We start from the raw sequence: 53,104 nt of genomic DNA, 5'->3' as shown, positions 1-53,104 counted from the left end.
CGGGCTTGCTCGCGAAGGCGGAGTGTCAGGCAGCCTATTAGCCAACTGATCCACCGCCTTCGCGAGCAAGCCCGCTCCCACATTGGATTTGTGGTGTTCATGAACCATGTGCCCTACACCCAACCCCTGTTGGGGGTGAGATATCAGGCAGAGGTTGCGCCAACCCCCACCGTCGTGCGCAACCGCCCTTCCAACCGACGCTTGAGCCCGCGGGATTCAATCAGCAGCTTCGAACCTTTGCTGGCATTCGCCCGGCCCCATTCTTCGAGCAATTCCAGGCACGAGTGATCGATGTAGCTCAGGTTATTGAGCGGCACATGCACCGTCGCGCCTTCCGGGATGGAGCCCAGCACCTGGGTCAACGCCGGCACCTTGAGGAACGTGGCCGCACCTACCAGCCGCAGTTCCATCTCGCCTTCCTGCGGCAAGTCGATCAGGCTGATCTTCAGGCGCGAGGCTTTCCAGGCCAGTTTCACCAAGGTCAGGCCGAAGCCGATCAGCACGCCGGTCAACAGGTCGGTGAAGATGATCGCCAATGCCGTCGCTGCGTACGTAAACATCGGCATCCGCCCATAACGGCCCAGGCTGCGGAATGCCTTGAGGTCCACCAGTTTGAAACCGGTATAGACCAGCACACCGGCCAGGCTCGCCACCGGAATGCTTTGCAGCACGCTGGACAGCAACAGCACGAACAGCAACAACCACAGGCCATGGAAAATCGTCGACATCCGTGTGGTCGCACCGGCCTGGACGTTGGCCGAACTGCGCACGATCACCCCGGTCATCGGCAGCGCGCCGAGCAAGCCGCAGAGCATGTTGCCGATGCCTTGGGCCGACAATTCCCGGTCGAAGTCCGCCCGTTCACCGCTGTGCATGCGATCCACGGCGGCCGCCGACAGCAGGGTCTCGGCGCTGGCGATGAAGGCCACCGCGAACGCAGCGATGAGCAACGTCGGATCGGCCAGGTTCAGCAAATCCGCCGGGCGCAGCCAGTCGATGGCTTCGGCCATGTTTTCCGGAACATCCACGCGCTTGACCTGCAAGGCCAGCAACAGGCTGACAAGCGTTGCCAGGCCAACGCCGAGCAGCGCGCCGGGGATGAAGCGCAGCGTATGAGGGCGAAATTTTTCCCACAACCACATCACCGCGATCGTCGACAAACCGAGCAAGCCGGCCTGCCAGCCAAAGGACGGCAAAGCCTGGGCGACTGCCGCAGGGAACGCCGCCAGGTTATCCAGGCCCGAAGGCTTGGGTGCCGCATCGAGCATCACATGGACCTGGGACAAGATGATCAGCACACCGATACCGGCCAGCATCCCGTACACCACGGCGGGCGCGGTGACCCGGAACCAGCAACCGAGGCGAAAGCGCCCCGCCAGCAATTGCAACAGGCCGGCCAGCAACAGGATCGGCCCGAGCATTGCCACGCCGTGCTGGCGCACGAGTTCGAAAACCAACACCGCCAACCCGGCGGCCGGACCGCTGACCTGCAGCTTGGAGCCGGCCAGGAAACCCACCACCAGGCCGCCGATGATCCCGGTGATCAGGCCTTTGGCCGGTGGCAGGCCCGACGCAATGGCAATGCCCATGCACAAGGGCAGCGCCACGAGGAACACCACCACCGAAGCCAGGAGCTCCCGTGGCAGAACAGCTTTTAATTGAGCAGCACGCATGGCGACTCTCCCGAAGTTTCTTCAGGCATGGCGAGGCCCTACCGCTCAAATGGCGGCAAGGCTTGAACCATACAAGGATGATTAGGAGTGGTTAGAAGCGCGCTTTGGGCGTCGCCACCGGTATCGGATGGCTGCCATCGAGCGGCAGGAAACAGCCCTGGTCCGCGTCAAAGGCTTTGATCTCGCTGGTCTCGATGTTGTACACCCAGCCATGGATGAACAACTGGCCGCTGGCCATGCGCGAAGCCACCGACGGGTGCGTTCGCAGGTGATGTAACTGCGCGATCACGTTTTCTTCGGTGAGGATGGGCATGGTCTGCTTTTCATCACCGCACGGGCAGTTGTCATGGACCATGGTCTTGGCGACTTCGGCGTGGCGCAGCCAGGCCTTGACCGTCGGCATTTTTTCCAGGGTATCGGGGTTGAGCACGGCACGCATGGCGCCGCAATCGGAATGGCCGCAGACGATGATGTGCTGCACGCCGAGGGCCAGCACGGCGTATTCGATGGCGGTGGAAACGCCGCCATTCATCTGGCCGTAAGGCGGAACGACGTTGCCGACGTTACGGGTCACGAACAGGTCGCCAGGGGAGCTATGGGTGATCAACTCGGGCACGATGCGCGAATCGGCGCAGGTGATGAACATCGCCCGGGGTTTCTGGGCGGTGGCGAGTTTCTTGAAGAGTTCTTCCTGCTGGGGAAAGATCTCGTGATGGAAATGCAAAAAGCCGTCAACAATGTGCTGCAGCGCTGCATCGGCGGTTTCCGCCTCGGGTTGGGCTGAAGCCGACGCAGCCAACGGCTGTTTATCCTTGTCACTCATGATTCATCCTCTTTGAGACGCCAGTGGCTGGTTAAAAAACATCCAGGCCGAAGTGCTCGACCCGTCAGTCACTCGATGAACAAGGTAGCGGCCGAAACTTAACTCAAACTGAAATCGAAGGCTCTAGGACGCGTCCTACGAGGCGTAAACAAAGCGCCATGGACGTTTGCGCCTCGCAATGTTCAAGCTCCAATTTAAAGCGAACTGTATTTAAATCAACGACATCTGCCGCCCCGGCGGACAGAAGGCTTCGCAATCGAGATCGTAACCGTCGCGTCGTTCCATCCCCAGACGTTTAATCGCCTTGGCGAAGCGCTGGGCCAGCAAGTCCGCAAAAGGGCCTTCGCCGCGCATTCGCACGCCAAACCGGCTGTCATAAAGTTCGCCGCCGCGGCTCTGGCGCACCAGGCTCAACACATGGGCGGCGCGCTGCGGGTAGTGCGCCTGCAACCATTCTTCGAACAGCGGCGCCACTTCCAGGGGCAGGCGCAGCATGACATAGGCGGCATTCTGCGCCCCGGCGGCATGGGCTTCGGCCAGCAGGCTTTCGATTTCGCTGTCGTTGATCATCGGGATCATCGGCGCGCACAGCACGCCCACCTTGATGCCTGCCTCGCGCATCACTTTTATGGCCCGCAACCGCGCCTTGGGCGCCGCCGCGCGGGGTTCGAGAATGCGCTTGAGCTCATCGTCCAGCGTGGTCAGGCTGATCATCACGTGCACCAGGCGTTGTTGCGCCAATTCGGCCAGCAGGTCCAGGTCGCGCAGGATCAGCGAGCCCTTGGTAACGATCGTGACGGGGTGTCGATAGCGCAGCAGCACCTCCAGGATCCGGCGGGTGATGCGCTGCTCGCGCTCGATAGGTTGATAAGGATCGGTGTTGGAACCCAGCGCGATCGGCGCGCATTGATAGCCGCGCCGGGACAACTGTTCTTCCAGCACATCGGCGGCATTGGTCTTGGCGATCAACTTGGTTTCGAAATCCAGCCCCGGCGACATGTCCCAATAGGCATGGCTGGGCCGCGCATAACAATAGATGCAACCGTGTTCGCAGCCTCGGTAGGGGTTGATCGAGCGGTCGAACGGAATGTCTGTGGAGGTGTTGCGGGTGATGATGGTCTTGGCCGTTTCGATGCGCACTTCGGTGCCCTGGGTCGGCGGGACTTCCTGGTACCAGCCGTCGTCCTCGGCCACCGAGCGGCTCGGGGCGAAGCGGTTGTGCGGGTTGGTCGCGGTGCCGCGCCCGCGCGGTGGAAGGGTGGCGGACATGGGGATACTCCGATAGCTGTATGTGCATACAGTATTCGCTGGTTGCGGTTCAGGCCAGTGCCATTGGGCGGGTCACGGAACAAAGCCGACATTCACGCAATGCTGTTCACTTAAGGCAATCGACAAACCCGTGGCGAGGGAGCTTGCTCCCGCTGGGCCGCGAAGCGGCCCCAAAACCTGCCAGTTGCGGCGTATCAGACACACCGCCCCCGCCGGTTTACGACTGCTTCGCAGCCGAGCGGGAGCAAGCTCCCTCGCCACAGGGTCATCATTTTTCTTAAGTGAACGGCATTACGACATTCACGACGCTTTGACGTCCTGCTCACGGAGTTTTAACCGGGGCGAACCGAAACTGATCGTCACCACATTCCCTGGTTATCGGTCGCCTCCTGATGCTCAAGCTCTGTTTTCATTCGCTGTTCAGCCTGGCCTTGCTCGTGATACTTGCCGACTCGGCGGCCCAGGCGGGCGAGGTTGCCGAGACAAGGCCCGCCGAATGGGCCCAGCCGGTGGAAAAGCACTACAACCTTTATCGGATGTCGCCCACGCTATACCGCAGTTCGCTGCCGGATGGCGGCGTCTTGCCGTTGTTGACGAAACTCGATATCGGCACGGTCATCACCTTCCTGCCGGAGTCGGATAAGCGCTGGCTGTCCACGCCCGCCATCCAGCAAGTGAAGTTGCCCTACCGCACCAATCACGTCGATGACAGCGATATTCTCAGGGCCTTGCGTGCCATCCAGGCGGCCGAGGCCACGGGCCCGGTGCTGATGCACTGCAAGCACGGCTCGGACCGCACCGGCCTGGTGGCCGCCATGTACCGGGTGGTGGTGCAAGGCTGGAGCAAAGAAGACGCCCTGGACGAAATGACCGAAGGTGGCTTCGGCGACAGCCATCACTTCAAGGACGGCGTGCGCTACATGATGCAGGCCGATGTCGACAAACTCCGCGTGGCGTTGGCGAACGGCGATTGCAGCACCAGCGTCTTTGCGTTGTGCTCGTTGAAAAGCTGGGTCAACTCAACGACCACCGCGCATCACCTCGACCCTCAAGTGCTGGCGCCCGCTCGGTAGTCGGTCGCCTGCATGAACGCGGCGATGGATTCGGACAACGGCCGTGAGTCCCCCGCCGCGTATATGGCTTCGCGCAGCGCCCGGCCTGTATGCCTGTCGAACAACCCATTGCGCTCGAATCGCTCGAATACACGCCCGGCCAGGGTTTGCGACCAGAGGTAAGTATAGAGACCGGCGCCATAACCTGTGACGAGGTAATCCAGCCCGTTGGGCCAACGTTCCTCGGGGGAAACGGGCAGATGCCCGACTTGCGCATTGACCTCATCGAATACTTGCTGGGCTGTGCGCCCGTCGCCATGGCTGCGGTGCAGCTCCATGTCGAATAACGCGTCGCGCAGCAACCGGGCAGCTTCCCAACTGGTTTGTCTGTTGAGATAGACCAACAACTGATCGGCGACGTCTTCCGGCAGGGGAGCGCCGGTCTCGTGATGCCTGGCTATACGGAGCAGGCATTGTCTGGAGAAGCACCAGCGCTCCAGCAGTTCGCCGGCAAACTCGGCAGCGTCCCGGGAAAGCTCGGAGATACCCGAGATGTCGCGATAGTCCGCCCGACTCAACACATGCTGCAAGCAATGGCCGAACTCATGGAACAGGGTCCGCAGGTGCTGATGATCCAGTAACGTCGGCCTCGAACCGGAACCGCGTGGCAACCAGGCATGCAACGCCGCGACGGGGTAGCGCGGCCTGCCCTCTGCGGTGATGCGCCGGTTCCGCAGAGTGGAGGTATGGGGGTAACCGTTGAGCCTGCCGCCTTCAAACGGATCGAAATAAATATAACCAAGGGTTTCGTCCCGCTCGCGAACTTCGAATAGACGCACCTGTGCGTGCCAGGCAGGTAGGTCCTGGCGCTCGATGAAGTCAATGCCGAATAGGTCGCGCGCGATCAGCAACATACGCGAAAAGGTGGATTCGAGTTCAAACCAGGCGCTAGCCGTTTGTTCTGAGACGCCGGTCGTTTGGCGGCGAAGTTTTTCCGCCAGGTACTGATAATCCCAGGGCCGGAGTTCGCCGAAGCCTTCCTGCGCCGCGAAGGCCTTCAGTTGCTCAGCGTCCTGCTTGAAGACGCTTTGTTGTTGCCCCAGCTTCTCCATCAGGAACGCGGTGACCTGCTCTGGCGACTGCGCTTGCTCCGGCTCGATGGCCAGTTCGGCGTAATTCGAATAACCCAGCAGGATGGCGAGTTGATGACGGTCACTGAGCAACTGCCGCAGCACCTCGTCATTGTCGAATATGCCTGCATTGGGCCCTCGATCCGACGCCCGAGCGCTATAGGCGACATAGACCTGTTCGCGCAGGAGCCGGTTGTCGGCATAGCGAGTCACAATGCGAAACGATTCGTCTGTAAGCTTCAACAACCACCCCGCACGGCCTGCCTCACGTGCCTGGTCGGCCGTTTGCTGTATGAAGTACGCCGGCAAGCCCGACAAGCGGGCCTCATCGTCGAACGTTTGGCTCCAGGCTTTGTTGGCTTCTTCCAAGTGCTCCAAAAACAGCATTTCGGCGCCACGGATACGCAGCTTCAGGTCCCTCAACGCTTCTTGGGAGGCGGATGCCGTTGAGTTCTGGCGAAACCGGCGGAGGATCTTGCCCAGCGTCCTTTTTCTCGCCGGTGAGAAATGCGCGGCAATCTGGCTATCAGCCAAGCGTTGATAAAGCTGGAACAGCTCGGGGTCCTGCCTCAGCGAGCGGCGATAGTCATTCAGTCGCTCACGGCAATCGACTGAGACCTGCTTCCAAGCGTTTCCAGCCCTGGCGCAAACCAAGCGCTCCAACACGTAGCCGAAACCCTTCAGCCGCGCATGGATTTCATCCATGGCCAGCACCAGGTCGTCCCAGGTAGGAAAGGGCGTCTGAGTCTTGATGGTTTCGGCGACTTTGGCGCGGCTTTCGACAAGGATCTGGTCGAGGGCCGGGGCGAAGTGTTCGGCTTGAATGTCTGAAAATGGCGGCAGGTCGTAGGCCTGCAGCAGTGGGTTATCAGGGTGGCGCATAGATGGAGACTTCCTGTCAGTGGACGTGTCACGACAGTCTGGGCAGGAAGGCGAATGGCGCTGCGGTACATATTTATCGCTTCCGGGCCGGGCGGCCCGGAAGGTGATGCCGAAGATGTCAGTCGGTTTTTTTCTTCAACTTGGGGTTAGGGAAAAATTGCACCGCCTGGACTTTCGCGTCCGGCGCCTTGAGCGCCGAGGTGTTGACCCGGGTGCCCAACTCCTTGGGCACCGACAGGCCTTGCTCGTTGAGCGTGTCGGAATAACCGCAGGCCACGCATTCGCGGTGCGGCACGCCGTCTTCGTTCCACATCATCAACTTGTCCGGCTCACTGCACGCCGGGCAGACCGCCCCGGCGATGAAGCGTCGTTTGGTAATCACAGGCCCCTCGCTCATGCTGCCGCGTCCTCGCTCAGGCCGCTATGGCGCAAGAGTGCGTCAATCGACGGCTCGCGGCCACGGAAGTCGACGAACAGCACCATCGGTTCCTGGGAACCTCCGCGAGCCAGGATCGCCTCACGGAAGGCGCGACCGGTGTCGGCGTTGAGCACACCGTCCTCTTCGAACTTGGAGAATGCATCGGCGGAGAGCACTTCCGCCCACTTATAGCTGTAGTAACCCGCTGCGTAGCCGCCTGCAAAGATGTGCGCAAAGCTGTTGGGGAAGCGGTTGTAGGCCGGCGGACGCATCACCGACACCTCGTCGCGCACGCCTTCGAGCACTTCCAATACGCTGCGGCCGTCGCCGTGGGTGGCGTGCAGCTCGAAGTCGAACAGCGAGAACTCCAGCTGGCGAACCATCATCAGGCCGGACTGGAAATTCTTCGCCGCGAGCATTTTTTCCAGCAGGTCCTGGGGCAGCGGCTCGCCGGTTTCGTAGTGACCGGAAATCAGCGCCAGGCCTTCAGGCTCCCAGCACCAGTTCTCCATGAACTGGCTCGGCAGCTCCACGGCATCCCAAGCCACGCCGTTGATGCCGGATACGCCGGCATGCTCGACGCGGGTCAGCAGGTGATGCAGGCCATGGCCGAATTCGTGGAACAGCGTGGTGACTTCGTCATGGGTCAGCAGCGCTGGCTTGCCGCTGTCGGCTGGAGTGAAGTTGCACACCAGGTTGGCAACCGGGCTTTGCAGTTCGCCGTCGAAGGTGCGACGACGATCACGGGCGCCGTCCATCCAGGCGCCGCCACGCTTGTTGGCGCGGGCATAGAGGTCGAAGAAGAAGCGGCCGACGTGCTGGCCGTTTTCCTTGATCTCGAACAGGCGCACGTCCGGGTGCCAGCTGTCGAAACCTTTCAGTTCAGCGATCTCGATGCCGTACAGACGTTGCACGATGGTGAACAGGCCGCCCAGCACCTTATCGATCGGGAAGTACGCGCGCAGGGCTTCCTGGGCGACGCTGTAACGTTGCTGGCGGAGTTTTTCGCCATAGAAACCGCTGTCCCAGCTTTGCAGGTCGGGGCAGCCTTGTTCGGCGGCGAACGCCTTAAGCTGTTCCAGGTCCTGGGCGGCAAACGGTTTGCTGCGCTTGGCCAGGTCACGCAGGAAACTGAGCACTTGGTCGCTGGATTCGGCCATCTTGGTCGCCAGGCTCAACTCGGCGAAATTGGCGAAGCCCAGCAGGTGAGCCAGCTCCTGGCGCAGGTCGAGGATCTGCTCCATCACCGGGCCGTTGTCGTTCTGGCCAGCGTTCGGGCCCTGGTCCGAGGCGCGGGTGCAGTAGGCCGCGTAGACTTCTTCGCGCAGGGCGCGGTCTTCGGCGTAGGTCATCACCGCGTAGTAGCTCGGGAATTCCAGGTTGATCAGCCAGCCATCCAGCCCTTTGGCCTGGGCGGCGGCAGCCATTTGCGCCTTGGCCGAGTCGGTCAGGCCGGCGAGGGCGGCCTCGTCGGTGACGTGCTTGGTCCAGGCCTGGGTCGCATCGAGCAATTGGTTGGAAAAGCGGCTGCCCAGCTCGGACAACTTGCTTTGCACCTCGGCGTAGCGCTTCTGCTGCTCGGGCGGCAGGTCGATGCCCGACAGGCGGAAATCGCGCAGGGAGTGTTCGAGAATGGTTTTCTGCGCCACATCGAAACCGGCCGCCTCGGGGCTGTTCGCCAGGGCTTCGAAGGCCTGGAACAGCTCGCGGTTCTGGCCCAGTTCGGTGGAATAGGCACTCAGCGCCGGCAGGCACGCCTCATAGGCTTCGCGCAGTTCCGGGCTGTTGCGCACGGCGTTCAAGTGACTGACCGGGCTCCAGGCCGCACCGAGGCGATCGTTGAGCTCGTCCATCGCCAGCACCAGGCCGGCCCAGGTAGGCTGCTTGACTTGAGTCTTGAGGATTTCGGCGATGGCGGCACGGTTGTCAGCCAGGATCTGCTCGATGGCCGGTTGCACGTGCTCGGCACGGATCGCCGAGAATGGCGGCAGGTCGTAGGGCTGCAAAAGAGGGTTGTTCACGCTCACGGTTGACACCTTCGCTGGAAGAAACATGGGCTCATCTTAATTACAATCGACCTTCACCGCAGCTAGCAGCGCCTATCACCCGATAAGAGAGAGCCTATCGTGACCCTTCGCACGTACCAGAACCACAGCCCGCAGCTTGCCCGTGGGGCTTTTGTCGACAGCACCGCGGTGGTGATCGGCGACGTCGAAATCGGCGAAGACAGCTCCGTCTGGCCGCTGACGGTCATTCGTGGCGACATGCACCGCATCCGCATCGGCGCGCGCACCAGCATCCAGGACGGCTGCGTGCTGCACATCACCCACGCCGGCCCGTTCAACCCCGACGGCTTCCCGCTTTTGATTGGCGATGACGTGACCGTCGCCCACAAAGTCATGCTCCACGGTTGCGCCGTCGGCAGCCGGATCCTGATCGGCATGGGCAGCGTCGTCATGGACGGCGCGGTGGTCGAAGACGACGTCATCATCGGCGCCGGCAGCCTCGTGCCGCCGGGCAAGCGCCTGGAGAGCGGCTTTCTCTACGTCGGCAGCCCGGTGAAACAGGTCCGCCCGCTGACCGACAAGGAACGCGCGTTCTTCACCTACAGCGCGGCGAACTACGTGAAGCTCAAGGATTTGCACTTGGCCGAAGGCTACGATCAACCTTGATGGGTTCGTCACTGTTCTGACTTGTTTGATTCATCGTGGCGAGGGAGCAAGCTCCCTCGCCACGTGATGCCACTGCCAGGAACTGCAATGCACTACCAAACCGTACTCTTCGACCTCGACGGCACCCTCACCGACCCACGGGAAGGCATCACCCGTTCGATCCAGTTCGCCCTCAGCAAACTGGGCATCGACGAACCCGACCTCACCCGCCTAGAACACTTCATCGGCCCGCCGCTGTTGCAAGCCTTCATGCAGTTCTATGACTTCGACGAAGCGAAAGCCTGGGAAGCGGTGAACTTCTATCGCGAACGCTTCAAAGTCACCGGCCTCTACGAAAACCGCGTATTCGACGGCGTCATGCCCCTGCTGGAAACCCTCGGCGGCCAAGGCCGGCAGCTCTACATCGCCACCTCCAAACCGTGGGTCTTCGCCCGGGAAATCGCCCGCCACTTCGACTTCGCCCGGCACTTCAAAGTGATCTACGGCAGCGAACTGGACGGCACCCGCACCAACAAAGTCGAGCTCATCGCCCACCTCCTGGCCGAAGAAAGCCTCGACCCGGCCAACACCCTGATGATCGGCGACCGCAAGCACGACCTGATCGGCGCCCGCGAAAACGGCCTCGACGCGGCGGCGGTGGGGTATGGGTTCGGCAGTTTCGAAGAACTGAACGCAGAAAACCCGGCGCACCACTTCCAGACACTGGAAGAGCTGCACCGGGCATTCCTGCGAAGCTAAAAAACTAAAGCCAAGCGAAAAGTGGCGAGGGGATTTAGCGAAACGTCGCACCGCCCCGCTGGGCTGCGCAGCAGCCCTAAAACAGTGGACTCAATTTTGCTGGTACACCGAGTTGCCTGGTTTGGGGCCGCTTCGCAGCCCAGCGGGGATAAATCCCCTCGCCACAGTGGCTTGCGGTGTAGCGGCTATCGGGGGTCGACGTTATCCAACGCTCGGTTAGCCAACAGCGATCCCAGCTCGATCAACTGCTGGATCCCAAGCAGCACGTGGCGGTTGGAGCCTTCCATATCGAAAGCCAGTTCACTGACCATCGCATCGGCTGACGCCAGGGTCTCGCTGAGGTTGGCCAGTAGGCATTCGTTGTCGAGGTCTTTTACAACGGTGAATAACTGGCCGGGCTTGATGGTTTCTTTTGGTTTTGCTGGTTTGGGCTTTAGATAAAAGTCCAATGCACGGGTAGCGGCTTCTTCGAGTTTTTTGGCGTTGAGGCCGTCCAGGTAAGGAGAGTTGGGATCTGCTTCTGGAGGGTTTGGCGTTATTTTGAACATAGCTGGAATCCTTGAGTTAGGCCGCGACCCAGTCCCTACTAAAAGAAGGGTGGCGGCTGTGCGCAGGTTAGTAGACCGGGGATTCCAGCATTGCCGGCGCGCCGAAGCGCCCTGCGCACAGTCACCATCAAGGACAGGAATTGATATACCTGCCTGAGTTGAGGACTCGTGCATCTTGCCGGAAAACCTCGGGCTACTAAACCCGACCACTGATGGGCAGTGGCAGGCAAACGATAGAGCCCGGGGGCAAGGCGCACAAGCCGGCGGATTCTGGCGTAGTTGTAGGTAACGGCGCAAGGATACGTAGCCCGACGGAGTCATAGCGCTCAGCAATTAAACAGTGTCGAAAAACGCTTAAATAATTTTACCCATAACGTGGCTTGCCTTTGTTTTTAAACAATAGTAGCGGGCCGCTTCTTGGGAGAACTTAATAGCCCTCGTTGTTAATGGCATCCGTATTTACGGAAAAATCCTACATTTTTATCGTTCAAAACTGGGCATTCTTCGCGCCGATCAAAAGGCCGTCAGCGGCGAATACATCTCGCCCCTATGCTGCCATTTAATGTGCTGAAACTTCCTACAGGTTGCGCTGAAATTCATATCGCTGCCTGTCCATAAACTCTTCAAGCCGTCGCGCCTGAATAGTTATTAAAGGCTGTAAATGTCTTATCCCGAAAAACTGTCCGCGCATTACCTGGCACTTGCCAGCGCCCCCATTCCCAACGGGAATTTTTCGGGTGTGGACGTCCGTTTTTCGGATGAGTTCGAAGCCTTGGAGCGTGAGCTCGGCAAGGCCCAGTCGATGCATGGCAGCGGTCAAGTCGACTGGCTGAAGATCCAGGAACACAGTGAAGCCCTGCTGCGCACCCAGTCGAAAGATTTGCGTGTGGCGATCTGGCTTACATGGGCGCTGTATCAGCGAGAATCTTTCCAGGGACTGCTCGCCGGCCTCGGTCTCCTGCGTTACCTCTGTGACAACCATTGGCTGGTGCTTCACCCGGCCAAGGTCAAAACCCGCGCCGCCAGCTTCCATTGGCTGGTGACCCGCCTGGAAGGGGCGTTGAGCGATGACGTTGCGATAAAGAACCAGCTGGCCCTGTTCGAACGTTTGGCGGAGCAGCTCGAAGCCCTCGATGCCACCTGCGTCGCTCACTTCGGCGATGACGCGCCTCTATTGCTGCCGCTGTGCCGGCGTCTCAAAAACCTGATTATGCGTGCCACCGACGTCCCGCCGCCCGGCGCTGTCGGGGCCATGGTCGCCCACGTCAAGCAAGCCGCCACCCAGTTGCTGGCCTCTGGCGCCCCGATTGAACATGAAAAGGACGCCCAGAAGGCGCTGCGGACCCTTCAGGAAAGTGCGCGTCCATTGTGCGCCTGGTGGCTCAGGCAAAAGGCGACCGACGCTCGCGCGCTGCGCCTCAACCGTACGCTGCTCTGGCTGGGCATCGACGCCGTGCCCGAGCATGACGCCGAGCAGATCACTCCATTGCGCAGGCTGCCTGCGGACAAGCTCAAGGCGTATCAGGAAAGTCTCCAGCGGGGCCATTACGCCGATCTGCTGGTGGACATCGAGGCCAGCCTGGCGAAGGCGCCTTTCTGGTTCGACGGTCAAAGGCTCGCATGGGAATGCCTCCAAGGGCTGGGGGCCGACTCGGCCATGCGTGAGGTGGAGATTCATTTCGCCTTGTTCATCCAGCGTCTGCCGAGCGTCCTCGAGCTGCGCTGGCATGACGGCGAGCCGTTCGCGGATGCATCTACCCGGGCGTGGATCGCCGCCCAAGTCTTGCCTCGCCTGGACACATCGAGCGTTGCGCCCCGCGCGGAGGCCATCGACTCCTCGGCGCCTTGGGAGCGAGCTCTGGAAGAAGCCCAGCTCATCGTGGGCTCGGACGGCCTCAAGGCTGCCGTCCAGTTTTTCAAGCAGGAAATGCACACCATCGACGGCGAGCGCGCGCGTTTCCTTTGGCGGTTCGCGATGGCTCGCTTGTGCTTTTCGGCCAAGAAATACGAGCTCGCCAAAGTCCAGCTCGAGGCGCTTGACCAGACGCTGCAAGACACGACTTTGCATGCGTGGGAGCCCGATCTCGCATTGCAGGTATTGCACCTGTTGCATCGCTGCTGCGAGTTGTTGCCCCAGAACCACCTCGTGCGCGAGCGCAAGGATGAAACCTACCGCAGGTTGTGTCACCTCGACCTGGAGCGGGTCATTGAACAGGCCTGCGGGTCCCCATTGTAAGGAAGGAAAATCATGGCCAAAGAAGGCTCTGTCGCGCCAAAGGAACGTATCAATGTCACCTTCAAGCCCGCTACAGGCGGTGCTCAGGAAGAGATTGAGCTGCCGCTCAAGTTGATGGCGATTGGTGACTACATCCATCGCAAGGACGAACGCAAGGTCGAAGACCGCAAGCCAATCAGCATCGACAAAATGACCTTCGATGAAGTGTTGGCCAAGCAGGAATTGAGTCTGGTCCTGAGTGTGCCAAACCGCCTCCTGGAAGAGAGCGACACCGAGGAGCTGGCCGTGCAACTGCGCTTGAGCACGATGAAGGATTTCAATCCGGCGAGCCTGGTGGAGCAAGTCCCCGAGCTCAAGAAGTTGATGGAACTGCGTGAAGCGCTGGTCGCGCTCAAGGGGCCTCTGGGCAACGCACCGGCGTTTCGCAAAGCCATCGAAAGCGTACTCGCCGATACCCAGTCCCGCGATCGCATATTGGATGAGCTGGGCCTGACTCTCTCAGCCCCGAGCGTTTGATCTCTAGCCAAGGAAAGCCGACACATGAATCCCAATGCAGCGCTGCAGCACAGCCAGGAAAATGGCGAGCACAGTATTCTTGAAAGCATCATCGCCCAAACGCGCCTGACGCCAGAGGACGATGCCTACGACATTGCCAAGCGCGGCGTGTCGGCGTTCATCGAAGAGCTTCTCAAGCCCCAGAACAGCGGTGAGCCGGTCAAGAAGGCCATGGTCGATCGCATGATCGCCCAGATCGACGCCAAGCTCAGTCGCCAGGTCGACGAGATCCTCCACCATGCCGACTTCCAGGCATTGGAGTCGGCGTGGCGTGGTTTGCAGTTGTTGGTGGACCGCACCGACTTTCGCGAGAACATCAAGATCGAGATGCTCAATGTCTCCAAGAGCGACTTGCTGGATGATTTCGAGGACTCGCCGGAGATCATGCAGTCGGGCCTGTACAAGCATATCTACACCGCTGAATACGGTCAGTTCGGTGGGCAACCGGTTGGCGCGATCGTCGCCAACTACTTTTTTTCGCCAAGCTCACCCGATGTGAAGCTGATGCAGTACGTGTCCAGCGTCGCCTGCATGTCCCACGCGCCGTTCGTTGCTGCGGCCGGCCCCGAATTCTTTGGCTTGGAAAGCTTCACCGGACTGCCGGACCTCAAGGACTTGAGGGATCATTTCGAAGGCCCGCAATTCGCCAAGTGGCAGAGCTTCCGTCAATCCGAAGACGCTCGCTACATCGGCCTGACCGTGCCGCGCTTCTTGTTGCGCAATCCCTATGACCCGCAGGAAAACCCGGTCAGGTCGTTCGTCTACAGGGAAACGGTCGCCAACAGCCATGAGCATTATTTGTGGGGCAACACGGCGTTCGCATTCGGCACAAGGCTCACCGACAGCTTTGCCAGGTTTCGCTGGTGCCCGAACATCGTCGGTCCGCAAAGCGGTGGCGCGGTTGACGATCTGCCGTTGCACCATTTTGAAAGCATGGGCGAAATCGAAACCAAGATCCCCACGGAAGTGCTGGTTTCCGACCGCCGCGAATACGAGCTGGCCGAAGAAGGCTTTATCTCGCTGACCATGCGCAAAGGCAGTGATAACGCCGCATTCTTTTCCGCCAGTTCCGTGCAAAAGCCGAAGTTCTTTGGCGCCAGTGCCGAAGGCAAGGCCGCCGAGTTGAACTACAAACTCGGCACACAGTTGCCATACATGATGATCGTCAATCGCCTGGCCCATTACCTGAAGGTGCTCCAGCGCGAGCAACTCGGCTCGTGGAAAGAACGCACCGACCTCGAACTCGAGCTGAACAAGTGGATCCGCCAGTACGTTGCAGACCAGGAAAACCCGAGCGCTGAAGTCCGTGGTCGCAGGCCGTTGCGTGCTGCCCAGGTGTTGGTCACCGATGTGGAAGGTGAGCCGGGCTGGTATCGCGTGAGCTTGAACGTGCGCCCGCACTTCAAGTACATGGGGGCCGATTTCACCCTGTCGCTGGTTGGCAAGCTGGACAAAGCGTGAGCGGGACCTGACCGATGACTGGATATGGCAGCCTCTTCGAACGCTTGAATGGCGATTGCGACGCTCGCGCAGGCATGAGCCGCGAGGCTTGTGCCGTGGCGTCGGTGGCTGCCCATTTGTCGAAGATGCTCAGCACTCGTGCGGGGAGTGTGCAGGTTGCGCCCGACTACGGATTGCCCGATCTCAACGACATGCGCCTGAGCTTGCACGATGTCCGTCACCAGGCCTGTCGCGCCATCCAGGCCTGCATCGAGGCCTACGAGCCACGCCTGAGCCATGTCTATGTCACGACGGTGTCGACTCACGCTGACCCGCTTCGCCTGTCCTTGCGCATCGATGCGTTGCTGGACATGGAAGGGCTCAAGGGGCCGGTGAGCTTTTCCGCAGGTCTGGACGGCAGCGGCCAACTCACGGTCAACCAAGGATAGGTCATGTCGTTCAACCATTATTTCCAGAGTGAGCTGACTGCGCTTCGCCAGTCGGGCCGGCGTTTCGCCGAGCGCAACCCGGCCTTGGCACCTTACCTCGGCCAGGCCGGGCGGGACCCCGATGTGGAGCGACTGTTGGAGGGGGTAGCGTTCCTGACCGGTCGTCTTCGCCAGAAGCTCGATGATCAACTGCCGGAGTTGAGTCATTCACTGATGCAACTGCTATGGCCGAACTATATGCGGCCGTTGCCGGCGTTCAGCATTTTGCAGTTCGATCCGCTGCAATGGTCGGGGCCTGCATTGCGCGTGGAGCGTGACACGCCGGTCGAGAGCAAGCCGATCCAAGGGGTACGTTGTCGTTTTCGCACGTGTTACCCGACCGAGGTGTCGGCACTTGATCTGACAAGGGTCATTCACTCGGTAAAAGGCAACGGTTCGGTGCTGGGCCTGCGCCTGCAGATGCATTGCGAGGGCAATCTGGGTGAGTTGCAGTTGGGCAGCCTGCGCCTGCACCTGGCCGGTGAGCGTTACATCAGCCAGACTCTTTATCTCAATCTGTTACGCAATCTTGAACATTTCGATGTGGTCCTTCTGGACGGCGACGGCCAGCCCGTCAGCGCCACGGACGGAGTGCCTGTGACATTCAGGATCCCCGCCACTCGGGTTCAGCCCGTGGGGTTTGCTGAAGAGCACGCACTGGTCCCGTATCCCCTGAATACCTTTCGCGGCTATCGCTACCTGCAAGAGTATTTCGCTTTCCAGGAGAAATTCCTGTTTGTCGACATCGACGGCTTGGACGTCATCAACGGGTTGCCGCAAGCGCTGCTGGAACAGGCGCGCGGGTTGGACCTTCGCTTCGATATTGGCAATACCGGTACCCAGCGGATACGGCCAACGCTGGATAACGTGAAGCTTTACTGCACGCCTGTCGTCAACTTGTTCAAGCACGATGCCCAGCCGATTCGCCTGGACGGCAAGCAGGAGGATTACCTGCTGTTGCCGGCCCAATATGCCCCCGAGCACTGCGGTGTGTTTTCGGTTGAAAGCGTCACCGGGTGGAGCCCGGGCGGGCTGGGGTACCAAGCCTACGTGCCGTTCGAATCATTCGAGCATGACGCCAGTTTCGATGTGCCCGGCAACCGCGCCTATTACAGCATTCGCCACCGCCCGTCGCTCCTTCATGGTGGTCTTGATACGTGCTTGAGTTTTGATGTGCGGCACAAACCGGGCCACGAAACCCTTTCGATCGAGCTGATGTGTACCAACCAGAACCTGCCCCGCCAGCTCAAGCCAGGCGACATCAACCAGCCGGGCGAAAAAAGCCCTGAGTCGCTCGGCTTCCGCAATATCGGCCCGGTCACCCAGAGCTTCGCGCCTCCCCTGGAGCGCGATTTCCTGTGGAAGCTCATCAGCAACATGTCGCTCAACTACCTGTCGCTGGCGGACGTCAACGCGCTGAAGGTGATACTCGAAACCTACGATTTCCCCCGCTACTACGACGAGCATTCGGAGAAAGTCAGCAGGCGCCTGCTGGATGGCCTCAAGTCGATCAAGCATCAGCCTGTCGATCGGCTTCATCGCGGTCTGCCGGTCAGGGGTTTGTGCACAGAGCTGACGATCGACCCACAGGGATACATCGGCGAGGGCGACGTGTTTGTCTTTGCATCGGTTCTCAATGAGTTTTTCGCGCTTTATGCCAGCCTGAATTCGTATCACGAGTTGCGGGTAAACAGCACACAGGGAGAGGTGTACCGATGGACACCCCGCATGGGCCAGCAGCCGCTTCTATGAGCGCGCTGACACGAGGCATACGCGAATATTCATTGTTTCAGGCGGTGTTGCTGGTGATTGATCGGCTGCGCGAAGCCCATCCTCACCTGGATGACGAGGCACTGTATGAGCACTTGGAATTCCAGGCCAACCCGAGCCTGGGCTTCCCGGCCAGCGATATCGAATACGTCGAATTCTTTGAAGAGCATGGGCAACTGCGGGCGCGCCTGTGCCTGAATCTGATTGGCCTGGTGGGCGCAGGTTCGCCTTTGCCGGCGTTCTATGGTGAGCAGGTGTCGGGAGAGGGCGATGACAAACCGACTCGTCCGTTTCTCGACGTGTTCAATGATCGCCTCCAGCGCCTGATGTTGCCTATCTGGCGCAAGTACCGTTATCGGGCGAGTTTTCGCAATGGCGCCGAGGACCGGTTTTCCGAGCAGTTATTCGCCCTCGTCGGCCTCAGGGGCGAGGCCATTCGCAGGGATACCCAACTGAACTGGAAGCGCTTGCTGCCTTACCTGGGGCTGCTGAGCCTTCGTGCCCATTCGGCGGCCTTGATCGAAGCCGTGCTGCGTTACTACTTCAAGCACCCCGAATTGCACCTGGAGCAGTGCATCGAGCGGCGAGTGGACATCCTCGACGAGCAGCGCAACCGCTTGGGAAGGGCCAACAGCCTGCTTAGCGAAGAGCTGGTGCTGGGCGAGCGGATTCGTGATCGCAGCGGCAAATTCCGCATTCATGTCCTGGAACTGGATTGGCAACGCTTCCATGAGTTCCTGCCGATCGGTGTCGCTTACCAGCCGTTGTGCGCGTTGGTGCGATTCACCCTGCGCGACCCCCTTGAATACGACATCCGCCTGGTCTTGCGGCGGGACGAAATACGCGAATTGCGCATCGGCGAACGGAACACCTGCCGATTGGGATGGGCCAGTTGGCTGGGGCACGAGCGAGCCGCTGGCGTAGTGATCCTCAGCAGTAGAATTCATCAGGAACCAACGAAATGATCAACGTAGACCTTCAGCAACTCATTCAGGCGCTGGACGCGGATACCCGCCGCGACCTGGAGCGCTCGGCCGAGCGATGCGTGGATCGGGGCGCAGGCAAGGTCCTGGTGGAAGATCTGTTGCAGAGTTTGCTGGAGCGCGGACAAGGGCTTCTCGGGCGCGCCTTGCAGGATGCCGGGATAAGCGCGAGCGAGCTGGACGCAACCTTGCAACCACGTGCGGAACACGGCGCTTCGCGTAACCCGGTCTTCGCGCCGGAGTTGATCCAATGGCTTCAGGATGCGCTGCTATTGGCCAATCTCGAACTGGGCCAGAGCAACGTCACTGAAGCTGCGTTGATCCTGGCGTTGTTGCGCAACCCAGGTCGGCATGCCGGTACTCATTACCAATCGTTGCTCGCTCGGTTGAACATCGACCGGCTGAAGGCGTTCGCCTTGTCACGGCAGGCTCAACAGGCGACTGGACACGCCATTGCTCAAGGCGATTCGCTTCTGCAGCGCTTCACTCACAACCTGACGCAGCAGGCCCGTGACGGCAAGCTGGATCCCGTGCTTTGCCGTGACGGCGAAATCCGCCAGATGATCGATATCCTGTCTCGCCGACGTAAAAACAATCCGATCGTCGTCGGTGAGGCAGGCGTGGGCAAGACCGCCATTGTCGAAGGGCTGGCCCTGCGCATTGCCGCCGGGGCAGTACCGTCAGGGCTTGAGGGTGTAGAGGTCTTGTCGCTGGACATGGGCCTGCTGCAGGCCGGAGCCAGCATGAAAGGCGAATTTGAGCGGCGGCTCAATGGGGTAATCGAGGGCGTAAAGACATCGCCCAGCCCCATCATTCTGTTCATCGACGAAGCTCATACATTAATCGGCTCGGGTGGAAATGCTGGTGGTTCCGATGCGGCCAACCTGCTCAAGCCGGCCCTGGCCCGAGGCGAGCTGCGCACCATCGCGGCGACGACCTGGAGCGAATACAAAAAATATTTCGAGAAGGATCCAGCCCTTGCCCGTCGTTTCCAACCGGTGCAGTTGCACGAGCCGACCATCAGCGAGGCGGTGACCATCCTGCGGGGGCTGGCCGGGGTCTACGAGGCGAGCCACGGTATCTATCTGCGCGATGATGCGGTGGTCGCGGCGGCGCAGTTGTCAGCACGCTACCTGGCGGGGCGTCAGTTGCCGGACAAGGCGGTCGATGTGCTGGATACCGCGTGCGCCCGTGTGCGCATCAGCCTTGCTGCCGCGCCGCAACGCCTTGAGCGCCTGCGTGGCGAATTAGCCGAAGGTGAGCGCCAGCGGCAGGCGTTGTGTCGCGATGCAGAGGCCGGCTTGTCAATCGATGCCCAGGCATTGGAAGCGCTGCGGGTACGACTGAAGGCCATCGAAGAGGAATGCCAATGCCTGGAAGTCCAATGGACAGAGCAGAGCGTTCTGGCCGAACGTTTGTTATCGCTGCGCCGGCAACTGGCTGGGCTGCGGGAAAATCGGGCGGACAAGGGCCTGGAGATCGAAACGCTGGAAGCGGCGTTGCATGAAACCCACAACGCCTTGGTGGATGCACAGGCCGAAGAACGCCTGGTCAGTTTTGAGGTGTGCCCGCGCTTGGTGGCGGAAGTGATCAATGCGTGGACGGGTGTCCCGCTGTCGCAGCTGGCCTGCGAGCACAACGTGAAAATCGCCCGTTTCGCGGCAGATCTACGCAGCCGAATCAGGGGGCAGGAACCGGCGGTGCAGACGCTTGATCGAGCGATGCGCGCAGCCGCCTCAGGCTTGAACAAACCCGACGCCCCAGCGGGTGTGTTTTTGCTGGTAGGGCCGAGTGGGGTTGGCAAGACCGAAACGGCATTGGCCTTGGCCGAGCTGCTGTACGGCGGCGACCGATTCATCACGACACTCAACATGGCCGAGTTTCAGGAAAAACACACGGTTTCGAGGCTCATCGGCGCGCCTCCAGGTTATGTCGGATTTGGCGAAGGCGGAATGCTCACCGAGGCTGTTCGACAGAAGCCTTACTCGGTGGTGTTGCTCGATGAGGTCGAAAAAGCCGATCCGGACGTGCTGAATCTGTTCTATCAGATATTCGACAAAGGCCTGGCCAACGATGGCGAAGGGCGGGAGATCGACTTTCGCAATACGCTGATTCTGATGACGTCGAACCTGGGCAGTGAGCGTATCAGCGCGTTGTGCCAAAACGGGGCAGCGCCGAGTGCCGAACAACTCGAAGAAGCGATTCGGCCGCTGCTCAGCAGGCATTTCAAACCGGCGTTACTGGCCCGTATGCGTGTGGTGCCATATTTCCCCGTCAGCGGCTCGGTGCTGCGCGAGCTGGTGGAAATAAAGCTGGGTCGTCTGGGCGAGCGGCTGCAGCGTCGCCAGTTGGGCTTCAGTTATTGCACGCAGCTTGTTGATTACCTTGTCCAGCGCTGCACCCACAGCGACAGCGGTGCGCGGCTCATCGATCAATTGCTCGAACTGCATCTGATGCCCGGGTTGTCCGACGGCTTGCTCGCGGCCATGGCCATCGGCGAACAACCGCGGCAGGTTCACGCCACGCTCGATGAACAAGCCCGCGTAACGTGTGAGTTCAAGTGATGGGGGCACTGCTTACTCATGTGCCTGAACCGCTGGCTTACGCCGAAGCGCTGCTGGGGCAGTTTTCCAGCCTCTTGCAATCGGCGGACGATGCGACCTTGCTCGGCGATTTCATCAGGGGGACGGCGCGGCTCAGTGGCTGTGAGCTGGCGCAGCTATTTCTGGTGGATGCCGCGCACTGTCGCCTGGAACTGAGTACCGAATGCCTGGAAGACCGATTGCAGTTTCGTGACCCGGCCGGCTTGCCTGTCGATTACGACGGTGAGCAACTGTTGCAATTCGTCCTGCGCCAGAATCGCAGGGTATGCCTTGGTGCGTTGAGCGACAGCCTGCACGATACGCGTTTCCTGCCGGCCCGCGCTGCGCCGTGGCAGTCGCTGCTCTGTGTGCCGCTAGCCACCGGGGACGGGATCAAGGGGGTATTGGTTTGCGCCAGCAGCCAGCAGATCGAACTGCAGGGATTCGCTGATTCCCTGGGTTATCTGGGGGCGTTCGCGCTGAAGCAGATCCAGCTGTTGCAACGCCAACGGCGTCCTGCCGCTGAAGGTCGGCCTGTGGCGATCAACCTGCCGAGCGCCAACGGTTTCGGCCTCATCGGCAAGAGCGCGGCGATGCGCCAGAGCTGTCAACTGATCAGCAAAGTCGTGAACAGCCCGTACACGGTCCTGTTGTATGGCGAGACGGGTACCGGCAAGGAAGTCGTGGCCCGGGCGATCCACGATTGCGGGCCGCGTCGCACGCAGGCGTTCATCGTCCAGAACTGCGCGGCGCTTCCCGAACAACTGCTGGAAAGCGAGTTGTTCGGTTATCGCAAGGGCGCGTTTACCGGCGCCGATCGTGACCGCATCGGCTTATTCGACGCGGCTGACAAGGGCACATTATTGCTCGATGAAATTGGCGACATGCCCTTGTCCCTCCAGGCCAAGCTGTTGCGCGTTTTGCAGGAGGGCGAGATTCGTCCGTTGGGGTCGAACCTCACCCACAAGATCGACGTGCGCATCATCGCCGCCACCCATCGCGACCTGAAACGGTTGATGAGCGAAGGCAAGTTCCGCGAGGACCTGTATTACCGCCTTGCCCAGTTTCCCATCCAATTGCCGCCGCTGCGTCAGCGTGGCCCCGACATCATCGAACTGGCTCGGCACTTCGCCGACAAGGCTTGTGCGCTTCTGCAGCGCGATCTTGTGCATTGGTCCGACGCTGCGCTGGCCCACCTGGCTGCCTATGACTTCCCCGGAAACGTACGCGAGCTCAAAGGCATCGTCGAAAGGGCGGTGCTGTTGTGCGAGGGCGACGAATTACGCGTAGAGCACTTTGCCCTGCACATTAAACACCGACCCGATGAAGGTCGCGTAAGCCTGCGCGAACGGATGGAACACATCGAGCGCAGCCTGATGATTGATTGCCTGCGCAAAAATTCCGGTAACCAGACGCTGACGGCTCGCGAGCTCGGCTTGCCGCTGCGCACGCTGTTGTATCGAATGAGTCGGCTGAACATTCGCCGCAAGGACGCCGAAGTCTGACGCCGGGCTTCTAATCCCATTCACTTATTTCAGGACACTTTGGATGACCGCTCACCCTTGGCAAATCTTCCTGCTGGCCGTTGTCGTGTTGTTCGGCCTCGGTGGTTGCAACGCAAACTACAAATTCAATGACAGCACTTATCGCCCATTGGGTGATCCGCAAGCGTTAAATCGCGGTAAGTGACCGCAAGGAGGAGCATCGGTGGAGGTCATTTTCGAAAGGTTGGATGCCAGGCAGTTTGTCAGCCCGAACCCGAGCCGGAAGATTTTCGGGACGGCGGGCGGCGTCATTGGGCGAGGCGAGGAGTGTGACTGGGTCATTCCGGACAGCGAGCGCCTCTTGTCCAAGCGCCATGCGCGGGTGAGTTTCCAGGGAGGCGCGTTTTTTCTCACGGACATCAGCGGCAATGGCATATCCCACCGCAGAAACGGTGCGCGCCTTCCTAAAGGCGAGCCAGTGCCCATTAGGGATGGGGATATCTATGTCATGGGCGAATGCGAGCTCCTGGCGCGGTTGGTGGCTCGTTCGGGTAACAGCATTCCCGATGTCGACCGTTCGGTATCCAGTGGCAATCTCATTCCGGACGACGCTTTCATGGGGCTCGATCCGCTGGAAGGCCTGGACCGACAGGAGCGTGTGTTTTCTGAAATGGATGAGTTGCTCAATCCCAGCGCGATGCCCGCTTACGGCTCGGACGCTGTGCGGGCCGATATGGAAAGCCTGCGACTGCCAGAACTGGTCGACGCGGGCAATGAGCAGGGGCCTTTCCTGACACCCCAACCCTCCGAGCTCGCACAGGAAGACTTCTGGCAACGCTTTGGCCACTCGCTAGGCATGGACCTCGGGGATATGGACGAGGAGGCCCGCGAGGCGTTGGCGGTCGATGTCGCGCAGTTGCTCAAGCAAAGCGTTCGAGGCTTGCAACAGAGTCTGCGTACTCGTTCCGAGTTGAAGGGCGAGCTGCGTCTGGCCCAGACCTTTTTCCACGGCCCTCGGAAAAATCCGCTGAAGTACACCGATGACGCCCTGCCGCTGTTGTTGCAGCCAGGCGTGCCACTCCAGTTGTCGGCCAGCGAGGCTATCACCCGCTCATTTAATGACCTCCAGGCCCACCAAGTGGCCTTGCTGGCCGCCACCCGGTCCACCCTGCGTACGGTGCTGGAACATTTTTCGCCTCGCCAACTGGTCCTGCGGATGGAGCGCGAGCAGCGACCGTTGATCAGTACGTCAGGCGGCCATTGGCGGGCATTCGGTCGTTATCACCAGGCGTTGTGCGAAGACGATGACTGGGTGGAACGCCTGCTGGCCCGGGACTTCGCCAAGGCATACGAGGAACAGGTCCGCCTGGTATCCACTCTGCAAAACGATCTTCATGGATGACGTACATGTCTCGCCGCACCCTGCTTTTTTTCAAGACGCTGACGTTGACGCTAGCGGTTTCGCCGTTGTTGGCCGGTTGTGCCAGCCTGTCGCCGTTCTCAACGATGACCAAACTCAATCTCACCCTCACTGCCAGTGATCAGCTCAACCCGGACCTCAACGGGCGGCCATCTCCTGTCGTGGTGCGCCTGTTTGAACTCAAGCATCCGGTGGCTTTTGAGAATGCTGACTTCTTCAGTCTTTATGACCGTGCCAGGGAGTCCCTGGCGCCTGACTTGATCACTCGCGAAGAACTGGAGTTGCGTCCCGGCGAAACGGTCACGCTCAGGCTCGCCGTCGCAGGAGGCGGTCGTTATGTCGGGGTACTTGCCGCGTACCGTGACCTGCCTCGCACACAGTGGCGCTACACGGTGCCCATCGCTGCGGCACGAGTGACTGAAGCGCATCTGATGCTTGATCAGGATGGCATTGCCAGCCATCTCGAAAGCCTTGCCAGGGCGGACGACCAATGAATCACGATAAGGTCATCTGGCAGGAAGGAATGTTGCTGCGCCCGCAACATTTGCAGCACAACGATCGTTATTTCGATCATCAGCTCAAGCTTCGCACACGCTTGTTGGGTGGTTATGCCTGGGGCTTCCTGACACTGGAAATCGATCTGCAGTTTCTGAACATGGGGCGGCTGATCGTCAGCAAGGCTTCGGGTGTCTTGCCAGACGGCAGTTTCTTCGAATTGGACGGCAACGCCGAGCCGATGGTCCTGGAAGTGCCGTCCAACACCTGCAACACGCCCATCTATCTCGCCCTGCCGCTGGTGACCGGCAATCGGGTCGAGTCTCGTCGTCCCGAGCAAGCCGATGTGCTGGCGCGCTATATCACCTATGAAATGCAGGTAAATGATTCCAACGCCGCAGACGCTTTCAGCAGTCAGATCAGCTGTGGCCGCCCGGATGTACGCTTGCTGCTGGGCGAGCAGCAGGGCGACCAGGCTTTCGTCAAGTTGAAGGTGTGCGAAGTCCTTGATACCACGCCTGATGGTGGGATCAGGCTCGATACGGATTTTGTGCCCGCGTTCATCCAGGCCAAGTCATCCGGCTACCTGCTGTCCTGCCTCAAGGAAGTCATTGGCATGCTTGGCCACCGGGGCGAAAGCCTCGCCGAACGGATTCTTTCCAACGGCAAAGCGGGTGCGGTTCAAGTCGGCGATTTCATGATGCTGCAATTGATCAACCGTACCGAATTGCTGCTGCGTCACTCTCTGGACCTGGAACAGGTTCACCCTGAAACCCTCTATCGAACGCTGCTTTCTCTGCTAGGCGAGTTGGCCACCTATTCAACAGACAGCAAGCGCCCTTCATTCGATCACCGCTACCAACACAGCGATCTGGGTGCGTGCTTTCGAAGCCTCATGCAAGCAATCCGGCAGGTGCTGTCGATGGTGCTCGAACAGCATGCCATTGAGCTGCAATTGCAGGCACGCCAGTACGGAATCAGCGTTTCGCCGATGCATGACCTTTCACTGCTGGACTCGGCTTCGTTCGTACTGGCCGCGAGCGCCCATTGTGACAGCGAGGAGTTGCGCCATCGCTTGCCGTCGCATCTCAAGATCGGTTCGGTGGAGCGCATTCGCCAGTTGGTCAATTTGCATTTGCCGGGCATCAAGATCAGGCCTTTGCCCGTGGCGCCGCGGCAGATTGCGTTCCATGCCAACAAGACCTATTTCCTCCTTGAACCCAGTGTCGAGGACCTTGCCCAGGTGAAGCGTTCAGCGGGCTTTGCCTTTCATGTGTCGGGTGAATTCGCTGAGCTGGCACTGAATTTTTGGGCCATCAGGAACTGACTGACATGGATAAGGACATGCCTCAAGACGACATTACCGTCCTGCTCGATTTTCACGGACAGCGCCCGGCTTCGGGCCCCTTGACCGACGCTGCTGCGCCGCCGCGTATCGAACAGCTGGAAGATCGAATGATTTATGCCGCACGCCAGCCACGGTCCCGAAGGTTCGTGACCAGCCTTAATCCCCTGGTGGCGGCTGCGTCAGGCTTGTTGGCCCAGATGATGGCGCTCAAGCAGGGCCGCGACCGCGCAGACCTGAATGACCTCAAGCAAGAACTGACCTTGGAGTTGAAGCAGTTCGAAGCCTTGGCATTGCACGCCAACATCGAGCAAAGCGAGCTGGTCGCTGCTCGCTACGTGCTGTGCACGGTCCTGGATGAAGCCGTCGTCGTCACGTCGTGGGGATACGGCAGCGGTTGGTCGCAAATCAGCCTGCTCAGCACATTTCACAATGAAACGTTCGGCGGCGAGAAGGTTTTTCAATTGCTTGATCGACTGTCGAAAGATCCGGTGAAGCATTTGCACCTGTTGGAGCTGCTGTATCTGTGCCTGTCTTTGGGCTTTGAGGGCAAATATCGGGTCCAGGCGCGCGGGGGGCTCGAGCTCGTAGGCATCCGTGATGCGCTGTATCGCTCGATCCGTCAGGTACGAGGCGATGCGCCACGCCAACTTTCACCCCACTGGGAAGGGCTGGTTGCCCCACCTCGCCGTCCGGTGCGCGTTGTTCCTGCCTGGACCGTGGCGTTTTTTACCCTGGCGTGTCTGGGCGTGATGTACGCGGGCTTCGCCTGGGTGTTGGACGAGCAGCGCGAAAGCATCCTGCAACCCTATCAATTACTAGAGCCGGCTGTGGTTCAAGCGCAGCCGTAAACAGGGACGTGTCATGAAATCGCTTTTCAGAAAAGTGGGGGCCTGTCTGCGCCAGACTTGGGCCTGGACGTTGTTATGTGCGCTTTGTATCGGGGGGCTGGTTTGGTTTTTCGGGCCGTTGCTGGCGATCGACGATCATAAATTCTGGGCATCCCCGACGGCACGCTTGTTGACGATCAGCCTGTTGTTCCTGGCGTGGGGCCTGGGTATGGTTTTCTTCAACGAGCGGTCCGGGAAGATAGAAAAACCCAGCCAACCCGATGCTGTCCCGTCTCGCACGCTTGGCCAGGCCAGGGTCGACGATGCACGGCGAGAAATTCGCTCGCGCTTCAAGAGGGCGCTGGGAACATCCTCAAGCGTCTATTCCGGTGGCGGGAAACGCAGTCTCAAGGACTTGCCCTGGTATCTGCTGATTGGCCCGACCGCCAGCGGCAAGACCAGCCTGCTAGAGCGTTCAGGCGTCGAATTTGCGTTCGATGGTGTTGAGCGAAAGCCTCTGCTCGACATGGCCGGTACCCGTGATTGCGACTGGTATTGTTCCGATCAAGCGGTGTTGATAGACACCGCCGGTCGCTATCTGACCCAGACGGATAAAGAGGTGGATGGTAGCGCCTGGAGCGTCTTGCTCGACCTTCTGCGTCGAGACCGCCGGGGTCGTCCCCTCAATGGCGTGCTGGTGGCCGTGCCGGCTGAAGTTCTATTGCAGGGTTGTGAAGAAGACGTCATCGACCTGGCCGGCCAGATTCGTAGCCGTGTGCAGGAGATTCAACGACAACTGCGCGCCAACGTGCCGATCTATCTGGTGCTCAGCAAGGCGGACATCATTCCTGGCTTCAATGAGTTCTTCGATTCGCTGACGCGCGAGGAAGCCGACCAGGTGTTGGGGGCGAGCTTCAGCGGGGCGCAGCGCGGTTGCGACATGGCCATGTTGCGTGGCGAGTTCGAGGCGCTGTTGCAGAGACTCAACAGCCAGTTGCTCCTGCGTTTGCATCAGGAGCGCGACAGTGAATGCCGTGGCCTCATCCTGGATTTCCCACAACAACTGGCGCAGCTCGGGCCTCACCTGTGCCTGCTGTTCGAGCTGGCGTTCAGGGGCGAGGCGTGTCCGCTGCGGGGGTTCTATCTGACCAGCGCTGCCGCGTCATCTCGTCTGGCAGGCGGACAGACATCGCCGCCACGTGAAAGGGGCAGCGGACGATTCATTCATCACCTGTTTACCCGAGTCATGTTCCCGGAGGCCGATTTGGTGGGCCCCGGTCAGCGCGAGCGGAGCCGCCCTATCGAGTGGCGGCAGGCTATCTACCTAGGCGCGTTCGCTACCCTTGGGCTGCTCGGATTGTTGTGGGTAAAGGGTTATTCGGCTAATCACGAGCGCCTGGAACACCTGCGAACGTTGGCGCAACGTTGGGAGCAGCACCGTTCGGCGCGGGTGGCAAATGACGATCCTGTCGCGATGCTCGAATCGCTTGATATCCGTTTCAACGCAACAGAGGTTTTTCCACCCGCCAAGGCTCTGCCGCTATACGAGCGCATTGGTCTGTACCAAGGGGAGGCGGCCAGTCCCGCAGTGCTCGGTGCTTATGAGCGCGAATTGAAGGCGCAGCTCCTACCCCAGGTTGCGCAAATGTTGGAAGAGCAGATTCACGGCCGCTTGAATGAGCGCGAAAATCTGCTCAACAGCCTGCGCGCGTACTTGATGCTGGCCCAGCCCGAACGTCGCGATCACCCTTGGCTCATGGACTGGGTCACTCGAGAATGGTCGCTGCGCTATCCCGGTAACGAGGCGGTGCAAAACGGCTTGAGGGACCATTTCGAGCGTCTGTTGGAACAGCCTTTTGTCTTGGAAATCAACCAGCCGCTGGTGGCCCAGGCACGGGGCGCGTTGCGCAGTGAGTCCCTGGCTACAGTGGTTTATCGGATGCTGCGGGAGCAGGCGAGCCACTTGCCGAAATACAGCCTCGACCAACACCTTGGCCCCCAAGGGGCGTTGCTGGTCGGCACTGACCATGTCATTCCAGGTTTTTATACCCGCCAGGGTTACGAGCAATATTTTTCAACTCAAGGCACCCGCCTGATCAGCGGGTTGCTACGGGACAATTGGGTCTTGGGCGAAGGCGCAAGCCTCAGCGGCAAAGACATGCGCCAGCTTCTGATCGAGCTCGAACAGTTCTATTTCCGTGATTATGCCGACCGTTGGAGCGAAGCGATCGGACAGGTCACCCTGCAAACGGCGCACAGCGCAGGCGAGATGGCCGATCAACTGGCGCGGCTGACATCAGCCCATTCGCCGGTTCTGCAATTGCTGGTGCAGGTACGTGAGCACACACGCATCCAAGGCCTTGTCGAACCGATGGGCAAGCCGGTGCAAACGCCCGGAAACAGCGACAACACCGTTACGCAACTTGTCTCTGCGGCCCTACAAACCGCCGACTCGTTGGCAACCTCACTGCCGGATACCGGGCAAAAATCCCTTCGACGGCGTTTCGAACCGTTGCACCGCCTGCTTGAGCCTGACAACGGCCCCTCCGTGGATCTGACCTTGGCCTTGCAAGCGCTGGAAGACACCCACGCGCAGTTGGCGCCCCTGGCCCGGGCCAGCGATCCGGAGCAAGCCGCATTCGAGTTGGCGAAGCGTCGCATGGGTGGCCAGCGAGACGCACTGGGTAGCCTGCGTAGCGCATCGGCTCGTTTGCCGCGCCCATTCGACGGGTGGTTCAACGGGCTGGCCGACGATAGCTGGCGCATCGTACTCAGTGATTCCTACCGTCACCTCAACCAGCGCTACCAGGGCGAGTTGTACGGTTTTTACCGCAAGGCAATCAGCAAGCGGTATCCGTTCAGCGCACACAGTGCCAGTGACGTCGCGATCAATGATTTTCGCGAGTTCTTCAAGGATCAGGGCATCGTCGACCGATTCTTCGAAAGTTATATGCGTCCGTTCATCAGCGGTACCCCAGGAAGCTACCGTCTACGTAGCCTCGACGGCCAGAGCTTGCCGATGTCCAGAACCTATCTGGATCAAATGGCGGCGGCCCGTACGATCCGCCAGGGTTTTTTCATCGACAATCCAGCCGAGCCACAGATTCAGTTCAAGCTTGAGCCCTACACACTCGACCCGGCCGTGAGCCGATCCGAATTTCGTTTCGGCGACAAGACGCTGGAGTACCGTCACGGACCTATACAGCCGCTGGCCTTCACTTGGCCCACTGACGCGCAGGGCGGCCGGACCTCCCTGCTATTGGAGCGAATGGCCGGTGGGCGGGGAGTCGGTATCGAAAAGAATACCGGGCCGTGGTCACTGTTTCGTCTGTTCGACTTGATGCAGGCCGAGTACCTGGCCGGTCGGGATGTGCGTGTGCTCAAGGCCGATCTTGGCGGGCTGCGGGCTAATTTCCTGTTGACGAGCCAGCGCACACCGAACCCGTTCGATATGACGGCGCTGCGCACTTTCAGAATGCCGGCGCAGCTCTGATGCATCATGCCTGCGACTGGCGTAGTGCCGCGCGGACGGACACTGGCAAGGTTCGTCAGCGGAACGAGGATGCACTCCTGGAATGCCCGAAACGGGGGTTATGGGCAGTGGCGGATGGAATGGGCGGTCATTCGGGCGGCGATATCGCCAGCCAATTGATTGTCGCCAATCTCGCCGAACTGCCCCTGTATCGAGACTTCGACGCGCGCTTGGACGCCGTGCGCCAATGCCTGCGTTGGACCAATCGGCGCTTGAGTCAGGAGCTGACCGTCACCGCGGCAAATCCGCTCGGCATCTTGGGCAGCACGGTGGTGGCGTTATTGCTGGAAGGTCGCCGTGCGGCGTGTGTCTGGGCGGGCGACAGCCGCTGTTATCTCTGGCGCGGTGGGCATTTATACCAACTGTCCAGGGATCACTCGCTGCGCGAACAACTGGTCGCTGAATGCCGCTTCAGTCGCGACGAGGCAAATGCTCATCCCGCCGCGAAAGCATTGACGAGAGCGATAGGCGCTTCGCAAGAGTTGAGGCTGGGAATACTGGAACTGGATGTTCAGCGTGGCGATAAATTCTTGTTGTGCACCGATGGCGTTTATCAGGATCTGGGTAGCCAAACCCTTGGCGACGCCATGGGCCTGTCGTCCCCAGCCAAGGTGCTGGACTGTCTTTTCGAAGGCGTTTTGAAGGGCGCTGCGCGGGATAACCTGACGGCTGTGGTGATTGGCGCGTGAGCAGCCCTGAATCGGCACAAGCGCTCCCACGTGACGGCGAGCGTCATCGGACCTGTTCCGCTTCCACCGATGCATCGCCTACGCTGGAACCGAGCCAATCTTGTGCCGGCGAAACGCCGAAGATACTCGCGGGACGCTATCGCCTGGAACGTTTGCTTGGAGCTGGCGGCATGGGCGTCGTATATCGGGCCCGAGACCTGCTTCTTGAACAATTCGGTGATCCGGATCCGTACATTGCACTGAAGATGCTCAGCGAGGCGTTTGATGGGGCACCGGACGCGAGCACGTTGCTTTACAGCGAGTTCGCCCTGACTCGACGCTTGCTGCATCCAAACGTATTGCGTCCGTTCACCTTCGAAGTGGACGCCACTCACCGGCTTGCCTTTATCACGATGGAACTCATGCGCGGCATGACGCTGGACAAGTTACTTTGCGAACGGCCCCTCGGTCTGTCTTGGCCCGAGCTGAAAATGATAGCCGTGCCGCTGCTCGATGCCATTGCCCATGCCCATGACCGAGGCGTGCTGCACGGTGACATCAAGCCAAGCAACATCATGGTGTGTGAAGACGGTGTGCGCTTGTTCGATTTCGGCCTGGGCCTGGCTGAAATAGGCCCGTTGAACGGCTTGCCCTCGTTGAATCGCCACCGCCTCAACGCTTGGACCCCAGGCTACGCCGCCCCCGAATTGCTCGAAGGCGCACCGCCCTGCGCACGCGCCGACGTCTACAGCCTGGCTTGCGTGCTCTACGAACTGGCGTGCGGCAAACATCCGTTTCAACGTTTACCGTCGAACCAGGCGCGTGATATCGGGTTGGAGCGCCAGCTCAAGGCACCGAGAAAGTTGCCGCGGCGCTGCTGGTTGGCGTTGCGTGAGGCGTTGGCGTTTGATCCGGCGCGGCGCGGGATCAGTGTTGCGAGGTTGCGGGACGCATGGGTAGGTGGAGCTTTTTGGTGGTGAAGGGCTGTTGGGTTTGTCTTTCAGTTGGATATGCGTCGCTCGATGGGCCGCTATCGCGAGCAAGCTCGCTCCCACAGGGGGAGCGGCGGTGCTTTGAAGGTTGGTGCGGGGGCTTGCTCGCGATGAAACCTGTTCAATCGTCAGCAATTTTGGGGGCAGTCAATGCCTCCAAGGCTGCCTTGCGCTCATCAGCCGGCAATCGGCCGAGCTTTTCAACTGCGCTATAAAACGCAACCCAATCCCCACCTTCCCGCTTGAACAACGCCGCAAACGCCGGCACCCATTGGTCATACAGGCCGAACGGCAATAGCCGGGCGTTGTTCAGTGGCGTATAGACCCAGGCGTCATAGCGCTTGTCACCCGCCCATTGGCTGTCGCGCATTCGCTCGTAGTCGCTGCGCAGGCGTTCGAATTCAGCGGCCTTGCGCTGGCGCATCTGCTCGGCCGGCAGGGGTTGCGCGTAGAGGGTTTCCAGGCGTTGGCGGGTGTCGAGGATCAGTTGGATGAACTGGTCGCGTTGGCGCAATGAGTTGCCATTGTCTGGCGCCAGCCCGCGATGGGTGCGCCATTGGCGGGTGCCTTCCTGTTCGACGAAGGTGGCGAAGGATTCGTTGAATGCCGTGTCGTCCTTCACGTAGAACCGCTGGTGCGCCAGTTCATGAAAGATCAGCGTCGCCAGGCGTTCGTCGCCCCAGTGCAGCATCGAACTCAGGATCGGGTCGTTGAACCAGCCCAGCGTCGAGTAGGCCTCTACACCACCAATCGACACGTCCATGCCCTGCAATTGCTGCAACGCGGCCTCGCCTCGGGCGGCGTCCTGGCTGTAATAGCCGCGATACGCCACGCAACCGGCGATGGGGAAACAGTGGTTTTGCGGGGCCAGGGAAAATTCCGGGGTGGCGAAGACGTTCCAGACGACAAAGGGGCGGCCGATGTCCGCGTACAGGCGATAGCTGTTGTTATCGGGCAGGTGCAGGTGTGCGCTGGCGAACGCCCGGGCCTCGCGTGCCTGGCTCAAGTGCGCGCGCAGTTTTGGATCGCGGGCGGGGTCGGCGATGACGCGGTCGATCGGCTCGCGGGCTTGTAGCAGTCTTAGTTGTCCGCTGGCGAGCTGGCCGTAATAAGCAACGCTTGCACAACCGTTGAGTAACAAAAGCAGGAGGGCTGGAAACAAAATCCGGAAAACACGGTCGAGTAACCGATGGCGTGAACGCTGCCTGATCAATTTGGAATCATCCTGGGAAGTCTGCCTCCAGACTATCTCGCCTGCCCGGAGCTTCGCTATGCGCGTGTTGATGCTGACGAGTGGCCTGTTGCTGCTGACCGGCTGTGCCGGTTTGCCCGATCCTGATCCCTCCCAAGCGTGGATTGACCTGGGAAACCATCAGGACACGGCGTTGCAAGCGCTGGAAGTCGATGACAAGCAGTCCATCGATCGACGGTACTTCGAAGTTCAACCGGGTAGCCACGAGCTGACGGTGCGTTATCAATTTGCCGTGGAGCCCGGCAACATTGGCCCGAATGCCGAGCCGCTGTGGCGTGATTGTCGGTTGAACGTGAAATTCAAGGATTTCAACGCGGGCCAGCGCTACCAATTGCAAGCCGGCAGCATCGGTTTCCGTCCGTGGGCCAAGCTTTACGACCAGCAGCGCAAAGTGGTGGGCCAAGGCACGCCAGCCGGCTGCCAGCAAAGCTGATAAGCGCTATGCTCAAGACCTGACTCCAGGATATTCACCATGCGTAAACACATGTTGTGGCTGGCCCTTGTTGCCATGAGCGGTTGTGCTTCGAGCCCGCTGCCGCAGGTCGATCCGAACATGGCGTGGATCGATCTGGCCACGCCGATGCCGGGCGGCAAGCTGCTGATGGCAGAAAGCCTGGATGGTCAAAAATCCCCTGACGGACGATTTTTCCAGGTTTCACCGGGCAGCCATGAACTGAAAGTGCGCTTCGACTTTGAGGTTTTCGTCGGCGGTGGGCTGGGCATGCAGGGCGCGCCTCAAGAACGACTGTGCTACATGCTCGTGCGTTATGACCATTTTGAAGCCGGCCAACGTTATCGCTTGGAAGGGCGCAATATTGCGTTTTCCGCCAGCGCCCGGCTCTATAACGCCAAGCGCGAAATCGTCGCTGAGGATCGGCAAATCAATTGTGTTCCGTAGCGCTGCCTAGCGATCGTTCTTCTGATAGATGATTTTCTTGGTGCCGTTCTCACAGGTGCCCACCACCATGTTCTGGTCGTGGACTTCGTCGTTGGTGACGATTTCCAGGGTGTAGGACGTGACGCCCTGGGCCTGGATCTTGGCTTCGATCTCGGTCTTGAGTTCTTCGCAGGGTTTGGGGGCCGCGAGGGTCGAAGTGGCCAATACGCAACCGATGACTGCCAGGGCAAACCGTTTCATGCTCGAGCTCCTCGATACAGCGCGCACTGCCGGTGCGCTGAAACTGCAGACTTGCATTCGATCACAATTGCCTTCGGGTAAATAGATCGCAAATCAAAGAAGACCGCAGCCTTCCAGAGGCTGCGGTCTTCTCGGTCCATCAACTTACCAGCGTCGCATCCAGGGTGATCTTGGCGTTGAGCACCTTGGAAACCGGGCAACCTTCCTTGGCCTTGTTGCTCAGTTCTTCGAATTGCGCCTGGGTGGCGCCGGGGATCTTGGCCTTGAGAATCAGCTTGATTGCGGTGATCGCAAAGCCGCCATCGACCTGGTCCAGGGTCACTTCGGCGTTGGTGTCGATGCTGTCAGCCTTGAGCCCGGCGTCGCCGAGGATCATCGAAAACGCCATGGAGAAGCAGCCCGCATGGGCCGCGCCGATCAATTCTTCCGGGTTGGTGCCCTTGCCGCCTTCAAAACGGGCCTTGAAACCATAGGGCGCTTCGCGCAACACGCCGGTTTCCGTGGAGATGGAGCCGATGCCGGTCTTCAGGTCACCTTCCCAGTGAGCCGATGCTTTCTTGACGATAGCCATATGTGCCTCCTCATGATCCGGCGCGAGGGTTCGCGCCTGGGTATTTTTCAGTGCCAGGATTGTGAGGATAGACCGGTCGATAAAGTTCACCCGGCCGATTAGTCGACCAATTTAGTAGGAAAATTCTTCGCTACTATTGAAACTCGGGTATATGCCCACATTCTTAGGACACACCTAGAGAAACGGCAGGCTTTCGCCCATAGGAAAGTTCGTACGCCGTTGGAGATGCCGGCCCATGAAACAGCTGTCCGAAGTGAAGTTTTCAACCCTCGACCTGGTACCCGTCCGTGCCGATGGCAATGCCGCCCAGTCCTTGCGCAACTCCCTGGATCTGGCGCAGCACGTGGAAAAGTATGGCTACACCCGCTTCTGGGTGGCCGAGCACCACAACATGGACGGCATCGCCAGCTCCGCGACGGCGGTTCTGCTGGGCTACCTGGCGGGAGGCACGTCGACCATCCGCGTCGGTTCCGGCGGGGTCATGCTGCCGAACCACGCGCCGTTGGTGATCGCCGAACAGTTCGGCACGTTGGAAAGCCTGTTTCCGGGCCGGATCGACCTCGGGTTGGGCAGGGCGCCTGGTTCGGACCAGATGACTGCACGCGCCCTTCGTCGCGAGCGCTCCGGCAGCGCCGATGATTTCCCTGATGACGTGGCCGAACTGATGCGTTATCTCGGCCCGCGAACCCCGGACCAACGCATCATCGCCATGCCCGGCACGGGAACGAATGTACCGGTGTGGCTGTTGGGTTCCAGTCTGTTCAGTGCACAACTGGCGGGAGAACGCGGTTTGCCCTACGCATTCGCCTCCCATTTCGCACCGCGCTTCATGCATGAGGCGATTCGTGTCTATCGCAACCACTTCAAGCCGTCGGCGGTACTGGACAAGCCTTACGTCATGCTTGGCGTACCGCTGGTCGCAGCGGATACCGACGAACAGGCCGATTACCTGGCGACGTCGGTATACCAGCGGATCCTGGCGTTGATGCGCGGCCAGAGCCTGGTGCAGCGCCCGCCAGTGGAAACCATGAATGGCCTGTGGTTGCCCCATGAAAAGGAAGCGGTAGGCGACTTCCTCGGCCTGGCCATGATTGGCAGCCCGCAGAAAATCCGCGCCAAGTTGGAGGTGTTGATCGAGCAGACTCAGGCCGATGAGTTGATTTTCACCAGCGACCTGTATGAACACGCTGACCGCCTGCACTCGTATGAACTGCTGGCGCAGGTCATGAAAGGCTGAATCGCGGCCATAAAAAAGCCGACGCGGTGCGTCGGCTTTGATATTCAGCAATTATTTCTTGTAGACGATTTCCTTCGAACCGCCCTCACAGGTGCCGACGACTTTTCCGTCCGCCGCTGCGCCTTTCTCGACAATTTCCAGCGTGTAACCCGACACACCTTTGGCATCAAGCTTCGCCGCGATTTCGCTTTTCAGCTCTTCGCACGGTTTGCCGGCCGCAAAGGCGGTACCCGCAAGGCTCAGCAAACCCAGGGCCACCATCCACTTCTTCATCGCTCGCACTCCTTGGTCGGATCAAATAGAGAGGTATCGCAAAGGCGCGACGCACCAACCATAGCGCATCGCCATTCCCTATGGCACTCCGCCAGTGTGCAAGTTCAAAGCGCTCAACTATTGGCGATCCGGAATCCGACCTTGATGGTGACCTGGAAGTGCGCGGCCCGGCCATTTTCGATGTGGCCGCGGGTCTCGGTGACCTCAAACCATTCCAGATGCTTGAGGCTTTTGCTGGCCTCGGCCAAGGCATTGTTGATGGCGTCTTCAATGCTGGTGGGAGACGAGCCGACCAGCTCGACTTTCTTGTACGTGTGGTGATCACTCATGACGTTCTCCTTGGTTGTCTGTAACAGCCTAGCAGCGATTTTTCGCCTTACATGTGGCGCCGTTTACGCTCGGAAAGTTCAGATTTACTGCACTTTCCCAAACGGCCGCAGTCCCAATCCACACACGCTACTCAACCACTGCAGGAGAGAGCCACCATGGCCAGCACTTCGTTACGCAAAGCCTCGTTGCAAAGCATGGAAGCGGAGATCGAGAGTCTGCTCAAGTCGTTGGAAAGCCTGAAGGACGACGCGTCGGACGAGTCGCGTAGGACCCTCAAGTCGCTCAAGGCAAACGCCGAAAATGCGCTGAAACATTCCCGGCATCTGCTCAGCGATGCGTATGAAGAGGTCAAGGTGAAAACCCGTGAAACCGGGATCGCCACGCGCGACTACGCTCAGGAACACCCTTGGACCACGGCCGGCGTTGCAGTTGGCGCGCTGGGTCTGCTGGCCGCTTACTTGTTGTGCAAGCGCGGTGACTAGTTCGATGGGTTCAGCTCTTGCCTGAGCCATTGCGCCAATTGCCGGGCGCGCCCGTCCGCGGCGCGCTTGGGCAGCCACAACGCCAGCCGCGCCGAGGTTTCACTGAAACCCCACGGCGCGACCAGGCGACCGGCACGCAGGTCCTCTGCGACCAGCGGCTCGGGGGCAATTGCCACGCCAAGCCCGGCCACGGCCGCTTCCAGTAAATAATACAAATGCTCGAAACCTTGCCCGAACTTCAACGCCTGGGGTCCAAGGGCGTTTTGTTGTGCCCAAGTTGGCCAGGCCTGGGGGCGGGAGGTTGTGTGCAAGAGCGGCTCGCCCAGCAATTCGCTGGCGGGTGCGTTGCACAAACGGGTGAATTCGGCATAGCGCGGGCTGATCACCGGGCCGATCCGCTCGCTGGTCAGTTCATATACTTGCATGTCGGCCGGCCAGGGCGGTTCGGCGAATACCAGCAGGGCATCCAGACCCGGGCGTCTCGGGTCGAGGTCGCCTTCGCCGGCTGAGAGGTGCAGGCGCAGGTCCGGCAGATCGGCATTCAACCTGCCGAGTCGAGGAATGAACCAACGTGCCAACAAGCTTCCCGAACAGCCCAGCACGAACGGGGCGTCCGCCGTGCTTTGCGTCAGTTCGGCGCAAACGGTGCGCAGGCGCTCGAACGCTTCGGTGCTGGCGTCGCGCAGACGCGCGCCTGCATCTGTGAGTTTCAGGCCTCGCCCCTCCTTGCTGAACAAGCTGACACCCAAGTGTTCTTCCAGCGCCTTCAATTGACGACTGACGGCGCCATGGGTGACGTGGAGCTGTTCCGCCGCCTGGCTTACGCTGTTCAGGCGGGCGGTGGCTTCAAAGGCACGCAAGGCGTTGAGGGGGGGCAGGTCGCGGCTCATGGTATCTGTGAGTTTTCCTGACAGGTTGCGGCGATCTTATCGGTTTTCAGGGCAGGATGTCAGGGGTAGAGTGGCCTCATTGTCTTTCTACGCATTTGCCTGGAGCGCCCGATGACCCAGCCTACGACCCCCTTCAACCTGCGCAGCGGTCCTGATGCCAACGGCCTGTTTGGCGCGTTCGGCGGCCGCTATGTCGCGGAAACGCTGATGCCGCTGATCCTTGATCTGGCCCGTGAATACGAAGTGGCGAAGGAAGATCCTGCGTTCATTGAGGAATTGGCCTACTTCCAACGGGATTATGTCGGTCGTCCCAGCCCGCTGTATTTTGCCGAACGCCTGACTGAATACTGTGGCGGCGCAAAAATCTATCTCAAGCGCGAAGAGCTGAACCACACCGGCGCGCACAAGATCAACAACTGCATCGGCCAGATCCTGCTGGCGCGGCGCATGGGCAAGAAACGCATCATCGCCGAGACCGGCGCCGGCATGCACGGGGTGGCGACAGCCACTGTGGCGGCTCGTTTCGGCCTGGACTGCGTTATCTACATGGGCACCACCGACATCGAACGCCAGCAGGCCAACGTGTTTCGCATGAAGCTGCTCGGTGCCGAGGTCATCCCGGTGGTCGCCGGTACCGGTACCCTCAAGGATGCGATGAACGAAGCGCTACGCGACTGGGTGACGAATGTCGACAGTACGTTCTACCTGATCGGCACCGTGGCCGGGCCGCACCCTTATCCAGCGATGGTCCGCGATTTCCAAGCCGTGATCGGCAAGGAAACCCGCGATCAGTTGCAAGCCCAGGAAGGTCGCCTGCCGGACAGCCTGGTGGCGTGCATCGGTGGCGGCTCCAACGCCATGGGCCTGTTCCATCCGTTCCTGGATGACAAGAGCGTCGATATCATTGGCGTCGAAGCCGCGGGCTACGGCATCGAGACCGGCAAGCACGCGGCGAGCCTGAACGGCGGCGTCCCAGGCGTATTGCACGGTAACCGTACCTTCCTGTTGCAGGATGAAGACGGCCAGATCATCGACGCTCATTCGATCTCCGCCGGCCTCGATTACCCCGGCATCGGCCCTGAACACGCGTGGTTGCATGACATTGGCCGCGTCCAATACACCTCGGTCACCGACGCGGAAGCGTTGGAAGCGTTCCATAAATGCTGCCGCCTGGAAGGGATTATTCCTGCCCTGGAAAGCGCCCATGCCTTGGCCGAAGTGTTCAAGCGCGCGCCGAACCTGCCCAAGGAGCACCTGATGGTGGTCAACCTGTCCGGCCGTGGTGACAAAGACATGCAAACCGTGATGCACCACATGGAACAGTCCCAGCAGGAGAAACACTGATGAGCCGCCTGCAAACCCGTTTTGCCGAACTCAAGGAACAGAACCGTGCCGCCCTGGTGACGTTTGTCACGGCTGGCGATCCGGACTACGACACCTCGCTGGCGATCCTCAAGGGCTTGCCTGGCGCAGGCGCCGATGTCATCGAGTTGGGCATGCCATTCACTGATCCAATGGCCGACGGCCCAGCGATCCAGTTGGCGAACATCCGCGCCCTGGGAGCCCAGCAGAACCTGGCGAAAACCCTGCAGATGGTTCGTGAGTTCCGTAAGGACAATGCCGAGACGCCGCTGGTGCTGATGGGTTACTTCAACCCGATCCACCGTTATGGGGTGCAGCGTTTCATCGGCGAAGCGTTGGATTGCGGCGTGGATGGCCTGATCGTCGTGGACATGCCGCCTGAGCACAACAGCGAACTGTGCGAGCCGGCCCAGGCAGCTGGCCTGGACTTTATCCGCCTGACCACACCAACCACGGATGATGTGCGTCTGCCCACTGTGCTTAACGGCAGTTCCGGCTTCGTCTACTACGTGTCGGTAGCAGGTGTGACCGGCGCCGGCGCCGCGACGCTGGAACATGTGGAGGAAGCTGTTGCGCGTCTGCGTCGACATACCGCTTTGCCGATCAGCATCGGTTTCGGTATCCGCACGCCGGAGCAGGCGGCGGCTATTGCGCGGTTGGCTGACGGGGTAGTGGTCGGCTCTGCGCTGATCGACCATATCGCCAGCGCCGATACGTCGGAACAGGCGATCGATGGGGTGCTGAGCTTATGTGCCGCTCTGGCTGATGGGGTGCGCAAGGCGCGTCTCGGCTGATATCCGATTCGGCTTTCAGCAACGAAAAAGGGGTTCGGAATTTGCTTCCGAGCCCCTTTTTTTATTGCTTGAAGATGCGGCGGTCAGGGCAACTCCAAGCCGCCTCCAGCCTTGTGCAGCTTGCGCAAATGCTCGCCGATTTCTTTCACATTGGCCTCGCTCGCAGCAATTTCAGCAGCGCGGCTCGGCTCAAGCAGGGCGCGGACTTCCTTGTCCAGGTCGCCGGTCAGCGTTTGAAGCTGTTTCTGGCGCAGGCTGCTTTCCGATTCCAGTCGCTGCCATTCGCTGGGCTGTGGCAAGCCATAGCCAGTGCTGCCCAGCAGTTCGGCCGGGCGGCTCAGGAAGCCGCTGTTGGCGAGGATCTGTTGCAATGTCGCGTTAGCCCTCTCCATGCCGCCGTTCTGAAGTTCACGGGCCCCGAGATAGCGCTGCTTGACTTCATCCTGGGCCAGCAGCAACTGTCGACGAAAGCTGGCCTGTTCCAGCAGGAGCAACGCAGCGCTGGTGCGCAGATCGGCTTGCTCGAACCAGACGCGGCGTTCGGCGGCGTCCAGCGCGAGCCAGTCTTCGACGGTTTGTTGCCGGATGGGTAGACGTTTTTTCAATACGTCGAACATGGCCTGGTAGCGCTCGCGGAACGAGTCGAAACGGTAACCCAGGCGCAAGGCCTCCTTGGGATCATCCAGCACACTTGTGTCCGCCAGGCCACGGCCCTTGAGCACTTCCAGCAAGCCGTTGGGCATGATGCTGTCCAGACCCTTGAGTTGTTCATTATTACTGCCGCTGCGCAGTAACTTCAGGCTCTCCACCGCGCAATTATTGGACAGGAAGTAATAGTTGCCGTCATAGCTCCAATGCATTTCAGCAGCATGCTCGACCGTTTCCTCGATCTCGACACGCGACAGCTTGAGGGGCACCGACGCCAGGCTGCGCAGTTCGGTCTTGGTGTACTCGTCGATCACCTGGGCCAACGGCAGTACGAACAGACGCGACGGGTATTTGCCTACCAGTCCATCCCAACTCGACAGTTGCACGTCGCCTACGAAGGCGCGGTACGACAGCACCAGATGTTGGTCCAGATCCAATCGACAGTCCGGCCCGCGTGGGCGGCCCGGCGCGCAGATCACCAGCCGGAGCATGCTGTGGCCCCAACGGCTGACCCAGTTCTGGTTGGCTTCGGCCAATAGGTAGTCGATGGCATAGACGCGTTCCGGATCCACCTTGCCGAGAGGCGTCTTGGCGAAATCGTTGCCGGCGTTGAGAAACGCAAACGACTTGGCGCAGCTGTCCTTGGCGGCCGGCGCCCAACCGAAGTGCTCCTGGTAGTAGCGATACAGGGCGGGGCGCCGACAGGCATAGCTCGGGTCCAGGAGAAAGTACTCCATGTTGACCGCGACGAATTCCTTGGGGCTGCTCGTCTCGTAGAGGTCCGGGCTGCGGGCGACCTGGCGGTTGTGCTGTTCCCGTTCACCGCGCCGGCCGACATATTGCGGCCAGCCCGCGAGATCAAGCAGGCGCGGATCATCGCTGAGCGTGAAGCGACGGCCATTCTGGCCCCGGCATTCATCCGGGAGGCCGATCAATCCGGCACTGTCGTTGCGTCGGGTACAGCGTTGGATCAGCGCACGCTCGGCACTTGGCCATAGGCGCGAGCGGTCATAGATATGGGTCAATTCGTGCAGGACGGTGGCGAGCATTTCCCGCCGTACCGTGCCATGGGGACGCTGGGTCTTTTGCGTGGCAGCGCTGCCGTCGGTGAGGCTGTCCAGCAGGTTTCGGTTGAGATCCAGTTGCGACACCAGCGAAGCCTGGCCGTAGGCATTGGCGGGCATCTGGTCGGTCCAGCCGACGTCGATGCGCCGGTCCAGTCGCTCGATGAAGCGCGGCGGCAACGCCTGCATGGCTTCATCGAGCAGCGCCTGGCTGGCTTGCTGTTGCGCCGGGCTCAGCCCGTCGCCATTGAGGTGTAGCTGCAGGCCGGCCTGGGCATTGCTGCCCATGAGCAGCATGACCCCAGCCGTCAGCCAGGCGGCGAGCCGCCTCACAATGCGAGGATGGCTTCGGCGAGAACCTGGTCGCTGGCGTCACGGGCTTCCGGTACCCGGGTACGCAAAGTGTCGAAAGCGGCTTCGAGATGAGCACCACGAATTTCGCCGTTGCTGGCGACGAAGCTGGCCGCGTCGTCGTGGGCTTCTCGGACGATTTTCGAATCACGGATGGAAGTAGTGGTGTCGGATGTGAAATCGATCGTGCGCTGGGAGGCGCGAACAATGATGTTACTGGTGGCTACCAGGGTATGTGCCTGGGCCACATCGGCCAACACCAGCAGGCCTAGGGCGGCAGCAATCAGCGGGCTACGCATGGAACGACTCCGGAAAATGAAGATAACTATTGGACGAGAATTGCTTGTGCCAGTTCAAGGTCGCTGACGTGAAGTTTTGGTTGGGTCCGGCGCAGGTAATCCAGGGCCGACTCCAACTGCGCACTTCGCAACTGTCCGTCACTGGCCACAAATGCCGCAGCGTCATCGCGAGCGGCAGCGACCAGTTTATTGTCGAAGGGCGCGGAGGTCACCAGGCTCGTGGCATAACCGCTGGCGACCAATTGCTGGGTGGACACGTCGAAAGCATGGGCCGGGACAGTCCAGCAAGAAGCGACACAGAACGAGACGAACAAATGTTGGTAAAAACGCATGGGACTCGACGGTTGATGGCGAGCCTGAAGGCTAGCGCAAACCGGCGTGCCAGAGCCAGCGTTGAAACATCGGAGCACCTTTTGGCGCCCGATGTTTCATGTTCCATCAGATGACCAGGATGGCCTGGGCCAGCTGTGCATCGGTTGCGTTGAGCTGCGGTGCCTGCTGGCGGATGTAATCGAGGGCGCTCTCCAGCTTCACACCGCGAATCGCGCCGTTGCTGGCGACGAAGCTTGCCGCGTCGTCTCGGGCGGCCTGGACGATCTTGTTGTCTCGCAGCGATGAGGTGGCATCGGAGGTTACGTCGGATGTGGCCTTGAGCGCACCTACGATGGAGTCAGTGGTGACGATAAAGCTGCTGGCATTGGAATGGGCGGCTACGGCCAACAGGGCAACTGCGCTAAGCAGGCGAAGACGGATCATGATGAGACTCCTTGGGTATGAGGGTGATGCAGGTGCATGTAGCTGAAAGGGGAGACTGGCTCGCTTCGCCACGTTCGCCTCGATATTAGGACAGAACACGGTTCGCTGGCAGCTTTGCAATGTCCTTTAGCGTGCGGCGCTTCAGCGTCAAGCGCTTACTTGGAACTGTACTGGTCGATTTTAAAAATATAAAAACTGTTGCTGTCTTGTAAATCAGGACCCTGAAACGACAAGACCCGTCGTGGTTTCCCACGACGGGTCTTGTTTGTTCAATTCAGTGCTGGCGGTGGACCCGGTGGGTCAGGGCCAGCGACGCTGAGTTAGCGCCAGAACGGCTTGCTCAGCTCTTCGTAGCGTTGTGCTTCGCTGATACCGGCATCAGCCAGCAGGCGCGAATCCAAACGAGCCAGTTGGTGACGGCTGGCAATGCGGCGCTGCCACAACATCAGGTTGGCAATAACGCGAAGAGGCAGGGAAGCCTGGTTTTTTTCAGCTTTGTCTTCGAAAAACAGCTCGGAACTGAGTGTACGTTCCATGGTTGACATCCTTCCGCTTGTGGCGGGATTAGGTAGTGGTTTGACTGGTGCCCATGATCCTCCCGTTTGGCCAGTCTCTCTAGATACAGTTCACTTGTATTGTGAGAGACCAGTTAACTGTTAAAGAGCGGTGTACTGGTCGATATTGAGGCAACTGTACCTGTGCGCGCTATATTGGTGCGTTTTTACGCTTGAGCGGGTGTTTTGTAGGAAAAGACTGTAAGAAAACACCGGTACAGCAGTACAGTTTTCTCCAGTTACAGCTCGGATGACAGCGAGCAAGCAAAACTGTATTCACGACTGCACTGACCCAGCTGTATCAAACAGCCAACATGCGTCCCGTTTCCTCAAGGTTCAGGTGCCAGCTCAGTGCATCACGCAAGATATGCGGGGTATGCCCACCCAAGGCACACGCGGCTTCGAAATAGTCATTCAACGCTTGGCGGTAGGCTGGGTGCACGCAATTGTCGATGACCACTCGGGCCCGCTCCCTTGGCGCCAGGCCCCGCAGGTCGGCCAGGCCGATTTCGGTCACCAGGATGTCGACGTCATGCTCGGTATGGTCCACGTGGCTGACCATCGGCACGACACTGGAGATGGCGCCTCCCTTTGCAATCGACTTGGTGACAAAAATGGCCAGGTGGGCATTACGGGCGAAATCACCCGAGCCGCCGATACCGTTCATCATCCGTGTGCCGCACACATGGGTAGAGTTGACGTTGCCATACAGGTCGAACTCCAGCGCGGTGTTGATGCCAATGATGCCGAGGCGGCGCACGACCTCAGGATGGTTGGATATTTCCTGCGGCCGCAGGACCAATTTGTCCTTGTACCTTTCCAGATTTCCGAACACGTCCGCGTTGCGTCGAGCCGACAGGGTGATGGAGCTGCCAGAAGCGAAACTCAGTTTGCCGGCATCGATCAGGTCGAACGTGGAGTCCTGCAATACCTCGGAGTACATGGTCAAGTCTTCGAACGGGGAGTCGATCAACCCACACATCACGGCGTTGGCGATATTACCGATACCTGCCTGCAGGGGGCCGAGCTTGTTGGTCATGCGTCCGGCCGCGACTTCCTGTTTGAAGAAGTCGATCAGGTGGTTGGCAATCGCCTGGGTGTCATCATCCGGAGGCAATACGGTCGAAGGGGAATCTGCCTGCTGGGTTATGACAATTGCTGCGATTTTTTCAGGAGGAATCGGGATGGCAGTGCTGCCGATTCGGTCGTCGACCTTTACCAGGGGAATCGGCAAGCGAGTCGGACGGTAGCTCGGTATATAGATGTCGTGCAGGCCTTCCAGGTTAGGGTTGTGGGCCAGGTTGATCTCGACAATTACTTGCCGGGCGAAAATCGCGAAGCTCGCCGAATTGCCTACCGATGTGGTTGGCACAATATGGCCTTGTTCAGTGATGGCCACGGCTTCGATCACGGCGATGTCCGGCAGCTTGAGCTGGGCGTTGCGCATCTGTTCAACGGTTTCTGAAAGATGCTGGTCAATGAACATCACCTCGCCGGCATTGATGGCCTTGCGCAGGGTACTGTCCACCTGGAAGGGCATGCGCCGCGCCAACACACCCGCTTCGGTGAGCTCCTTATCGAGATCGTTGCCCAGGCTTGCGCCGGTCATCAGGCTTATTTTCAGCGGAGTGACCTTCGCGCGTTCAGCCAGTGCATGAGGCACTGCCTTCGCTTCTCCGGCGCGGGTAAAGCCGCTCATGCCGACGGTCATGCCGTCTTCAATCAGCAAGGCTGCTTCGGCAGCGCTCATCACTTTATTCAACAACGAAGGCAGGCGGATGCGATCACGGTACATGGATGGTTATCTCGGGCAAGAAGCTGGATGCGCAGTCTAGAGAATTCGCGTCGAGCCCGACCCGCTACAAAAGTCGCATTTAAGGCGTCTATTACGGGCGTTTCAGGCAAAACATTGTTACCGGATCGGTAATGTTTTGCCTTGATACAAATCAAAACGCCCCGACAAGTCGGGGCGTTTTGATAAAAACCACAGTAACTTATTCCACGGCTTTGACCATGTCTTCAATGACCTTCTTGGCGTCGCCGAAGACCATCATGGTCTTGTCGAGATAGAACAGCTCGTTATCCAGGCCGGCATAACCGCTGGCCATCGAGCGCTTGTTGACGATGATGGTCTTGGCCTTGAAGGCTTCGAGGATCGGCATGCCGGCAATCGGCGACTTCGGATCGTTCTTCGCCGCCGGGTTGACCACGTCGTTGGCGCCCAGGACGAGTACCACGTCGGCCTGGCCGAACTCGGAGTTGATGTCTTCCATCTCGAACACCTGGTCGTAAGGCACTTCGGCCTCGGCCAGCAGGACGTTCATGTGCCCGGGCATGCGACCGGCCACCGGGTGGATCGCGTATTTCACGGTCACGCCGTGGTGGGTCAGCTTCTCGGTCAACTCTTTCAACGCGTGCTGCGCCCGCGCTACCGCCAGCCCGTAGCCCGGCACGATGATCACCGTGTCGGCGTTGGTCAGCAGGAAGGTCGCATCGTCAGCCGAACCGGATTTCACCGGGCGGGCTTCCTTCGAGCCTGCCGGGCCAGCCGCATCGGCGGTGTTGCCGAAGCCACCGAGCAACACGTTGAAGAACGAGCGGTTCATCGCCTTGCACATGATGTACGAGAGGATCGCGCCGCTCGAACCCACCAACGAACCGGCAATGATCAGCATCGAGTTGTTCAGCGAGAAGCCGATACCCGCCGCGGCCCAGCCGGAGTAGCTGTTGAGCATCGACACCACCACCGGCATGTCCGCACCGCCGATCGGGATGATGATCAGCACACCCAGGACAAACGCCAGGGCCAGCATCAAGGCGAACGCGCCGAGGTTGCCGGTGAACATGAAGGTCAGGCCCAGGCCCAGCGTTGCCAGGCCCAGGATCAGGTTGAGCTTGTGTTGGCCGCCAAACTGTACCGGTGCGCCCTGGAACAGGCGGAACTTGTATTTGCCCGAGAGCTTGCCAAAGGCGATCACCGAACCGGAGAAGGTAATTGCACCAATGGCGGCGCCGAGGAACAGCTCCAGGCGGTTGCCGGCCGGAATCGAGTCGCCGAGTTGTTTGACGATGCCCAGGGATTGCGGCTCGACAACAGCAGCGATAGCAATGAAGACGGCAGCCAGGCCGATCATGCTGTGCATGAAGGCGACCAGCTCCGGCATCTTGGTCATCTCTACGCGCTTGGCCATGATCGAGCCGGCGGTGCCGCCGATCAGCAGGCCGACAATGACGTAGCCGATGCCGGCGGTGGCTAGCTCGGCACCGAGCTTATAGATGAGGCCCACAGTGGTGAGCACCGCCAGCGCCATGCCGAGCATGCCGAACAGGTTGCCGCGGCGGGAGGTGGTCGGGTGCGAAAGGCCTTTGAGGGCCTGGATGAAGCAGATCGACGCGATCAGGTAGAGCGTCGTTACCAGGTTCATGCTCATTACTTGGGCGCCTCTTCTTTTACGGCTTTCGGGGCTTTTTTCTTGAACATCTCGAGCATGCGGCGCGTTACCAGGAAGCCACCGAACACGTTCACCGCGGCCAGGGCCACGGCGAGGGTGCCCATGGTCTTGCCCAGAGGCGTTACGGTCAGCGCGGCGGCGAGCATGGCGCCGACGATCACGATGGCCGAAATGGCGTTGGTCACCGCCATCAACGGCGTGTGCAGTGCGGGTGTTACGTTCCAGACCACGTGGTAACCGACATAAATCGCCAGCACGAAGATGATCAGGTTGTAGATACCGGGGGAGATAAGCTCTTCCATTGTCTGAATCCCTGCTTAGGCGTTTTTGCGGATGACTTGGCCGTCGCGGCACATCAAGCACGCGGCGACGATGTCATCTTCCAGGTTCACGTCGAACTGACCTTCCTTGGTGAAGACCAGCTTCAGGAAGTCCAGCAGGTTACGGGCGTACAGCGCCGAAGCATCGGCCGCGACTTCGCCGGCCAGGTTGGTCGGGCCGACGATGGTGACGCCGTTCTCGACAACCACTTGATCAGCCAGGGTCAACGGGCAGTTGCCACCCTGGGCCGCTGCGAGGTCGATGACCACAGAGCCGGGTTTCATCTGCGCGACGGTTTCAGCACTTAGCAGCGTCGGTGCCTTGCGGCCTGGAATCAACGCGGTGGTGATAACAATGTCAGCCTGCTTGGCGCGCTCGTGCACAGCCTGGGCCTGACGTTGCATCCAACTGGCCGGCATGGGCCGGGCGTAGCCACCGACACCGACAGCGCATTCACGCTCTTCGTCAGTCTCGTAAGGCACGTCGACGAACTTGGCGCCGAGGGATTCGATCTGTTCCTTCACCGCAGGACGAACGTCCGAAGCCTCGATCACTGCACCCAGGCGCTTGGCTGTGGCAATCGCCTGCAAACCCGCCACACCCGCGCCAAGAATCAGCACGCGCGCCGCTTTTACGGTGCCCGCAGCGGTCATCAGCATTGGCATGAAGCGCGGATAGTAATGCGTGGCCAGCAGCACGGCCTTGTAGCCGGCAATGTTCGCTTGAGACGACAGCACATCCAGGCTCTGGGCGCGGGAGGTACGTGGCGCAGCCTCAAGGGCGAAAGCGGTGATGCCACGTTCGGCCAGCTTGGAGATGGTTTCGTTGTTGAACGGATTGAGCATGCCCACCAGCACGGTGCCGCTCTTGATCAGCGTCAGCTCGCTGTCGCTCGGGGCAACCACCTTGAGGATCAGTTCGGCGCCGAATGCATCACTGGCGCTGCCAATGGTTGCACCCACCGCCTCATAGGCACTGTCGATAACGCTGGCCTTGATACCGGCGCCGCTTTGGACGGTGACTTTATGGCCTTGGCCGATCAATTTCTTGATGGTTTCCGGGGTAGCAGCAACCCGTGTTTCACCCGGTTGGGTTTCGAGGGGAACACCAATGTGCACGTCAAATCTCCTGCGTGATCTTATTGAGTAAACCCAGGCACTTCGGATGGCGCGGCTGGGGCGGCCGATCAGCACGATCCCGCCAAACCAGGCGGGGCGCGGCATTTTGCAGGCGAAAATTCAGCCCTTCAAGGGATTATGACGGGTGACGGAAAATTAACTACAAGTCACCCTGTGACCGAATGTCGCAATTATTGGGCTTAACCCCTTGCAGGCCGTGCTTTCCAAGGATTCCGGTTCAATTTTGCAATTTTTCCCATCGGCCAGATGAATAAGCCCTGATGCGCTGTGCGATATGGCTCAAAGCCATGTATTTCCACGCTTTGGAGACTACTGCACGCTCCCTGTAACAGATTGACTGAATGCGACATAAACTTATATCTGTAGCGTTCTCTGTTAGTTGACTACCTAAATTCGATTTAAAATTCTCATTATTAATCAATGAGATAGTTGTTTGCCTGTTTCACGAGCCAATCACGAAAAGCTCGAAGAGAGGCGGATTCGACCTTTCGCTCCGGAATCATCAGGTAGTAGGCCTTGATGCTCGACAGCCCATTACGATTGGCCACGACCAGCCGTTTTTCGGCCAACTCCCGCTGAATCAGGAAGGGTGGAATCAGCGCAATGCCCATGTCGTGCATGGCTGCCTGGGCGAGCATGGAGAATAGTTCATAACGCGGACCTGTCAGGTCTCGCGCAATGTTCAGGTTCTGGGCGTTGAACCATTGGCGCCACGCATACGGGCGCGTGGTCTGCTGGAGCAAGGGCAAATCGGCAATGGCCTCCGGTGTCAGGCTCTTCCGGTCTCCCAGTAAGGCAGGGCTGCATACCGGCATCGGATTCTCACCCATCAGTTTGTGGGATTCGGTGCCGGACCAGTCTGCATCGCCAAAATAGATTGCAGCGTCAAACTCAGTGTCTGCAAAGAGAAAGGGTCGCGTGCGGTTGGTCAAGTTGACCGTGACTTCCGGATGTTGCTGCTGGAAGTCCTTGAGGCGTGGTAGCAGCCATTGGGTGCCGAAAGTCGGAACCACTGCTAGCTCGATTACGTTCGCGCCGGTGTGCCCCATCACGGAAAGTGTGTCGCGCTCGACGGCATCCAGTTGGGTGGCAACCCGGCGGCTGTAGGAAAGACCCGCTTCGGTCAGTTTGACCCCACGGCGCGAGCGTCGGAAAAGCTCGACGCTGAGGAAATCCTCCAGGCTGGCGATCTGTCGGCATATAGCGCCTTGCGTGAGGGAAAGCTCCTGTGCCGCCTTGGTGAAGCTTTCATGGCGTGCGGCAGCCTCGAAACTGACCAAGGCGGCGGTACTGGGGATTTTGCGGCGCATGTACGTAAGCCTCACTCAATAGCTGCTTAAACAGGGTTTATGGCGTTTACGGAGTGAGAAATTAGCACAGCATAGTGCGTAATCCTCGTTTGCCCTTGTAGGAAACCGCGCCTAGGATCAATCCACGATTTTCATTTAATTGGCGAGGACTCTTTCATGGCCGGCAAAGCGAGCTTCAACTGGATCGATCCATTGTTGCTGGATCAGCAGCTCACCGAAGAAGAACGCATGATTCGCGACACTGCCGAGCAGTTCGCCCAGCAGAAACTGGCACCGCGAGTGCTGGAGGCGTTCCGCCATGAGAAAACCGACCCGGCGATTTTCCGTGAGATGGGGGAGGTAGGCCTTCTGGGAGCAACCATTCCCGAGCAATACGGCGGCAGTGGGCTGAACTATGTGAGCTACGGTCTGATCGCTCGCGAAGTGGAGCGCGTCGATTCCGGCTATCGCTCGATGATGAGCGTGCAGTCCTCGCTGGTCATGGTGCCGATCAATGAATTCGGGACCGAGGCGCAAAAGCAGAAGTATTTGCCGAAGCTGGCATCGGGTGAATGGATCGGCTGCTTTGGTCTGACCGAGCCAAACCATGGTTCGGACCCAGGTGCGATGATCACTCGTGCACGCAAAGTGGAAGGTGGCTACAGCCTGACGGGCAGCAAAATGTGGATCACCAACAGTCCTATCGCTGATGTATTCGTGGTCTGGGGCAAAGACGACGCTGGTGATATTCGCGGTTTCGTTCTTGAGAAAGGCTGGAAGGGCCTGAGCGCGCCGGCTATTCATGGCAAGGTCGGGCTGCGCGCCTCGATCACCGGCGAAATCGTCATGGACAATGTATTCGTTCCAGAAGAAAACATTTTTCCTGATGTCCGTGGCCTGAAGGGTCCGTTTACCTGCCTGAACTCGGCCCGCTACGGCATCTCTTGGGGCGCTTTGGGAGCCGCTGAGTTCTGCTGGCATACCGCTCGCCAATACACACTGGACCGCCAACAGTTCGGTCGGCCGCTCGCTGCGAATCAGTTGATCCAGAAAAAACTGGCGGATATGCAAACTGAAATCACGCTTGCCTTGCAGGGGTGCCTGCGCCTGGGTCGCATGAAAGATGAAGGCAGCGCGGCGGTAGAGATCACTTCGATCATGAAGCGCAACTCCTGTGGCAAGTCGTTGGATATTGCGCGTATGGCGCGGGACATGTTGGGCGGTAATGGTATCTCCGATGAGTTCGGCATTGCTCGTCATCTGGTGAATCTGGAAGTCGTGAACACTTATGAAGGCACGCACGACGTGCATGCGCTGATCCTCGGGCGTGCGCAAACCGGTATCCAGGCGTTCTATTAATAGGAGAACGGTCATGGGCGCGCTTTCGCATCTGCGGGTATTGGATTTATCGAGGGTCCTGGCCGGGCCATGGGCTGGACAGATCCTGGCGGACCTGGGGGCTGACGTCATCAAGGTCGAGCGGCCTGGCAATGGTGACGATACGCGCGCCTGGGGGCCGCCCTTCCTGAAGGATGCCCGAGGCGAGAACACGACCGAAGCCGCTTATTATTTGTCGGCCAATCGCAACAAGCAGTCGGTGACTATTGATTTCACACGTCCAGAGGGTCAGCGGCTGGTGCGAGAGCTGGCAGCCAAGTCCGACATTCTGATCGAGAACTTCAAGGTGGGTGGTCTGGCTGCGTATGGCCTGGACTATGAATCGCTAAAGGTGATCAATCCACAATTGATCTACTGCTCAATCACTGGTTTTGGACAGACCGGGCCCTATGCCAAGCGCGCCGGGTATGACTTCATGATTCAGGGGCTGGGGGGCTTGATGAGCCTGACCGGTCGGCCAGAGGGGGATGAGGGCGCGGGGCCGGTGAAGGTTGGGGTCGCGCTGACGGATATCCTCACGGGTCTGTATTCAACCGCTGCCATTCTCGCGGCTCTGGCTCACCGCGATCATGCCGGCGGCGGACAGCACATCGACATGGCCTTGCTGGATGTTCAAGTGGCTTGTCTGGCTAACCAGGCTATGAATTACCTGACCACGGGAAATGCGCCGAAGCGGTTGGGCAATGCTCACCCGAACATCGTGCCTTACCAGGATTTTCCTACGGCTGATGGTGATTTCATCCTTACCGTGGGTAATGACGGACAGTTCCGAAAGTTCGCTGAGGTTGCCGGTCAACCTCAGTGGGCGTATGACCCGCGCTTTGCTACCAACAAGCTGCGGGTGGCGAATCGAGCGGTGTTGATTCCATTGATTCGCCAGGCGACGGTGTTCAAGACCACTGCCGAGTGGGTAGCTCAGTTGGAGCAGGCGGGCGTGCCGTGTGGGCCAATCAATGACCTTGCCCAGGTGTTTGCCGACCCTCAGGTTCAGGCGCGTGGGTTGGCGATGGAATTGCCACACCTGCTAGCCGGTAAAGTGCCGCAAGTGGCCAGCCCGATCAGGCTGTCCGATACGCCTGTGGAGTATCGCAATGCGCCCCCTTTATTAGGGGAACATACGCTTGAGGTGTTGCAGAGGGTGTTGGGGCTGGATGAAGCTACGGTGACAGCGCTCAGGGAAGCAGGGGTCCTTTGAGTCTTCCCTCTATATAGAAGAGGGATTCAAGGCGCGAAAGTGACGGGTTTGCCAGTGCTGCGCAACTTATTGATAGAAAACCGAAATAAAGGGTTGACGGCAGATTCCAGGTGTCTATAATTCGCCCCACTTCCGGCGCAGTCGAAACGGAAAACTTCTTGAGTTTCAATGAGTTAAGTAGGTTTCGATAGGTCAGGCGCTTCAGTTCATCGAAGCGTTGAAGGAGTTGATAGGGCGGTGTTGTTTGGCTCTATTGGCGATTCGATCCTCTCGGTCGAAAGCGG

At 59.7% G+C, this 53,104-nt stretch carries 51 protein-coding genes; 28 read left to right on the top strand and 23 right to left on the bottom strand.

What is annotated here, in order from left to right:
• Positions 1 to 143: 143 nt before the first annotated feature.
• From JMN22_RS25365 to JMN22_RS25355, 3 genes are all read right to left on the bottom strand, one after another.
• Positions 144 to 1,673, bottom strand: coding sequence for a SulP family inorganic anion transporter (locus JMN22_RS25365; protein ID WP_198798185.1), 1,530 nt, complete (start codon positions 1,671 to 1,673; stop codon positions 144 to 146).
• A 91-nt stretch (positions 1,674 to 1,764) separates the two neighbouring features.
• A complete protein-coding gene (locus JMN22_RS25360; RefSeq protein ID WP_030139152.1) occupies positions 1,765 to 2,496 on the bottom strand; it encodes a carbonic anhydrase in 732 nt (243 codons plus the stop codon).
• Positions 2,497 to 2,706: 210 nt separating this feature from the next.
• The gene (locus JMN22_RS25355; protein WP_030139153.1) at positions 2,707 to 3,765 is read right to left on the bottom strand and encodes a PA0069 family radical SAM protein; all 1,059 of its coding nucleotides are present in this window, start codon (positions 3,763 to 3,765) and stop codon (positions 2,707 to 2,709) included.
• A gap of 392 nt (positions 3,766 to 4,157) precedes the next feature.
• On the opposite strand from JMN22_RS25355, the gene JMN22_RS25350 reads away from it, so the two are divergent.
• Positions 4,158 to 4,838: a phosphatase domain-containing protein gene (locus tag JMN22_RS25350; RefSeq protein WP_198798184.1), complete on the top strand. Its 681-nt coding sequence runs from the start codon at positions 4,158 to 4,160 to the stop codon at positions 4,836 to 4,838.
• Here JMN22_RS25350 and JMN22_RS25345 read toward each other — a convergent pair.
• Complete coding sequence (locus tag JMN22_RS25345; protein WP_236010411.1) at positions 4,814 to 6,652, bottom strand: M3 family metallopeptidase; 1,839 nt, start codon at positions 6,650 to 6,652, stop codon at positions 4,814 to 4,816. The genes JMN22_RS25350 and JMN22_RS25345 overlap by 25 nt on opposite strands.
• On the opposite strand from JMN22_RS25345, the gene JMN22_RS26620 reads away from it, so the two are divergent.
• Complete coding sequence (locus tag JMN22_RS26620; protein ID WP_236010409.1) at positions 6,638 to 6,778, top strand: hypothetical protein; 141 nt, start codon at positions 6,638 to 6,640, stop codon at positions 6,776 to 6,778. The two genes, JMN22_RS25345 and JMN22_RS26620, sit on opposite strands and share 15 nt — an antisense overlap.
• A 169-nt stretch (positions 6,779 to 6,947) precedes the next feature.
• Here JMN22_RS26620 and JMN22_RS25340 read toward each other — a convergent pair whose 3' ends face one another.
• Both JMN22_RS25340 and prlC read right to left on the bottom strand, forming a co-directional pair.
• A complete protein-coding gene (locus JMN22_RS25340; protein WP_018600854.1) occupies positions 6,948 to 7,226 on the bottom strand; it encodes a YheV family putative zinc ribbon protein in 279 nt (92 codons plus the stop codon).
• Positions 7,223 to 9,301 carry an oligopeptidase A gene (gene prlC / locus JMN22_RS25335; protein WP_198798182.1) on the bottom strand — a complete coding sequence of 693 codons (2,079 nt, stop codon included), beginning with the start codon at positions 9,299 to 9,301 and terminating at the stop codon, positions 7,223 to 7,225. Before prlC ends, JMN22_RS25340 begins: the two co-directional genes overlap by 4 nt.
• 72 nt (positions 9,302 to 9,373) lie before the next feature.
• On the opposite strand from prlC, the gene JMN22_RS25330 reads away from it, so the two are divergent.
• Together JMN22_RS25330 and JMN22_RS25325 are read left to right on the top strand one after the other, a co-directional pair.
• Positions 9,374 to 9,919, top strand: a complete 546-nt coding sequence (locus tag JMN22_RS25330; RefSeq protein WP_198798181.1) for a gamma carbonic anhydrase family protein — start codon at positions 9,374 to 9,376, stop codon at positions 9,917 to 9,919.
• 87 nt (positions 9,920 to 10,006) lie between these two features.
• Complete coding sequence (locus JMN22_RS25325) at positions 10,007 to 10,657, top strand: HAD family hydrolase (protein WP_198798180.1); 651 nt, start codon at positions 10,007 to 10,009, stop codon at positions 10,655 to 10,657.
• A gap of 185 nt (positions 10,658 to 10,842) precedes the next feature.
• Here the strand turns inward: JMN22_RS25325 and JMN22_RS25320 are convergent, their stop codons facing one another.
• Positions 10,843 to 11,205: a DUF6124 family protein gene (locus JMN22_RS25320; protein WP_030139159.1), complete on the bottom strand. Its 363-nt coding sequence runs from the start codon at positions 11,203 to 11,205 to the stop codon at positions 10,843 to 10,845.
• A 661-nt stretch (positions 11,206 to 11,866) separates the two neighbouring features.
• Here JMN22_RS25320 and tssA point away from each other — a divergent pair.
• The 16 genes from tssA to JMN22_RS25240 all read left to right on the top strand — a co-directional run bounded on the left by tssA (position 11,867) and on the right by JMN22_RS25240 (position 32,013).
• On the top strand, positions 11,867 to 13,441 hold the full coding sequence (gene tssA, locus JMN22_RS25315; RefSeq protein ID WP_198798179.1) for a type VI secretion system protein TssA: 1,575 nt from the start codon (positions 11,867 to 11,869) through the stop codon (positions 13,439 to 13,441).
• Positions 13,442 to 13,453: 12 nt separating this feature from the next.
• Positions 13,454 to 13,957, top strand: a complete 504-nt coding sequence (gene tssB, locus JMN22_RS25310) for a type VI secretion system contractile sheath small subunit (protein WP_198798178.1) — start codon at positions 13,454 to 13,456, stop codon at positions 13,955 to 13,957.
• A 24-nt stretch (positions 13,958 to 13,981) separates the two neighbouring features.
• The gene (tssC, locus tag JMN22_RS25305) at positions 13,982 to 15,457 is read left to right on the top strand and encodes a type VI secretion system contractile sheath large subunit (protein WP_030139162.1); all 1,476 of its coding nucleotides are present in this window, start codon (positions 13,982 to 13,984) and stop codon (positions 15,455 to 15,457) included.
• A gap of 14 nt (positions 15,458 to 15,471) precedes the next feature.
• On the top strand, positions 15,472 to 15,885 hold the full coding sequence (gene tssE / locus JMN22_RS25300) for a type VI secretion system baseplate subunit TssE (protein ID WP_198798177.1): 414 nt from the start codon (positions 15,472 to 15,474) through the stop codon (positions 15,883 to 15,885).
• A 3-nt stretch (positions 15,886 to 15,888) separates the two neighbouring features.
• Positions 15,889 to 17,676, top strand: coding sequence for a type VI secretion system baseplate subunit TssF (gene tssF, locus JMN22_RS25295; RefSeq protein WP_198798176.1), 1,788 nt, complete (start codon positions 15,889 to 15,891; stop codon positions 17,674 to 17,676).
• Entirely contained in the window at positions 17,640 to 18,659 is a 1,020-nt protein-coding gene (tssG, locus tag JMN22_RS25290) for a type VI secretion system baseplate subunit TssG (protein ID WP_198798175.1), read from the top strand. The genes tssF and tssG overlap by 37 nt, the downstream gene beginning before the upstream one ends.
• Positions 18,656 to 21,241 carry a type VI secretion system ATPase TssH gene (gene tssH, locus JMN22_RS25285; protein ID WP_198798174.1) on the top strand — a complete coding sequence of 862 codons (2,586 nt, stop codon included), beginning with the start codon at positions 18,656 to 18,658 and terminating at the stop codon, positions 21,239 to 21,241. Before tssG ends, tssH begins: the two co-directional genes overlap by 4 nt.
• Before the next feature lie 8 nt (positions 21,242 to 21,249).
• Positions 21,250 to 22,764 (top strand): sigma 54-interacting transcriptional regulator, encoded by a 1,515-nt coding sequence (locus JMN22_RS25280; RefSeq protein ID WP_198798186.1) that lies wholly within the window; start codon positions 21,250 to 21,252, stop codon positions 22,762 to 22,764.
• 43 nt (positions 22,765 to 22,807) lie between these two features.
• Positions 22,808 to 22,948, top strand: coding sequence for a type VI secretion protein (locus JMN22_RS25275; RefSeq protein WP_198798173.1), 141 nt, complete (start codon positions 22,808 to 22,810; stop codon positions 22,946 to 22,948).
• 18 nt (positions 22,949 to 22,966) lie between these two features.
• The gene (tagH, locus tag JMN22_RS25270) at positions 22,967 to 24,145 is read left to right on the top strand and encodes a type VI secretion system-associated FHA domain protein TagH (protein WP_198798172.1); all 1,179 of its coding nucleotides are present in this window, start codon (positions 22,967 to 22,969) and stop codon (positions 24,143 to 24,145) included.
• A 5-nt stretch (positions 24,146 to 24,150) separates the two neighbouring features.
• The gene (gene tssJ / locus JMN22_RS25265) at positions 24,151 to 24,657 is read left to right on the top strand and encodes a type VI secretion system lipoprotein TssJ (RefSeq protein ID WP_198798171.1); all 507 of its coding nucleotides are present in this window, start codon (positions 24,151 to 24,153) and stop codon (positions 24,655 to 24,657) included.
• Complete coding sequence (tssK, locus tag JMN22_RS25260; protein ID WP_030139171.1) at positions 24,654 to 25,985, top strand: type VI secretion system baseplate subunit TssK; 1,332 nt, start codon at positions 24,654 to 24,656, stop codon at positions 25,983 to 25,985. The genes tssJ and tssK overlap by 4 nt, the downstream gene beginning before the upstream one ends.
• A gap of 5 nt (positions 25,986 to 25,990) precedes the next feature.
• Positions 25,991 to 26,854 carry a type IVB secretion system protein IcmH/DotU gene (icmH, locus tag JMN22_RS25255; protein ID WP_198798170.1) on the top strand — a complete coding sequence of 288 codons (864 nt, stop codon included), beginning with the start codon at positions 25,991 to 25,993 and terminating at the stop codon, positions 26,852 to 26,854.
• A 13-nt stretch (positions 26,855 to 26,867) separates the two neighbouring features.
• On the top strand, positions 26,868 to 30,326 hold the full coding sequence (tssM, locus tag JMN22_RS25250) for a type VI secretion system membrane subunit TssM (protein ID WP_198798169.1): 3,459 nt from the start codon (positions 26,868 to 26,870) through the stop codon (positions 30,324 to 30,326).
• Positions 30,326 to 31,054, top strand: coding sequence for a PP2C family protein-serine/threonine phosphatase (locus JMN22_RS25245; protein WP_198798168.1), 729 nt, complete (start codon positions 30,326 to 30,328; stop codon positions 31,052 to 31,054). The genes tssM and JMN22_RS25245 overlap by 1 nt, the downstream gene beginning before the upstream one ends.
• Before the next feature lie 83 nt (positions 31,055 to 31,137).
• Positions 31,138 to 32,013, top strand: a complete 876-nt coding sequence (locus tag JMN22_RS25240; protein ID WP_206768684.1) for a serine/threonine-protein kinase — start codon at positions 31,138 to 31,140, stop codon at positions 32,011 to 32,013.
• 133 nt (positions 32,014 to 32,146) lie between these two features.
• Here JMN22_RS25240 and JMN22_RS25235 read toward each other — a convergent pair whose 3' ends face one another.
• Complete coding sequence (locus tag JMN22_RS25235; RefSeq protein ID WP_198798166.1) at positions 32,147 to 33,238, bottom strand: aminopeptidase; 1,092 nt, start codon at positions 33,236 to 33,238, stop codon at positions 32,147 to 32,149.
• A 58-nt stretch (positions 33,239 to 33,296) separates the two neighbouring features.
• Between JMN22_RS25235 and JMN22_RS25230 the strand changes: the two genes are divergently transcribed.
• Together JMN22_RS25230 and JMN22_RS25225 are read left to right on the top strand one after the other, a co-directional pair.
• Positions 33,297 to 33,710 carry a PA0061/PA0062 family lipoprotein gene (locus tag JMN22_RS25230; protein WP_030139177.1) on the top strand — a complete coding sequence of 138 codons (414 nt, stop codon included), beginning with the start codon at positions 33,297 to 33,299 and terminating at the stop codon, positions 33,708 to 33,710.
• Between the two features lie 39 nt (positions 33,711 to 33,749).
• A complete protein-coding gene (locus JMN22_RS25225) occupies positions 33,750 to 34,175 on the top strand; it encodes a PA0061/PA0062 family lipoprotein (RefSeq protein WP_030139178.1) in 426 nt (141 codons plus the stop codon).
• Positions 34,176 to 34,181: 6 nt separating this feature from the next.
• On the opposite strand, the gene JMN22_RS25220 is transcribed toward JMN22_RS25225, so the two are convergent.
• Complete coding sequence (locus JMN22_RS25220; RefSeq protein WP_030139179.1) at positions 34,182 to 34,415, bottom strand: DUF1161 domain-containing protein; 234 nt, start codon at positions 34,413 to 34,415, stop codon at positions 34,182 to 34,184.
• Positions 34,416 to 34,554: 139 nt separating this feature from the next.
• Complete coding sequence (locus tag JMN22_RS25215; protein ID WP_030139180.1) at positions 34,555 to 34,986, bottom strand: OsmC family protein; 432 nt, start codon at positions 34,984 to 34,986, stop codon at positions 34,555 to 34,557.
• Between the two features lie 235 nt (positions 34,987 to 35,221).
• Between JMN22_RS25215 and JMN22_RS25210 the strand changes: the two genes are divergently transcribed.
• Positions 35,222 to 36,223 (top strand): LLM class flavin-dependent oxidoreductase, encoded by a 1,002-nt coding sequence (locus JMN22_RS25210; protein ID WP_198798165.1) that lies wholly within the window; start codon positions 35,222 to 35,224, stop codon positions 36,221 to 36,223.
• 51 nt (positions 36,224 to 36,274) lie between these two features.
• Here JMN22_RS25210 and JMN22_RS25205 read toward each other — a convergent pair whose 3' ends face one another.
• On the bottom strand, positions 36,275 to 36,496 hold the full coding sequence (locus JMN22_RS25205; RefSeq protein WP_030139181.1) for a DUF1161 domain-containing protein: 222 nt from the start codon (positions 36,494 to 36,496) through the stop codon (positions 36,275 to 36,277).
• A gap of 113 nt (positions 36,497 to 36,609) precedes the next feature.
• Positions 36,610 to 36,825, bottom strand: coding sequence for a dodecin (locus JMN22_RS25200; RefSeq protein WP_003177209.1), 216 nt, complete (start codon positions 36,823 to 36,825; stop codon positions 36,610 to 36,612).
• 156 nt (positions 36,826 to 36,981) lie between these two features.
• Between JMN22_RS25200 and JMN22_RS25195 the strand changes: the two genes are divergently transcribed.
• The gene (locus tag JMN22_RS25195) at positions 36,982 to 37,308 is read left to right on the top strand and encodes a DUF883 family protein (RefSeq protein WP_030139182.1); all 327 of its coding nucleotides are present in this window, start codon (positions 36,982 to 36,984) and stop codon (positions 37,306 to 37,308) included.
• On the opposite strand, the gene JMN22_RS25190 is transcribed toward JMN22_RS25195, so the two are convergent.
• Positions 37,305 to 38,198, bottom strand: coding sequence for a LysR family transcriptional regulator (locus JMN22_RS25190; RefSeq protein ID WP_198798164.1), 894 nt, complete (start codon positions 38,196 to 38,198; stop codon positions 37,305 to 37,307). The two genes, JMN22_RS25195 and JMN22_RS25190, sit on opposite strands and share 4 nt — an antisense overlap.
• Before the next feature lie 111 nt (positions 38,199 to 38,309).
• Here JMN22_RS25190 and trpB point away from each other — a divergent pair, with 111 nt between their 5' ends.
• Positions 38,310 to 39,542 carry a tryptophan synthase subunit beta gene (gene trpB / locus JMN22_RS25185; protein WP_198798163.1) on the top strand — a complete coding sequence of 411 codons (1,233 nt, stop codon included), beginning with the start codon at positions 38,310 to 38,312 and terminating at the stop codon, positions 39,540 to 39,542.
• The gene (gene trpA, locus JMN22_RS25180; RefSeq protein ID WP_198798162.1) at positions 39,542 to 40,354 is read left to right on the top strand and encodes a tryptophan synthase subunit alpha; all 813 of its coding nucleotides are present in this window, start codon (positions 39,542 to 39,544) and stop codon (positions 40,352 to 40,354) included. The genes trpB and trpA overlap by 1 nt, the downstream gene beginning before the upstream one ends.
• Positions 40,355 to 40,437: 83 nt before the next feature.
• Here the strand turns inward: trpA and JMN22_RS25175 are convergent, their stop codons facing one another.
• The 10 genes from JMN22_RS25175 to JMN22_RS25130 all read right to left on the bottom strand — a co-directional run bounded on the left by JMN22_RS25175 (position 40,438) and on the right by JMN22_RS25130 (position 50,248).
• On the bottom strand, positions 40,438 to 42,399 hold the full coding sequence (locus tag JMN22_RS25175) for a DUF7844 domain-containing protein (RefSeq protein ID WP_030139186.1): 1,962 nt from the start codon (positions 42,397 to 42,399) through the stop codon (positions 40,438 to 40,440).
• Complete coding sequence (locus JMN22_RS25170) at positions 42,396 to 42,716, bottom strand: DUF2388 domain-containing protein (protein WP_003187020.1); 321 nt, start codon at positions 42,714 to 42,716, stop codon at positions 42,396 to 42,398. Before JMN22_RS25170 ends, JMN22_RS25175 begins: the two co-directional genes overlap by 4 nt.
• 26 nt (positions 42,717 to 42,742) lie before the next feature.
• Complete coding sequence (locus JMN22_RS25165; RefSeq protein ID WP_030139187.1) at positions 42,743 to 43,048, bottom strand: DUF2388 domain-containing protein; 306 nt, start codon at positions 43,046 to 43,048, stop codon at positions 42,743 to 42,745.
• A gap of 106 nt (positions 43,049 to 43,154) precedes the next feature.
• Positions 43,155 to 43,472, bottom strand: coding sequence for a DUF2388 domain-containing protein (locus JMN22_RS25160; protein WP_198798161.1), 318 nt, complete (start codon positions 43,470 to 43,472; stop codon positions 43,155 to 43,157).
• Positions 43,473 to 43,792: 320 nt separating this feature from the next.
• Positions 43,793 to 44,008 (bottom strand): DUF1127 domain-containing protein, encoded by a 216-nt coding sequence (locus tag JMN22_RS25155; RefSeq protein ID WP_003187014.1) that lies wholly within the window; start codon positions 44,006 to 44,008, stop codon positions 43,793 to 43,795.
• A 319-nt stretch (positions 44,009 to 44,327) separates the two neighbouring features.
• Positions 44,328 to 45,821 (bottom strand): acetyl-CoA hydrolase/transferase family protein, encoded by a 1,494-nt coding sequence (locus JMN22_RS25150; protein WP_198798160.1) that lies wholly within the window; start codon positions 45,819 to 45,821, stop codon positions 44,328 to 44,330.
• 199 nt (positions 45,822 to 46,020) lie between these two features.
• A complete protein-coding gene (locus JMN22_RS25145; RefSeq protein WP_030139190.1) occupies positions 46,021 to 47,457 on the bottom strand; it encodes an NAD(P)(+) transhydrogenase (Re/Si-specific) subunit beta in 1,437 nt (478 codons plus the stop codon).
• Complete coding sequence (locus JMN22_RS25140; RefSeq protein WP_003187010.1) at positions 47,457 to 47,780, bottom strand: NAD(P) transhydrogenase subunit alpha; 324 nt, start codon at positions 47,778 to 47,780, stop codon at positions 47,457 to 47,459. The genes JMN22_RS25145 and JMN22_RS25140 overlap by 1 nt, the downstream gene beginning before the upstream one ends.
• 15 nt (positions 47,781 to 47,795) lie before the next feature.
• Entirely contained in the window at positions 47,796 to 48,917 is a 1,122-nt protein-coding gene (locus JMN22_RS25135) for a Re/Si-specific NAD(P)(+) transhydrogenase subunit alpha (RefSeq protein ID WP_198798159.1), read from the bottom strand.
• A gap of 434 nt (positions 48,918 to 49,351) precedes the next feature.
• Positions 49,352 to 50,248: a LysR family transcriptional regulator gene (locus tag JMN22_RS25130; protein ID WP_198798158.1), complete on the bottom strand. Its 897-nt coding sequence runs from the start codon at positions 50,246 to 50,248 to the stop codon at positions 49,352 to 49,354.
• 156 nt (positions 50,249 to 50,404) lie between these two features.
• Here JMN22_RS25130 and JMN22_RS25125 point away from each other — a divergent pair, with 156 nt between their 5' ends.
• Positions 50,405 to 51,586: an acyl-CoA dehydrogenase gene (locus JMN22_RS25125; protein WP_039593369.1), complete on the top strand. Its 1,182-nt coding sequence runs from the start codon at positions 50,405 to 50,407 to the stop codon at positions 51,584 to 51,586.
• Positions 51,587 to 51,599: 13 nt separating this feature from the next.
• The gene (locus JMN22_RS25120; RefSeq protein WP_198798157.1) at positions 51,600 to 52,820 is read left to right on the top strand and encodes a CaiB/BaiF CoA transferase family protein; all 1,221 of its coding nucleotides are present in this window, start codon (positions 51,600 to 51,602) and stop codon (positions 52,818 to 52,820) included.
• Positions 52,821 to 53,104: the final 284 nt, after the last annotated feature.

The organism is Pseudomonas sp. HB05 (genome assembly GCF_016756915.1).
Lineage (GTDB): Bacteria > Pseudomonadota > Gammaproteobacteria > Pseudomonadales > Pseudomonadaceae > Aquipseudomonas > Aquipseudomonas alvandae.
The sequence above is the reverse complement of the archived record's forward strand: the minus strand, read 5'-3'. Positions and strand labels throughout refer to the sequence as shown.

Excerpts from the sequence above, each read along its gene's own strand:
- tssJ (WP_198798171.1), top strand. The coding sequence starts at position 24,151 with ATGTCTCGCCGCACCCTGCTTTTTTTCAAGACGCTGACGTTGACGCTA.
- JMN22_RS25125 (WP_039593369.1), top strand. The coding sequence starts at position 50,405 with ATGGCCGGCAAAGCGAGCTTCAACTGGATCGATCCATTGTTGCTGGAT.
- JMN22_RS25145 (WP_030139190.1), bottom strand. The coding sequence starts at position 47,457 with ATGAGCATGAACCTGGTAACGACGCTCTACCTGATCGCGTCGATCTGC.
- JMN22_RS25205 (WP_030139181.1), bottom strand. The coding sequence starts at position 36,496 with ATGAAGAAGTGGATGGTGGCCCTGGGTTTGCTGAGCCTTGCGGGTACC.
- JMN22_RS25355 (WP_030139153.1), bottom strand. The coding sequence starts at position 3,765 with ATGTCCGCCACCCTTCCACCGCGCGGGCGCGGCACCGCGACCAACCCG.
- JMN22_RS26620 (WP_236010409.1), top strand. The coding sequence starts at position 6,638 with ATGGATTTCATCCATGGCCAGCACCAGGTCGTCCCAGGTAGGAAAGGG.
- JMN22_RS25170 (WP_003187020.1), bottom strand. The coding sequence starts at position 42,716 with ATGCGTAGCCCGCTGATTGCTGCCGCCCTAGGCCTGCTGGTGTTGGCC.
- tssC (WP_030139162.1), top strand. The coding sequence starts at position 13,982 with ATGAATCCCAATGCAGCGCTGCAGCACAGCCAGGAAAATGGCGAGCAC.
- JMN22_RS25120 (WP_198798157.1), top strand. The coding sequence starts at position 51,600 with ATGGGCGCGCTTTCGCATCTGCGGGTATTGGATTTATCGAGGGTCCTG.
- JMN22_RS25365 (WP_198798185.1), bottom strand. The coding sequence starts at position 1,673 with ATGCGTGCTGCTCAATTAAAAGCTGTTCTGCCACGGGAGCTCCTGGCT.
- JMN22_RS25155 (WP_003187014.1), bottom strand. The coding sequence starts at position 44,008 with ATGGAACGTACACTCAGTTCCGAGCTGTTTTTCGAAGACAAAGCTGAA.
- JMN22_RS25350 (WP_198798184.1), top strand. The coding sequence starts at position 4,158 with ATGCTCAAGCTCTGTTTTCATTCGCTGTTCAGCCTGGCCTTGCTCGTG.
- JMN22_RS25360 (WP_030139152.1), bottom strand. The coding sequence starts at position 2,496 with ATGAGTGACAAGGATAAACAGCCGTTGGCTGCGTCGGCTTCAGCCCAA.
- JMN22_RS25225 (WP_030139178.1), top strand. The coding sequence starts at position 33,750 with ATGCGTAAACACATGTTGTGGCTGGCCCTTGTTGCCATGAGCGGTTGT.
- JMN22_RS25195 (WP_030139182.1), top strand. The coding sequence starts at position 36,982 with ATGGCCAGCACTTCGTTACGCAAAGCCTCGTTGCAAAGCATGGAAGCG.
- tssH (WP_198798174.1), top strand. The coding sequence starts at position 18,656 with ATGATCAACGTAGACCTTCAGCAACTCATTCAGGCGCTGGACGCGGAT.
- tssF (WP_198798176.1), top strand. The coding sequence starts at position 15,889 with ATGTCGTTCAACCATTATTTCCAGAGTGAGCTGACTGCGCTTCGCCAG.
- JMN22_RS25275 (WP_198798173.1), top strand. The coding sequence starts at position 22,808 with ATGACCGCTCACCCTTGGCAAATCTTCCTGCTGGCCGTTGTCGTGTTG.
- JMN22_RS25340 (WP_018600854.1), bottom strand. The coding sequence starts at position 7,226 with ATGAGCGAGGGGCCTGTGATTACCAAACGACGCTTCATCGCCGGGGCG.
- tssB (WP_198798178.1), top strand. The coding sequence starts at position 13,454 with ATGGCCAAAGAAGGCTCTGTCGCGCCAAAGGAACGTATCAATGTCACC.
- JMN22_RS25190 (WP_198798164.1), bottom strand. The coding sequence starts at position 38,198 with ATGAGCCGCGACCTGCCCCCCCTCAACGCCTTGCGTGCCTTTGAAGCC.
- JMN22_RS25165 (WP_030139187.1), bottom strand. The coding sequence starts at position 43,048 with ATGCGTTTTTACCAACATTTGTTCGTCTCGTTCTGTGTCGCTTCTTGC.
- trpA (WP_198798162.1), top strand. The coding sequence starts at position 39,542 with ATGAGCCGCCTGCAAACCCGTTTTGCCGAACTCAAGGAACAGAACCGT.
- JMN22_RS25140 (WP_003187010.1), bottom strand. The coding sequence starts at position 47,780 with ATGGAAGAGCTTATCTCCCCCGGTATCTACAACCTGATCATCTTCGTG.
- JMN22_RS25345 (WP_236010411.1), bottom strand. The coding sequence starts at position 6,652 with ATGGATGAAATCCATGCGCGGCTGAAGGGTTTCGGCTACGTGTTGGAG.
- JMN22_RS25160 (WP_198798161.1), bottom strand. The coding sequence starts at position 43,472 with ATGATCCGTCTTCGCCTGCTTAGCGCAGTTGCCCTGTTGGCCGTAGCC.
- JMN22_RS25130 (WP_198798158.1), bottom strand. The coding sequence starts at position 50,248 with ATGCGCCGCAAAATCCCCAGTACCGCCGCCTTGGTCAGTTTCGAGGCT.
- JMN22_RS25215 (WP_030139180.1), bottom strand. The coding sequence starts at position 34,986 with ATGGCTATCGTCAAGAAAGCATCGGCTCACTGGGAAGGTGACCTGAAG.
- JMN22_RS25320 (WP_030139159.1), bottom strand. The coding sequence starts at position 11,205 with ATGTTCAAAATAACGCCAAACCCTCCAGAAGCAGATCCCAACTCTCCT.
- JMN22_RS25230 (WP_030139177.1), top strand. The coding sequence starts at position 33,297 with ATGCGCGTGTTGATGCTGACGAGTGGCCTGTTGCTGCTGACCGGCTGT.
- prlC (WP_198798182.1), bottom strand. The coding sequence starts at position 9,301 with ATGTTTCTTCCAGCGAAGGTGTCAACCGTGAGCGTGAACAACCCTCTT.
- tssE (WP_198798177.1), top strand. The coding sequence starts at position 15,472 with ATGACTGGATATGGCAGCCTCTTCGAACGCTTGAATGGCGATTGCGAC.
- JMN22_RS25200 (WP_003177209.1), bottom strand. The coding sequence starts at position 36,825 with ATGAGTGATCACCACACGTACAAGAAAGTCGAGCTGGTCGGCTCGTCT.
- tssA (WP_198798179.1), top strand. The coding sequence starts at position 11,867 with ATGTCTTATCCCGAAAAACTGTCCGCGCATTACCTGGCACTTGCCAGC.
- icmH (WP_198798170.1), top strand. The coding sequence starts at position 25,991 with ATGGATAAGGACATGCCTCAAGACGACATTACCGTCCTGCTCGATTTT.
- tssM (WP_198798169.1), top strand. The coding sequence starts at position 26,868 with ATGAAATCGCTTTTCAGAAAAGTGGGGGCCTGTCTGCGCCAGACTTGG.
- JMN22_RS25245 (WP_198798168.1), top strand. The coding sequence starts at position 30,326 with ATGCATCATGCCTGCGACTGGCGTAGTGCCGCGCGGACGGACACTGGC.
- JMN22_RS25220 (WP_030139179.1), bottom strand. The coding sequence starts at position 34,415 with ATGAAACGGTTTGCCCTGGCAGTCATCGGTTGCGTATTGGCCACTTCG.
- JMN22_RS25150 (WP_198798160.1), bottom strand. The coding sequence starts at position 45,821 with ATGTACCGTGATCGCATCCGCCTGCCTTCGTTGTTGAATAAAGTGATG.
- trpB (WP_198798163.1), top strand. The coding sequence starts at position 38,310 with ATGACCCAGCCTACGACCCCCTTCAACCTGCGCAGCGGTCCTGATGCC.
- tssG (WP_198798175.1), top strand. The coding sequence starts at position 17,640 with ATGGACACCCCGCATGGGCCAGCAGCCGCTTCTATGAGCGCGCTGACA.
- tssK (WP_030139171.1), top strand. The coding sequence starts at position 24,654 with ATGAATCACGATAAGGTCATCTGGCAGGAAGGAATGTTGCTGCGCCCG.
- JMN22_RS25210 (WP_198798165.1), top strand. The coding sequence starts at position 35,222 with ATGAAACAGCTGTCCGAAGTGAAGTTTTCAACCCTCGACCTGGTACCC.
- JMN22_RS25325 (WP_198798180.1), top strand. The coding sequence starts at position 10,007 with ATGCACTACCAAACCGTACTCTTCGACCTCGACGGCACCCTCACCGAC.